This window comes from Paraburkholderia sp. UCT70 (assembly GCF_050434085.1).
Lineage (GTDB): Bacteria > Pseudomonadota > Gammaproteobacteria > Burkholderiales > Burkholderiaceae > Paraburkholderia > Paraburkholderia tuberum.
This window is the reverse complement of record NZ_JBNPVZ010000004.1, coordinates 1,781,473-1,839,143: the sequence shown is the minus strand read 5'-3', so window position 1 is coordinate 1,839,143 and position 57,671 is coordinate 1,781,473. Positions and strand designations below refer to the sequence as shown.

Genomic DNA, 57,671 nt, shown 5'->3' with positions numbered 1-57,671 from the left:
GCCTACGAGCATCCACGGGCATCTGAGTTGATTCGGCCTTCGGGAACCGGTTTCCCGGTGCTAAGCTTGCGAAAGCCGGGAGGGTATCGGCTAGCCTCCAACAGCTGGCTGGTGCAGCCGTAATCAGAAGCCGCGCGAGTTTCCTGCCGCCGGCTACGAGGAGAAGTCCATGGCAGCGCGCTCAATCGCATCGTTGACCCTTTCCTTCGGCTGGTTTCCATTCCGGTCAAACTGTATTCGGCCACCGAGAGTGCCTCAGGGGTAGGCTTCAATTTCCCGTCGCCGGAAGGCGGCCGGGTGAAACAGCAGTACGTTTGTGAAGCCACCGGCAAGGTCGTGACACGTGCTGACATGAAGAAAGGGTACGAGTTCGAGAAGGGACAGTTCGTCGTTTTCACGCCTGATGAGCTGAAAGCGCTCGAGGAAGGCGCGACGCATGTCGTGCAAATTGTCTCCTTCATGCCAGAGGAATCGGTCGACCCGCTGTACTACGACAAGGCGTATTTCATTGCGCCGGACAAACGGGGAGCCAAACTCTACAGTCTGCTGCGGCAAAGGCAGGGCTTAGTGCGCCACTTGAGCGCCTATCGTCGTCTCAACACCTGAAGCGCGTCTAGCGCGAAACACCGCCGCTGCGCTCTCGCGCGCGGTGTTTGACGTAGGTCGCCGTCGCGACGGCTGTCAAACGCGAACGTCAAGTGAATCGAAGCCTCATGGCGAGCTAGGCTGCCGTCGAATCTCATCGGCGATGCCTCGTGACCGCGTGCGCTAAGGGGATACGTGTGGCACTGAATATGCATATCAGCATTCGAGGATGCAGGCCTCTGGCATACGCTTCATTGACAGATTCTATTTGCGATTTCCACGGTCGCGATCTTCACTACACTGCTATTAGTAGTAGATGGAGGACATATGAAGACAGCCGCCGACCCGCAGAAAATTGTCCATGACATCGCCGAGTCCACGCACAACGACGAAGAATTGGTGTCGAAGATGTACGCTGACGCCGTTGCAGATTATCAGCGTGAAGCGCGCATTCTGGATTACGTTCCTCTTTTTGCAGCAAAGCGCGTACGGGAAGGCCTGAAATCCCGAACAGCAACGTAGTGCAGAATCTTCCGTACACTGCCGAGTCAGCTTGCCCGAGTTCGGGGCGAGCTAAGCCTTGGATGTCGCGCACTCCGGGCCTCGAGGACTCAGCAGTGGCTCTCCACCCAAGCACGTGCCCAGTCTAGCGTGACCTTCCGCTACAACACGACTGTCGACGGTTGTAGTGGTCAATTTATTTCGGACAGGCCGATAGGTTCTTTCACTGTCGGTTTCGCCTCGTAGGCAGCGTGCGTCATGGCGCCAAGCTGATTCAGGCCGACGCGTTTGTCGTCGCATTCGGGGCGTACTCGACGAACTTCTTGTCGGGCCTCGTCAAAATTCCGGTCTACCCGCTTAAGGGATATTCCATCACAGCGTCCATCCTGGACGAGGCGTGCGCACCGGTATCAACCGTGCTCGACGAGACCTATAAAATCGCCATCACGCGCTTCGACAAGCGCATTCGCGTGGGCGGTATGGCTGAGATTGTTGGATTCGACAAGCGTCTTCGCGAGGCTCGTCGCGACACGCTCGGGATGTGCGTAAATGACCTCTTCCCTGGTGGCGGGGACACAGCGAACGCCACGTTCTGGACCGGACTGCGTCCAATGACTCCAGACGGCACACCCATCGTTGGTGGGACCCCGGTACCAAACCTATTCCTAAACACGGGCCATGGGACGCTTGGATGGACGATGTCATGCGGCTCTGCCCAACTTCTTGCCGACCTTGTTTTGGGCCGGCAACCCGCTATCCGGCACGACGACCTAAATGTGTTCCGCTATGCGAAGGAGAAAGATGTCCCTGCGGATTTCACGCTCAACTGAGCAATGTCACTCGTTGCAAACAGGCCTGCCCGCCACTTTTAATTTGTAGCAGCCCAAGGCCGTCACAACACTTCTTGAATCTGAATGCATATTCCACGCAAATCGAGCGGCCATTCTGCGGCAAAGCGAGCAAGCATTCCACGCGAAACCGAGCAGGCATTCCACAACAAAGCGAGCGCTGCGGACATGGCGACGCGGGGTGAGTTTTTTTACTCCTTCCCGCCTTCGGCGGTCAAACTATTTCGGCGCTTGCGCATCGATTCGCCTGAGAGCGTGAAGCGATGCGCGTTGTGAACCAGCCGGTCGAGAATTGCATCAGCGAGCGTCGGATCTCCGATGGCAGCATGCCAGCTGTCGACTGGAATCTGGCTGGTGACGATCACCGAGCGCCGGCCGTGCCGGTCGTCGAGCACCTCCAGCAGATCGCGCCGCGCCGCATCTGACAGCGGTGCCATGGCCAGGTCATCCATGACGAGGATGTCGGTCTTGGCCAACTGTGCCAGCAGCTTTGCGTAGCCCCCACTGCCGTGCGCGATGGCCATCTCCTCGTTGAACTTCGGCATGCGCAGATAGCAGGCCGAGAAGCCCTGGCGACACGCCTGGTTGACCAGCGCGCATGCAAGCCAGCTTTTACCGAGCCCGGTTGGTGCGACCAGAATGATGTTCTGGTGCGCCCGTACCCATTCGCCAGTGAGCACCCGGGCGAGCAGCGCACGATGGCCCAGTTGATCAGCCGCTGCGGATTCCACTCGGTGGTCGCTGCCCGATGATTCGCCGGCATGTGGGCGGCGATCGTGGTGTGATGGCCGCGGCGCTCGCTCTTCGCGTGCGCGGCAATGCGCTGACCGCGCAGGAAGATCTCGACGGTCGTCTTCGTGTGGCGCACCTCCACCTGCTCGCGGGCGTGGCTGTATGAGACGGAGTAAAAGTGTTCGTCGAGCTCGACATGGTAATCAATGCCGACGCGAGCAACCTTCCACTGCGCATACTGGTAGGGTCTGTCTGGCAGCGGACGAAGTGCCGGACGATCAAGTTCCTCGAAGGCGCTGCGGCGGCAACCGGGCAGTTTCTTGAACGGCCTGTTGTTCAGTTCAACGAGGAGTGCCGCGATCGCGCGGTTGGCTTCGTCGAGGCTGAACAGCCGCTGGTTGCGCAGCCGTGCCAGAATCCAGCGCTGCGCCAGGAGCACCGACTGCTCGACCTTCGCTTTATCACGGGGCCGACGTTTGCGGGCTGGGATGATCGCCACGGAATAATGCGCGGCCATCTCTCCATAGGTCCGGTTCAGAACCGGATCGTAGAAGTCGGCTTTGTGCACGCCGGACCTCAGGTTGTCGGGGACCAGGATCTCGGGACAACCGCCAATGAAGTTCAAGGCGCGCACATGCGAGCCAATCCAGTCCTCAAGCTGCTGGGTCCAGGTGACTTCGGCGTAGGTGTAGTTTGATGCGCCGAGCGTCGCGACGAATACCTCTGCTTCACGGATCTCGCCGGTGTGCGGATCGACGATGCCCAACCTGTTACCCGAATAGTCGATGAACAGCTTCTCCCCGGGCGTGTGCGTCTGGCGAAGCGTGACCGGCAACGCTGCCGCCCATCGCTCGTAATACTTGCAGAACCAGCTGTAGCCGTAGCCTTCGGGCTCCTGCGCTTTGTACTCGTTCCATAGCAGGTCAAGCGTCACGCCTTTCCTGCCGAGCTCACGATGTACCATCGGCCAATTGGGCATCGGCCGTGTCCGGCTTGACGACGGCGGCGGCGGGAATAGCAGCGCATCCAACGCTGTCTCCTCCATCGTCATCGCCTTCTCGAAGTCCAGTTGTGCGCGCCGTACGCGATCCAGATAGTCCCAGACCGTCGCGCTCGATGCGCCTATCGTCGTCGCGATCTCACGCTGGCTACGCTGGCACACAAAGCGCAGGCGTAGCACTTCCTTGATTTGACGCATGGATAACCTTTTATTCGACATTCGCTCGCTCGACAAAATCGTCAAGCGTGCCATGGTTATCCCGCGTTGCCGTCCCTCCAGCTTACCGCTCGGTTACGCGTGGAAATCGCGCTCGGGCAGTCGCGGAATCCCTGCTCGATTTGCCGTGGAATCGACGCTCGGCTTGCTGTGGAATCCGTGCTCGGTTCGCCGTGGAATTGGTGTTCGGTTTGGCGTGGAATACGCAATCTGAAACCACATGCCGCGCCCATTAGAGCTTCCATCCACCCCCACGCCGTGGGACACACAGTGCACTCCAGGCACAGGGCGACGAATCATGCGATGGGAACATGAGTCGGTGCTGGAAGCAGTTCAACGTCGGCTCGACCGGACACCGGATGCGATGACGGTGCGCAGGCGAACCGTCGAACATGTCTTCGGCACGTTCAAGCACTGGATGGGCTACACGCATTTCCTGACACGCAGGCTGCCCAACGTGGGGACCGAGATGAGCCTGAACGTACTTGCCTACAATCTCATGCGAGTGCTGAGAATCCTGGGGTTCAGGAAAACGATGAAAGCGATGCGGCTGGTGGGTGCGTGAGCACCCCGTAGGTCCAAAAACTAACCCCTTGAACCTGTTTGGAGCGCGTTAGAGACGTTCAGCGTCCCGTCATCGCCGCGACACCCCCAAAGACAGCCAAACGCGCCGACGGGCCAGGTTTATCCGTCGCATTGCAACTCCGTCGAGTTTCCACACGGCCTGGGTCGATTTGCGACAGATCGTTATGTCGCTACCGTGCCTGTTTTCCGTTTTCTGCAGCGTCCCCAGGCAGATGTCGTCCAACCACGGTATTGCCTTGAGGGGCGGCATCGGCGTCCATCGCCAGCAGCGCAAAGCATCGGCGTTGAAAGCCATACTGGCACGGAGCAGGCCTGCGCAGTCACCGACGCGAGTTGAACCACTGTAAAAGGTAAGCGCTAGTTATCGGCTGGCGTCTCCACCAATGTCCCGATCAGGCGTAGCAGTTCGGTATGCTCCGGCCCTTTGCCATCTCGAACAAGGAAGTCGCCAATTGAGATGTCGGACGGCCGGCCACCTGACGAGAAGTTGGGCTCATGTCGGACGAAAACCCGGCCAGAGTCGTATTCGTGGACGAGCGACCAACGGTCTCCGTTCGCGCTCCTGTAAAGCTCTCGCGCCTTTTGAGTCATGGCCCCTCCTATTCGGGCTAAGCATACAACGGCCGGGACGTCGCTGACAGGGTGTCAACGTGGTTTTAGCGATCGAATCGATCACGGCGATGATGCCGCGACATACGCGATCTTCGGTCCACCCTTTCGGTCAACCGGCCGGAACTCGACCTTATGGAACGTATCGACCAGGCGCGCGTTGCCTTGCTTGAAAGTCAGTCGGCGCAAATAAAAGAACGCGTCGCAGTGATCCAGTTCCCGGTGGCGTTGTTTCGCGCAAGGGGAGGCGCGGCAAATGCCGGATGGTGTTCATCAAGTGACGCACCCTCAATGAGATTCGACAGACAGCACGCACCGGCTGTGCCTGAGGACTCGACAATCTTGATTGTCGCCCTGGAAAGGGACATCGAGCTTGGTCAGTCAGGCGGTGTGAGCCAGCAGGCATCGCGCGCCATCCCGCAAATCACCGCTGCGCGCCGCTCCTGCGAATTTCGCTGGTTTCACCAATCCACTCGCGTCAAAATGTGGAATGCGCCGCTCTCGCGATGCGTCTGCCAGCTTTCGCGCAATCGGCTACTGCATCGATCGGGACAAGCCATCCGGAGCGAGGAAAAGGATCATGCAGAGCGCGATTCGGCGGCATTGCCTGAACGTTGTCGCGCTGGCGACCTATCTCGCGTTGGCAGCCATCAGTACGGGTCTGACTGGCTGCAGTTCACTTTACAGTGAAGGCGCCACTGCGGGTGCCGGTATCGCCGGGGCGGCCATCGCCGGCACGGTGACCAACAACGCGGCCGTTGCCACCGGCATCGGCCTCGGCGCAGTGGCCGCTGCCCGAGCCGGCGTGCAGTACTCGGAACGCGTGATGCACGCGTATACGCAGGCGCAGATTGCGGCCGCGGCGGGACCGCTCGCGGTCGGCGCCGTGGCACCCTGGTTCACCAGGCACAGCGTACCGTTCGAGCCAGACGAAAAAGGCCGCGTGACTGTGAGCCGGGAGATTAGTACCGGTATGCTCGACTGCAAGGAGATTGTCTTTTCCGTCGATACCGATGCGAAGAAGGATCAGCCCGCGACCAGTTCGTTCTACATCGCTGCGGTGTGCCGTGATGGCGATGACTGGAAATGGGCCTCGGCGGAACCGGCCACGGCACGCTGGGGTGCGCTGCAATGAAGCGCCGCCTTGATGCGATGCTTGCGGCCGGCGTTGTGGCGAACTTGACGGTAATGATGAGTGGCTGCGCGTCGATCGGCGCGGTGGCCGGTGCGGTCGCCGTGGATCGAGCAGCCGTTCAAGGCGCCAGCCGTCTGGCTTGGCGCGCAGATCATGAGCGTGCAGGAAAACATGGTCGTTCTCGCCGGCAATACCAGCTCAGGTAACGCGCAGGTCGAGATCCTGCCGTTCACGACCATCGCCTCGAGTACGACCGGCGCGATCATCACGTCCGTATGCGAGCAGGCCGGCCTGCAAGCTTCGCAGATCGACGTGAGCCAGATGACCGACACGGTGATCGGCTTTGCGAGCACCAGCAACAGCAGCCCACGCGACATTCTCAAGCCGCTCCTGTCGGCCTACTTCATCGACGTGAGCGACAGTGACGGCATGCTGAAATTCGTGCGCCGAGGCGCGACGCCGACCGTTACGATCCCATGGGATGATCTCGGGGCAGACGCGAACCCGGGCAGCACGCAGCAGCAGAACCCGATTTCCGAGACGGTCACACAGGAATTTGAGCTGCCGCGCAGCGAGACGGTCAGCTATCTCTCGTCGTCGACGGACTATCAGACCCTCACGCAGCGGGCGTTCAACAGCAACACGATCTCGAACCTCGACGAAACGGTGTCGGTGCCGATCGTGCTGGCCGACAACGACGCGCGCGCGCGCGCCGAGGCGATGCTGTGGGAGCGGTGGAGCAAGCGGCGCAGCTTCACGTTTGCCACGACTTACAAGTGGCTGCAGCTCGAGCCGGGCGATACCGTGCTGCTGCAGCAGCAGTCGGGCGCGAGCGTGCCGGTGCGCATCACGAAGGTTCAGGCCGACGGCAAGGGCGTCTGCACCTTCAACGCCGATTTCACGGTGCCGCAGATCTATCCGAATCCGGGCACTCAGTCCACCGTGCAGGCGGCGGTCGCGCAGGGCGTGCCCGTCCAGAAGGTACCCTACAGCGGGCCCACCGTCCTCGAGATCATGGACATTCCGCCGCTGCGCGCGCAGGACGCCACGACGCCGGGCCTGTATCTGGCTGCCTGTGGCTTCTCGAACAACTGGCCCGGCGCGATCGTGGACGTGAGCCGCGACGACGTGAACTTCACGCAGACGGCACAGGCGCTGCAGGCCGCGGTGATCGGTCAGGCGTCGACCGTGCTCGGCACGTTCAGCGGCAACATTCCAGACGAGCTCAATCAGGTCACGATCCAGCTATTCAATCAGGATGCGGAACTTTCGTCGGTCAGCTATGCGAGCTTCCTGAACGGTGCGAACGTCGCATACCTCGGCGGCGAAATCATTTTCTTCCGCAATGCGACGCAGATCAGCGCCAACCAGTGGACGCTGAGCGGGCTGCTGCGCGGCCAGATCGGCACCGAGGCAGCGAAGTCGACGCACGCATTGGGCGAGTATTTTGTGCTGCTCAACAGCGCGAACCTCTATCCGATCAGCGTCAACCTGTCGGACATCGGCCAGACGCTGTGGTTTGAGCCGTACCTGAACAACCTGATGGGCAGCACGCCGGGCGCGGCCGTCAGCGTGCAGCCAGCCAATGCGCGCCTAGCGCCGCTCTCTCCGCACCAGCTAACGGTGCAGCCGGTGCTCAGTCCGGCAAGCTCGTTCATGCTGCGCTGGTTCCGCAAGGCGCGCATCAACTTCCAGTGGCTGGACGGAGCCGACGTGCCGCTCGACTGGTCGCAGGAATCCTACCGCATCAACATTTTCAACTCGTCAGGCGTGCAGAAGAATTCCTACGTCCTGACCAGTGCGGGTGTGATGTGGAACGGCGGCACGCCGCAGGCCTACGCGGCCAACCCGGCAAGCCAGACGCTGCCACCGTTCAACTATGGCTCGGGCCAGAACCAGCCGTATTTCATCTACACGTCCGCGATGGCTGCCAACGATGGTTTCTCGAGCGGGCAGAGCATCACCGCAACTGTGAGCCAGATCGGCGACTACGGGGTGCCCGGCGGCACCGCCTCTGTGACGTTCACCCGGTAACCCTCATGTCCAACAGCACGACACTTATCGACCAGATCAGCTCGACGCAGGCGACGAAGGAAGTCGTCGCCAATGCGAACTTCGACGCGGCATCGCCTGCGATGCTTTGGGGGCGCCGTGCCTCCACGACCAGCGGCCTCACGTGGGGCTACTACGGCGGCTCCTACACGGTCGGGATCACCGTCAATTCGATCATCAACGGGACGCTCACGCTCACGGCCAGCGCGACCAACTACGTGCAGGCGAACGTCAACACCGGTGCAGTCAGCGTGAATACGACGGGGTTCACGGCCGGCGCCGTCCCGCTGTACCAGATCGTCACCGGCGCCTCCGCTGTCACCAGCTACAGCGACTGCCGCAGCTTCGCCACCTCGGCCGCCACGGGCACGGTCACCTCGGTGGGCGGCACTGGTGGCGTGGAGACTGACCAAGGCACCCCGGAGTCCGAGAGCAGCGACAACACGGCCATCACCTCCAGCGGGAAAATTCGGACTGTCGTGAAACTAGCAGGAGCGGCCGTCCAGACCGCGGCCTATACCTTCGCCTCATCCGACCGCAGCGCATGCCTCGTGATGAACAGCTCGAGCGCCGTCTCCCAGTCGCTCCCCGCCGCCTCCGGCACGTCTGGTAGTTTTCCGGCAGGCTGGTGGGGCTCGGTACAGAACATTGGCACGGGCGCGATGTCGCTCGGGGTTCCCAGCGGCGCCCGCCTCGACGGAACGACCAACGGCTCGGTGACGCTGGCGACCGGCACTGGTCTGATGTACTTCACGGATGGGACCAACTGGTACACCATGCGCGGCGCGGCCTCTGGTGGCGGTGGCAGCGGCGGGATGACCAACCCGATGACCACTGCCGGGGACCTTATCTCTGCCGCGGCCGGCGGGGCGCCTCAGCGCGTTGCCGCCGGCTCCAGTGGCCAGGTGCTAACGATGTTAGGCGGGCAGCCTGCATGGGCCGCAGCATCGGGTAGCACTGGTGATCCTATTAACTTCTCCGCAGCTAACCACTATAGCGGTAGCGGCTTTACGCTGACGCAGTACAACACGACTGGCGCAGCACTCTCGGCGCTGGCAAGTGGGCGCGGCTTTCAAATCAACGTGCCGAACACGACTGCTAGTAGCGATAACGTGCTGCATGCACTGCAGAACGTGCCGACCAGTTCTTCATGGTCTGTTACGACGCTTTTGAATTTCAACAATGGCGGGGGCTACCTGTCCAGTGGGAGCTACTCGTCCGCGCAACTCATCATTACGGACACGACGGGTAAGCTGGTGGCGTTCGGGTGGGACCCGGCCGGTAGCGGGGCGTCGCCCAACAATCTATATTTGGACATGACGTACTCGGTGTGGACGTCTATCTCATCGTTCAGTTCTCGCATGGCGCTGGACGCCATGCACCCGCAGGGCGTGCCAGTTTGGTTGAAGGTTACGTACACCGGGTCCGGTGGCAACTTCGTGTTCTACACCTCAGTTGATGGGGAAACATGGGTGCAGCGGTACAGCGTGGCAGCCTCAACGCTGGGCACACTGGCGCAGTGCGGTTTCCGCGTGGATGCAAACAACCGGGGTAGCGTGGGCACAGCGAACCAGGTCGTTGCGCTTACCTGCTTCCACTACGCGCAAGGCTAAAGCGCAGTGTATATTGCCGCATCGGCCATGCCGGGCCGGCTTTCCAATCTTTTTCGGGGGATTGATGAACGAACACGACGCAGTTGCCGCGGTGCTGCGCCTAGTCATGAAAGCCGTTGGCGTCGTGTTCGCGTATTTATGGCGACTAGCGGAAGGGGAGCGCGTGCAATGTACAGAAAGCGCACCAGCGGGTGGCTAAGGGGCTGACGCCGTAGTCTCCTCTGCTGGCGCGGGGGCAGCGCTAAGTTCTTCAACTTCCCGGTAATACGCGGCGACGTACAGAACGGCGATGGCTGCGGCCAAAGTTGTGGCGGTATGGGGGCGTATGTTGTGCGCGGGCCAAAGCTTTGCAGTAAGAAATGCGACGGGGATAACCAGGACATATACGGGGTATGCAATGCTACCAGTGGCGAGAAGGCATCGCCTGAATACGCCGGTCGGTTCGGGCATGGTGGTTACATACCGAGCCAGTATGACGCCGAGACCAAACGAAAAGGCCGTGCGAAGGAAGCCGATGGGCCACGCTTGCCACCCCCAGCCAGCGTTCAGTGTGCCGTGTATGCAGGCCCATCGGGCGAGGATAGCAAAAGCGACTGCCACTAGCAGAGCGAGCCCGGTGGTGCGCACGCGATAGCCACCGCATGCGAAAGCGAAACAGGCGATCAGTTCGGCCGCGAGTGACCAGACCGGCGTGTCAAACGGGAAAAGATAGTGCCCAGGGATGGGGATAAACAGGAGTTGTGCCGCGATGACCAAAGCGAAATCGCGAGTGTTGGTCAGTATGGCGGGACCAACCAATGCAATGGCCCCGCTGACTATGCCAAGCGCATAGCTTGGATAAATTCGCATGAACCGACGCAGGGTGACGTCGCGGCAATCAAGAGTCCCAGTGAGCAGCGCTTCGCCGTAGGCACGCGCAACCAAGAAGCCACTAATGCAAAACATCAGGTCCAATGCAAGATAGGCGTATTGCAACGGTGGCCGCTCTAATGTGATCCGGCTAACCGCGATAGTCACTGCCGCGAGCCCGCGGGTCGCTTCGAGCACAGCGTATCTGCGGTCTGGATCTGTTTGTGTCATATGGGAGCAGGTAATGACGTTTCGTATTGCAGGTCGGAGCAAGGAAGCGACCGTTACCGCCGGTACCGACGCACTGACTCTCGGCGACGCGACCACGGGCTTTCGCACATTCTCGTCCGTGTTGGCGAATGGCAATGCATGCTACTACATGCTTTACGCCGTTGACAGCAACGGCAACCCAACCGGCATGGAACCGGGTAGGTGTGAGTGCAGCCGTTGATTGCGTCGCGCGGCGACCAAGGTCTGCGTCGTTTGGGTAAGTGACGATGCACCGACCTGAAGATTCGCAACACCGCAGATAGCCGCCTTAGGGCGGCTTTTTCACATCAGCAGCAAACGCCGACCGCCCTTGAGGCGGTTTTTCTTTTTCGAGGCATAAATGATCAAGGACCTAATCGCCAGCGCGACGAATGCCGTATCAAGCACGACGGCGCCGATCGCTATTCCGGGCGGAGCTGCCGTCAGCATCTGGACGTGCCTCAATGGACACGATATTTCGTGGTGGGTTGGCGTGTTCACCATCGTCTTGCTCGTGCTGCAGATTCGCGACCGACTGTTTCCGAAGAGCAGGAGGCGGCAATGACGCCTGTCGACTTCATTGATGCGATGTCGGCGCCCGCGCGTGAGTTGGCATCGACAACAGGCATCCCCGCGAGCTTCACGGTTGCGCAGGCTGCGCTCGAATCCGGGTGGGCGAAATCGCAGCTCGCGACGCAGTACTTCAACCTCTTTGGCGTGAAAGCTGATGCGAGCTGGGCCGGTCCCACCGTGATGTTGCCGACTACCGAATATGTTGCCGGCAAACCGACGACAGTCATCGCAGCGTGGCGCGTGTATTCCAGTTGGCTCGCCAGCTTGCAGGACCGAGCTTCATTCCTGCAGGAGAACCCACGCTACTCGGCAGCGTTCTCGTGCCAGAGCGGCGACGCATTCGCGTGCGCGGTCGCGGCGGCGGGGTATGCAACCGACCCGAACTACGCCGCGAAAATTACTTCGATCATCAACACGCACGACCTGAGCGCGCTCGACAGTTGACGTCGGCGCGGTTGTTTTCCCAACTGGCCGCCGCGTGCGGCCACTTTCATTTGGAGGTAGCAATGAACGTCTTTTTCTTCCTCGGCGCGGTTCTGCTCTATACCGCGTGGGGCGCGCTTGTTCTGCTCGGCAAGACCGATCCCAACGGCTATGTGGTAGCGATCGCTGCTGGTCTGACGTTCCTCGGCAAGCATGTGTCGTCGGGCCGCGGCGCAACTGACAAGTCCGTTCAACCGGCGCCAATTGGCGGCTATACGCCCACCGCTGCTGACGGTGCCACGTTGCCACCACCGCCCGCACCGACGGCAGGCGCGCCGGCGCTGCAGTGATTCGCTCCGCTCTCGCGGCGTGCGCCTTGGCGGGTTGCACGGTACTTGAGCACGTTCAGGTTCTGCCGATCGTCAATCCCAACACCTACGAGATCTCCTGCTGTGTCGCGTACGCGGAGATCCCGCCATCGACGCGCGCGAGCGTAACGGTCAAGAAGAGCAACACCAGCTTTTCCATCAAAGCCAGCGCTCGCTGGCGCTTCTGAAGTCCTCGCCGCACCTGCGGCATAACCTCAAAGGAAACACACCATGAAGATGCTGCGTCTCGCGGCAGGGCTAGCCCTGTGCGCTCTCTCGTTCTCGTTCGCTGGTTGCGCGGGCGTGCAACTCAAGCCGGTCTCGATCCCGATCATGCAGCCAAAGCAACTTGCGGAGCAGGTTTGCCCGGTCGTTCAAGCTGACCTCGACATTCTCACGGGCGCGGCTGGTGCGGCACTGCTGACGCCGGCCCAGCAAGCCGATGTGGCTGAGAAGATCAAGCCGAAGGCGACCGCAGTGTGCGAGGCGGCCGAGACGATCAACCTGACCGACTTGCAGGCGTTCAACGACACGGCGTTCCCGGCGCTGATTGCACTCGTGTCGTTGGTGCCGATCCCGAATCAATCCGCGGTGCTCTTCGGCCTGCAGCTCGCGCAGCCTATCCTCAAGCAGATCGTGCAGAACGCGATTGCTCTCTCGACCTCGACGGCTTCGACTGCCGCGTCGAGCGCGGTGCCCGCATCGGCCCCGGTCGCTGCGAGCCAATAATGGATTTCGCGGCGATTCTTGCTGCGGCGCGCCGGGCGAATGCCGCCTACGTCATTGACCCGGCGCAGTCCGGAGTGGCCTTCGAGGCACTTGGCTATTCGTGGATCGGACAGTTTCAGGATGGCGACAGCCAAGCGGTGCTCTCGCGCGACGCGGCCGGCGTCTATCTGTCTATCAGCGGCACGCGATTTAGCGATCGCAAGCTCGGCGATCTATTCGACGACATCGACGTATGGCCGGTCGATCTCGGCGACGGCGTGCACGTGACGCGCGGCGCGTACGAAGGCTGCGCAGACATCTGGGCATGGGCGAAAGCGCAGGTGCCGCGTGCCACGGTCTTCAACGTCGAGGGGCATTCGCTCGGCGGTTGGCGGACGTCGTACACTCCCTTGTTCTTGCCGGCGGCGCAGATCGGGGCGCTCCACGCCTTCGAGCCGCCGAAGGGCGCTAATCTGGCGTACTACACGCGCTACGCCGCCGAACTGGCCGCGCTCGTGATCGTGGGGAATGGGAAGGATGTCTGGTTCGGCTATCCACGCCTCGACGGCCGCTGGATTCACCGGCCCGGCGAAGTGCTGCATCTGCTCGAGCGTGGCTGTCAGGTGATCGATTCGGCGGCATGGCCGGGAGGCCTCGACTATGCCGACCACAGGATGGATCTGGTCGTTGAGCGGCTTGCGGCGCTCGCTTCCCCGCGGGTCGAGACGGTGTGACTAGAAACGAAAAAGCCCGCATCTAGGTGCGGGCTCGGTACCGAATTTTTCTTTCCGGCGATGACGCGTGATCGACGCTCTTATTGAAGAGTGCAGTCGCCGACCTTTGATTGGTCCAGCGTGCAGGGTTTCTTGTGCGTGGTCTTCTTGTGCTTACTTGCTTTGGGTGCTGCGGTCGCTGCCACGGCGGGCGCGGCCGGGGCCGATGCCTGCGCAAATGCCAATGTAGCGAAAAGGGATGCGGCCACGATAACGCCAAGCTTCTTCTTCAAGTTTTTCTCCAGGTTGGTGTTGCGGGCGAGATTATACCTGAGGAATATTCCGCCTTCGCTCGCCTCGGCGGCACTGCTAGGGCAATTCGTGCGCACAGCCTCGCCGGCGCGAAGCAGTGCGGATGGAAGCCGTCTTCTACTAAATAGCGGCTTGCAGTTGCCGCGCTACTCTGCGAAGTCGTCGCGCGGCGGTGCCTCACCGTCAGGTGACAGCGGCGGCGCAATCATGCTGAGGACGCTTCCGCATTTGTCGCACTGCGCCTTCGTGGGGCGCTGCGGCCTGTCACCCGGTCGCCCGCCGATCAGGAGCGGGACGAGGCAGGCGCTAGCGGCGCCGCTGATTTGAGAAAACTCACGTCCATTGCAATATTTGTATCAGCCATGAAATCATGTTGAGCGAATCGGTTATCATCTGCGGACGCAATCCTTGCTATGCCGAATCTCCAGTATGACTAGCGCTATTGATGTCTCGACTTCTCTCATGGTTCGCTGGTGCTCGTTGGCGCCTTTCTCTGTCTCATTGTCTTGAGGGCCTGCTGATCCAGATCCCAGTCGGATTGATGGTTGGCTTCAGGATGGGCGCGATCGCCGTGATAGTCTGGTACTGGTCGCGCAAGAAGGTCGAAGTGGAACTTGAATCGCTGGCGCCGGATGCATGGAGCGATCCGTCGACGCACGCCTACAGTTGGGCAGTTGGCTGGTTCCCATGGCAATGGGACGCCTACAAGGTGCTTGATCTGGTTCTTCCTGCCATTTCGTCTGGGTTGATCGCGGTGGCTATGCGGTGGTACTGCGCTCCGCTATAGTGTCACCCCTTCCTCCCGCGCCCATGAGCGCACATCAATCAGCCCGCGTTATGCGGCGCATCCTCCACTTTCCCCTCAGCCGCATCTTGCCGCAAATACTCGGCATAAGCCGCCTTTGCTTCCGGGTCCTTTATCTGATCTAGGGTAAAGCCCACCGCCTTCCACATCGGATATATATCGCGCTTCACCCGCGCGTCACGTTCCGGATTGCTCGTCAGGAACGGGTCGTTTTCCCAGTGATCGTCGGTGTATGGAGAGCCCTCATCCTTTTTCTCGGTATTCATATCGCTCCTCTTGCCCGCACTAGCGGCGCGTCAATCCAACTCAATCTCAGTCCCAGTCTAACGCATCCCAGAATGCGGGCAAAATCCTGTCTAATATCCAAGCACATAAGTCGGCGTGACGCAGGTTTGAGTCGCACAAGAAAGTAGCAGGCATTAGACAGTTTCCCATATTAGCCAACCCCCATGCGACTCTCCGCCGGGCGAAACCCCGCATGGGGTGCAGGTACGCACTCGCCTAAAGAGGCCTCCGAACAGACCGGGAAAAGCGTACCCTTGGCGCGCGCCCTCCCGCGCCCAGAAAGGCTTCGGAGGGCGCAGCGCGCCTCGGTAGGGGTACAGAAAGCAATACGCAGGGCTTTGATTTATTTGCGCTTAGTAAGCGGTGTCTGGATAGGTTAAGAGCCTAGTTGCCCTCGTTTTCGCCACCGCTACGGGGTCATTTCGGTAAGTCGACTTCTTTGCAAAAGTGCGACAAACCGTCGGCTTGCAAAATAAGTGGCTCTATCGGGTCATCGTCCAAGGGAGCCCAGATCGCGCGGATCTCGCGCTGTCCTCCATACGCTCCGCGGTCTTTCGAGAAAGCGGCCGAAAGCCCGAGGTCAACGCCATTCCATGGCTGATCGATGGGCAGATACTGTATCTCTTGCATACCGAGGAACTTGACGGGCCGTAATTTGCCAATCGCCATTGTTATCTCGCGAAAAAAGCCGCCGAGATCTGAAATCTCAACGCAGGCTTCCGCTCCATCTAATTCCGTCATGATCTCTGAGTCAAGCACGCCGGCGCAGCACCAGACAAACACATCAGGATGGTCGACTTCACGAATCAACTGAATGCCAGAAAACTTGACGGAGCCACCGCTTAGGACTTCGAAACCCATGTGCCTGAAGGCATCACCGTCGGCTGTCTCGCCCGTTATCGTGAAATCTGTCTTTTGGTGGTGGAGGCGTTTCCGCCCTTCATTGGGATCGGCGATACCATGACCCAATTCCTCTCGCCGATAATCGTGCAGTGTGCCGAGCCGGGTTGAGCCGCTCAAAAGTCCAGCAACATACTTGCGTGCAAGATACTTGTACCCTTTGATCCCATGTTGGTAGCCGCCTTCTGGCGTGGCTGCTACTAGAGCGGAGCGCAGATTGTTCTTTGGCGCGTAAACGAACGTTGCTCCCGCGGTTGATGGAGAGATGCGCCCAATCGCACTACGAGGTGCCATTGGCGGTGGTACGCGCGAATTTGCTGAGGCCGTTGCACTTTTGCTGACTGGCTTCGTCGGCCGACTTCCGTTGGCGAGGGCACACGCCAACTCGAGAATCTCGCGGTGACTCAACTTGGTTTTTAGCATCGTAGTCGCCTTTGGGCGCCCCTATTCAGACGTGAATGCACCGCGCATCTCGCAGAATCTTCCAGAGAGCGATGCCGTGTCACGGTGCGATCATCTTGGTCGATCTGAGGTGTGGATTTTTCTGCCTTAAAGCAGAAAATCACTGTTTGCATATACAGCATAGCACCGCCCCGCAAACCTTATACCACCGTGCAAGCCAAGCCCAAAGCCTGTGCTTATATACAGTGACTAAGGACTTAAAATCCGCCGCCTTCGGGCTTGCCGGTTCAAGTCCGGTCCCCGGCACCAAATACTGAACTGAGACAGGCTGAATGGGCGCAGATCGCGAAGTCATTCCGATCAAAGGCGGGACGGTCGCCTGACTACCTCAGCGGGGCAATCTTTTGGAACAGCGCCGCCCAATGATGGAAGCGTGGGCCGTGCATGTTTGCGGCATAGAGGATTAATTCAGAAGTGCGCCCCATAACACTCGCGCTGTGCCTTACAAGCTCGCACAAAAAAGCCGACTCGCGAGGATCGGCTTGTGCATTCGAGCGAGGCTCTATCGATATTCATCAATCTCAACCGTGCCGCCCATGGCTTCCATCATGGTGCGAATATCGTCGGGCACATCGGGGATGCGGTCGCCGCTCTCGTTGTCCCAATAACAGAAGAAACGCATCTGTGCGCCCTTGTCTGCGAGTAGCTGGCGCAAGTCATCTCGCGGCAAATTCAGGCGATCAATAAGATAGCGGAGATGCGGTTCCAGCGAGTCGCTATGAACGGCGGCTTTGCTTCTCACCCCCCATACGCCGGTACGCCCCGGCACGCTGCTCAATCGCCCCGACGGAGTCATAAACCGCTTCCCTTTGACTATCGTCGTGTCTGGCGGAACGCCGAAATATCTGGTCCAAACCTCGGGATCTAAATCATCCCCGGCTATCGAAAATGATGCATGTGCGCGTTGATGTGCGTTCATCGTATGAAGATCAGTTTGCATAGTCGTGCATATTGCCGATGATGTTTTTTCTAAATTCAACGTCCCCACTATCGTGCCAAATGACATTGTCATCGCCTCGCAGCTTGAGATCATATTTCATCGCATGAATCATGTCGCCAAACGTGTCGCGGCCATACCCCAGCATTTTCGCCGCGTAGTTTGGATTGTTCGTGCTCGCGGCGAGTTCAACGACATCGCCGCTCAACGCATCAGGCACATACTCGAACCGCTGCGCGTCGCCGAGCAGCGTTGATGCGCCTTTATCGCCAGCCCTGGCTGCGCGCGCAGCGTTCAGCCGGGTTTGCCAGGTGGCCGGATCATACTGGACAGACAGCACAGGTTCGCCGTCCGGGCGATTACCGGCCGTCGCTGCGATATTCGTCAACGGCGTGCTGCTGTAGCGTGACGGAAACAGGCTATCGCGAGGGCCTTTAATGGCAAGCAGGGCACCCCGGCGCACCTCTTCGAGAAGCGCAAGGATGACCCACCAGCCATCGGTGTCAGGGTTCCGGTCCCGTACATGATGAAAAAACAGCCAGTGACCGCCAATGAGATTCCTGACCAGTTTCCGGTCCTCCTCCCATTTCCTGTGATTCAGTTGGGCAATGTCAAGAAATTCCCGGGTCTCCGCCCTGACCCTCTGAAGGTCTGCGGCCTTGCCGAGGCACGCTTTATAGTGCCATTCGTCGCAGATGACATAACAGGCCCCCGGTGGCCGCTGGCAGAACAGCTCCACGGAGTGCATTTCAAACACGGACAGGGACATAGGTTTGTCGATGATTTATCTGAAGTCGCTGCCGGGGTTGACAGCAGTCAGATAATTACCGTGCGACAGGCAGTCCGTACATGGGTGACAGCCCAAAATCTCCGCGGCTTTCGTGTTCGCGCCACGCGCGGGCGGGTGACGCGCCGTCGACCGCGATAAGGTTTCGGCGTTGGCTGACAAGCAGCCCGATCTCGTGTGCTGGGCTGCGACAATGACGAAACGTTGCGGAAGATGTCTTCGGTACTTCGAACGGAGCGGCATCCGGAAAATGCCCAACCTTGTCCATCAGCGCGACTATGCGTAAGATCAGCCCCGCAAAACCCAATCCGCCTTCATGTCCACCCTCAAATACCTCACCGGCTACCCTGCACCGTTGCAAGACAAGGTGAGAACGCTGATCGCCGCCGATCGGCTCGGCCCCTACCTCGCGCAAAGGTACCCGAACACGCACGACGTGCAAACCGACCGCGCGCTCTACGCGTATTGCGCTGAGCTCAAACGCGAACACCTGCGCAACGCGGATCAGATCGACAAGGTCACTTACGACAGCAAACTCGACGTGATGCGTCACGCGCTCGGCCTGCACACGAGCGTTTCGCGCGTGCAGGGCAGCAAGCTGAAAGCGAAGAAGGAAATCCGGATCGCGTCGTTATTCAAGGCCGCGGCGCCGGAGTTTCTGAAGATGATCGTCGTGCACGAACTCGCTCATCTGAAGGAGAGCGATCACAACAAAGCGTTCTATCGTCTGTGCGAGTTCATGCAGCCGGGTTATCACCAGATCGAATTCGATCTACGTCTGTATCTGACGCATCGCGATCTGGCGAAGAAGACCGTTTGAGGTACGCCGCGCGACAGGCGCGGCAGGCGCGACAAACGGAGCTGACTTCAAGCCGCCAGTTCCGAGGCATCCTCCACCACCGACGCCGTCAACAACACCGGAATCGACTTCGACGTCGGCGTACCCGCGCCATCTGCGACCGAGGAGAGCGGCACCAGCGGATTCGTCTCCGGATAATAAGCGCCGAGGCAGCCGCGCGGAATGTCGTACTCGACGAGCAGAAAACCGTCCACGCGTCGCTCGATGCCATCGGCCCACACGCTCGTGATATCGACGCGCTGACCAGCCGCGAACCCGAGCATCGCGAGATCGTCCTTGTTGGCGAACAGCACGCGCCGCTGTCCGTACACGCCGCGATAGCGATCGTCGAGACCGTAAATCGTCGTGTTGTACTGATCATGTGAGCGGGTGGTCATCAGCGTCATCAGGCGTTCGCCATGTTGCTTCTTCGCCTGATGAATCGGCGTGTCGAGCGCGATCGCGTGGACGATGAACTGTGCCTTGCCGCTCGGCGTTTTCCAGATGCGATCGCGCGATGCGACGCCGAGATGGAAGCCGCCCGGCTTCTTCAGACGCTCGTTGTAGTCGTCGAAACCGTCGATCACCTTCTCGATGCCGTCGCGAATCAGCGCGTAGTCGGCCGCATGGGCGAGCCAGTCCACCTTGCCGCTGCCCAAAGTCGCATGCGCCATGCGCGCGACGATCGCCACTTCGGAAAGCAGATTGTCCGACGCCGGCTTGTTCATCCCATACGAGATGTGCACCATGCTCATCGAATCCTCGACGCTGACGCCTTGTGCCACGCCGTTCTGAACATCGATCTCGGTGCGTCCGAGCGTCGGCAGGATCAGCGCGTCGCGGCCATGCACGAGGTGGCTGCGATTGAGCTTCGTCGTCACGTGCACGGTCAGATCGCCTGCGCGCATCGCGTCCCACGTGCGCGGCGTGTCCGGCGTCGCGATCGAGAAATTGCCGCCCAGCCCGATGAACACCTTCACCTTGCCGTCGAGCATCGCCTGAATCGTGTTGACGACGTCGAGTCCGTGCTCGCGCGGCGGCGCGAAGTCGTAGGCTGCGCCGAGCTTGTCGAGAAACGCTTCGGTAGGCTTTTCCTCGATACCGACCGTGCGGTCGCCCTGCACGTTCGAGTGGCCGCGCACCGGGCACAGCCCCGCGCCGCGCCGCCCGATATTGCCGCGCATCATCATCAGATTCGACAGCAGTTGTACCGTCGCGACCGAGTTCTTGTGCTGCGTGAGACCCATGCCCCAGGTCGAAATCACCGCGCGGCCCTTCACGTAGATATCGGCGAGCTTCAGCACCTCGTCGAGCGGCACGCCTGCCTCGGCGACGATCGTGTCCCAGCGCTCGGCGCGCAGATCGTCGGCGAAGGCAGCGAAGCCGACTGTGTGCTGGGCGATGAAGCCGACGTCGAGCACGCGCTCGAGGCCCGACACGAGCGCTTCGTCATCCAGTTCGAGCACGCGTTTGGCGACGCCCTTGATCAGCGCGAAATCGCCGCCGACCTTCGGACGGATGAACACCGAGCTGATTTTCGTGCTGCCCATCGTCAGCATTTCGACCGGATGCTGCGGGCTCGCGAAGCGTTCGAGGCCGCGCTCCTTCAGCGGATTGATCGACACGATCGTGGCGCCGCGCTTCGCGCATTCGCGCAGTTCGCCGAGCATGCGCGGATGGTTGGTGGCCGGATTCTGGCCGAAGATCAGCAGCGTATCCGCGTGTTCGAAGTCATCGAGCGTGACCGTGCCCTTGCCGATGCCGACCGTGTGCGGCAGGCCACGGCTCGTCGCCTCGTGGCACATGTTCGAGCAATCGGGAAAATTGTTGGTGCCGTACATGCGCACGAACAGCTGGTACAGGAACGCGGCTTCGTTGCTCGCGCGGCCCGAGGTATAGAACGCGGCGCGATCAGGATCGTCGAGACGCTTCAGATGGCTCGCGATCAGCGCGAATGCGTCGTCCCAGCCGATCGGCACATAGCGGTCGCGCGCGGCGTCGTAGACGAGCGGATCGGTCAGGCGGCCGTGCTGCTCGAGTTCGAAGTCGGATTGCGTCATCAGCTCCGTGACGCTGTGCCGCTCGAAGAACGCGGGCGTCACGCGCTTGCCGGTCGCCTCGGCGGCCACGGCCTTCACGCCGTTTTCGCAGAACTCGAATGTCGACGCATGCTCGCGATCCGGCCACGCGCAGCCGGGGCAGTCGAAGCCGTCAGGCTGGTTCTGCTTGAGCAGCGTGCGGTAGTTGCCGCCCGCGACCTTTTCCTTGAGCAGGTTGATGGCGACATACTTCAGCGCACCCCAGCCAGCGGCGGGGTGCTTGTACGGCTCGATGCGGGCTTCGGCTTGTGTTTCGTTCTTCTTCATGATGTGGGGGTGGACAGATTCGACAGGGTTTGCAGACCAATGCCGGAGAGCGTACTGTGTTCCACAAACTACGTCGGATACAGAAAATCGGAAAGAATAGGAGTACAGTTGCGCGACGATGCCTGAAGCCGCCCGAATCCACCCGCATCCACCCGCATCCACCCGAATCGCATGAAGCTCTACGAAAAGCTCGCCGACGAAATCACCGAAACCGTGCGCCGCGGCGTGTTCGCGGCCGGCGAGCGGATTGCGTCGGTGCGTCAGGCGAGCCAGCAGCACGGCGTCAGCATCAAGACGGTGCTGCACGCGTATGCGCTGCTGGAGAGCCGCGGCATCGTCGAGAGCCGGCCGCAGTCGGGCTATTTCGTGCGCGACGCGGCCGCGCGGGCGCTTGCGCCGGCGCCCGCCGCGGCCCGCGCGGGCCGCAAGTCCGCGCCGCCGCCGGTGCCCGCGACGGTCGACGTGAGCCGGCTCGTGCTGTCGACGCTACGCAGCATCCGCGCGCACGACGCCGTGCCGTTCGGCTCGCCGTATCCCGATCCGTCGCTGTTCCCGTGGCGGCGCATCAACCAGTACGCCAACGCGATCGCGCGGCGGCACGCGAGCTGGAATCTGATCGACGATCTGCCGCCGGGCAACCCCGAGCTGATCCGACAGATCGCGCGGCGCTATGCGGAAAACGGTCTGCCGGTCGATCCGGGCGAAATCGTGATCACGCTCGGCGCGACCGAGGCGATCAACCTGAGCCTGCAGGCGGTCGCCAAGCCGGGCGACACCGTCGCGGTCGAGTCGCCGACCTACTACGCGATGCTGCACGCCATCGAGCGCCTCGGCATGCGCGCGATCGAGGTGGCGACGCATCCGGTCGACGGCATCGACATCGACGCGCTCGCGAAGGCGATCGCGCGGCAGAAGATCGCCGCGTGCATGGTGATGCCGAATTTCCAGAATCCGCTCGGTTTCTGCATGTCCGACGAGCGCAAGCGGCAACTGGTCGAACTGCTGGCCGCGCATGAGATTCCGGCGATAGAGAACGATGTCTACCAGGAGCTGTATTTCGGCGACACGCGGCCGTCGACGCTGAAGACCTTCGACACCCGGGGGCTCGTGCTGCACTGTGCGTCGTTTTCGAAAAGCCTGACGGCGTCGTACCGGATCGGCTGGGCGCTGCCGGGGCGCTATCGCGCGCAGGTCGAGAAGCTCAAGTTCCTGAATACGCTGACGACGCCGTCCGTACCCCAGATCGCGGTCGCCGACTATCTGCGTCAGGATGGCTACGACCGGCATCTGCGGCATGTGCGCCGCGTGTACCGGCAGCAGGCGAGCATCATGAGCGCGCTGGTGCTGCGCTTTTTCCCGGTCGGCACGCGCGTGTCGACGCCGCGGGGCGGCTATGTACTGTGGGTCGAGTTGCCCGTTGCGATCGATTCGATGCGGCTTTATCAGGGGGCGCTCGAACGCGGGATCACGGTCGGGCCGGGGATGATGTTTTCGACGCGCAACGATTTTCGGCACTTCATCCGGCTCAACTACAGCTATCCGTGGACCGCGCAGGCCGAAGCGGCGTTGAAGACGCTCGGTGAGCTGGCTACGGCGATGGCGTGACCGGCGCTACGGCGATGCAAAACGACACATCACGACAGGTAGACCGATATGGATGACGACGACATCGACCCGCAACTCGCCGCGATACTCGCGCAGCTATGGCGCGCGCATCGCGAGACACCCCGGCGCGCGTGGTCGCTCGCGAAGCTGTCGAAGCAGGCCGGCGTGCCGATGAGCAGCTTGCGGCGGCAATTGACGGTGCTCTCGGGAAGCCGTCTCGTCGATACGATGTTCCACGACGATGGCACCGGAGCCGCGTCGCTGAGTGAAATCGGCGCGCAGCTTTGCGCGGAGCTGTTCGGCACGAGCGAGGGCGGCGAGCCGTCGGCCGCCGACTGAGCTTCCCGGCGCAACTGCCGCCGGCGCGCAATTGATCCGGCGCATGGGTTGATTGTTGTCGTAGTCAGCGCGCTCCGCCGTCTCATGGCCCGACGCTCGCCTGCACCTGCGGTTGTGATCGCGATGGCGCCATGTCCGCCGCCTCGAGCGTGGCGACGCCGCAGAACCAGTCGGCATCGCGCGGCTGATACTTCCACCGCTTGCTGGACTGCCCGATCACGCTCGCACACTGCTCGTTCACCACAAGATCGGGCTTCGCGGCCGTGCATTGCAGCGTCGACGGGTCGGAGTGCGCATCCACATCCACGGACGCCGCCTGCCGCGCGCCGCCCGGCAGGCTCGCCAGCAGTCGCTGCAATTCGTCGATACGCGTCGCGTACCACGTCCGCAGACACGCGGCGTCGCGGCAGTTCGCTTCGCGCCAGGCCCACTTGCTGTCGCTGTCGTCGATGAACGCGCGGCGCTGGGCGACTCGCCGACGTGCCTTCCAGTAGAGTTGGCCCAACGTGTCGTCGAGCGTCGACAGGGCGGCGTCGCCGCAAATCATGCGCTCGGCCGGCGAGCGGCCGCGCTGGCAATCGAAGCTCGCAGCGTTGGCGTACGGATGCGCGAGCAGGAGTCCGGCGATCAGGAGGGGGCGGAAGAGGGTCATCAGGGTGTGGGCGGTGCATCGATTGGTCATGCCGCCGATGATCGACCGGTCGCGCGCCTCGCGGACGTCCGAACAACGCGGGAATTCGGGCGGGTCGTTACCAGATGTTGCCGCGCGGGCTGCCGGCTGGGCGTGTGCCGTGTGCGAGCAGACGAGCGCGAGCGCGGTAGGGCGGCAGCACGAAGGCCCCGGTCGGCGCTCGCGCACCTTCGCGTGTCATGAAGTCGGCGCAACGTCTATATATTGGAAGTGGGGGCACTTGGGCCGGCGTGGTCAAAGGCGACCATCGAAAGAGGGGGAACGAATGCAACGACGACTCGTGTTCGGTCGTTGCATGGCAGCGGACCTTCTGACTTTACCCGGCGCGGCCAGCGCGCAGTCACAGGCCTATACGAACAGCGGGTCCAACGTGCGCGGGCCTGCGGCCGACTACCCGATCGTCGCGCAACTGCCGGCCCAGCGTCGAGCCGCTGCGGCGCCTGCGGGCCAGGAACAGACGGCGCCCGCACTGCCGTCGCCCGTCGTACCGGCATCAACCGATGCTGGCACGCCACACCGGAGCCGTCCGCACGCGATGCATGGCAGATTTTCACGCTGGACTTAGCGTAAACCCCGGTGTGCCGCGTACACTAACTTGCCGATGTTGGGTGGGGGGGCGCAACTATGATTTGCGAAGCAGCATCACGTGGCACGACGACAGCCGCGCCGGAGGGCGCCCGCTACCGGCCGGAACGGGCCGAGGAGGTACTCGCGTCCGAGCGCAGCGTGTTGCGGCTGATCACCCGCAACACGCCGCTGCCCGAGCTGCTCGACGAGGTCTGCCGTCGCGCCGAGGCGCTGCTCGGCGACGGCGCGTGCTGCTCGATCCTGCTGCTCGACCCGGACGGCGTGCATGTGCGCGTCGGCGGCGCGCCGTCGCTGCCGCCCGCCTACAGCGCCGCGATCGAGGGCGCGGCGATCGGTCCGCGCGTCGGCTCGTGCGGCACGGCGATGTTCGAGCGGCGTCTGGTGATCGTCGACGACATCGAATCCGATCCGCTGTGGGAAAACTTCCGCGATTTCGCGTTGCCGCACGGCTTGCGCGCATGCTGGTCCGTGCCCTTCGAAAACGACGCGGGCATCGTGCTCGGCGCGTTCGCCGTCTACTACCGCGCCACCCGCTGTCCGACCCCCGAGGAAGAGGCGATGCTGCGCGACATCGGCAGCAGCGTCGGCCTCGCAGTCCATCAGGACGCGATGGCGCAGCGCCTCGCGCATAGCGAGGAGCGTCACCGGCTGGTCGTCGATCATCTCAGCGAGGGCATCGTCGTGCAGTCGCGCACCGGCATCGTGCTCGCCTGCAATCCGAGTGCGCAGCGCATGCTGCACGTGACACCGGAGGTCGTCGGCAACAGCATGCGGACCGTGATGACACGCGCGTTCGGCGAGGACGGCTCGGTCATCGGCGAAGTCAACCGTCCGGTCTCGCAGGTCTTTGCGACCGGCAAGCCGATGCTCGGCGTGACGGTCGGCCTCGAACTCATCGGCGGCGAAGTCGTGTGGATCACGCAGAACGTCGTGCCGATCCTGCGGCCCGGCGACAGCGAGCCGGACTCAGTGCTGATTTCGTTTTCCGACATCGGGCCGGTGCGCGAGGCGCAGCGCCAGCTGAAGTACCTCGCCACGCGCGATTCGCTGACCGGCCTCTACAACCGCGCCTACCTGACCGAGCGGATGCGCGACCTGTTCGCGCCGCGCGCGGCCGGCGACCATGACGGCGAGCTCACCAGCGTCGCCGTGCTGTTCGTCGATCTCGACGGCTTCAAGAAGGTCAACGACACCGCCGGTCACGAAGCCGGCGACGCCTTGCTGTGCAGCGTCGCCGAACGGCTGTCGGCCTGCGTCGGGCGCGACGACACGCTGGCGCGAGTCGGCGGCGACGAGTTCGTGATCGTCGCCAGTGCGTACGGCAATACCGGCGAGCTGATCGGCCTCGCGCACCGCATTCTGGACATGATCGCGGTGCCGTTCGCGGTGGCGGGCAACGAGTACTACCTGGGCGCGTCGATCGGCATCAGCCTGTTTCCCGAAGACGGCCAGGACGTCGCGACGCTGATGCGCAACGCCGACTCGGCGATGTATCACGCGAAGCAGCGCGGCCGCAACAACTTCCAGTTCTTCACCGCCGAGCTGAATCAGCATCTGCAGCGGCGTTTCACGATCGAACAGTCGCTGCGACGCGCGCTCGCGGCGAATGAGCTGAGCCTCGTGTACCAGCCGATCGTCGATAGCCAGAGCGGCCGCACGATCGGTGCGGAAGCGCTGCTGCGCTGGTACAACAGCGAGCTCGGCAACGTGTCGCCGGGCGAATTCATTCCGGTCGCCGAGGATGCCGGGCTGATCGTCGAGATCGGCGACTGGGTGCTCGAGCACGCCTGCCAGCAGGTCGCGCAGTGGCGGCGCTCGCTCGCGCCGCATCTGATCGTCGCGGTCAATCTGTCGCCGCGGCAGTTCAACGACGGGCTGCTCGAGCGCATCGAACGTTGTCTTGCGCAGTCCGGGCTCGAACCGGCCGCGCTCGAACTCGAGATCACCGAGCGATTGCTGATGAGCGACAGCGATACCGTGCTGCCGATGCTGAGCGCGCTGAACGCAATGGGCGTGCGCGTCTCGGTCGACGATTTCGGCACCGGTTATTCGTCGCTGTCGTATCTGAAGCGCTTTCCGCTGCATAACCTGAAGATCGACCGGTCGTTCGTCGCGGGGCTGCCCGATCATCGCGATTCGGTCGCGATCACGCAGGCGGTTGTCGCGATGGCGCACTCGCTCGGCATGAACGTGACCGCCGAGGGCGTCGAGACCGCCGAGCAGGCGGCGTTTCTGCGCGCGATCGATTGCGACAAGCAGCAGGGCTATCTGTACAGCCGGCCGGTCGGCGCGAACGCGTATGCGCGCACGCTGTACGACGCGCAGCTGATCGACATGGCGAAGGTGTCCTGATGCGATTGTTCAGATTGCCGAACAAGTGACTTCGCGTTGCCGCTATTTATCGGCGGCGACGCACTCCCTAAAATTCCCCCATCGAAACATTATTGGTGCGCGGTGCCGAAGCGGCGCCCCGCGTTTGGGGGTCGTCATGTCAGAGTTGATCAGAAACCAGTTTTACCGGCCATCGGTCGTACTGCCGATGGTCGCGCTGATGCAGGTGATGGTGTCGCAGGACTTCAATCTCGGCCAGGTCGGCTGGGTCTTCGCGGCGCGCGGCGCGCAGGCCGCACTGCAACGTTCGCGCGAGTTGATTTGCGCGGTTCATTGCCACGCCTGAGATTTCCCGCGCAGCATACGCAGTAATCCCAACTGATTTTCGCCGCCTCGCGCGCGGCGCGTGGGAAGACGGGCCGTCGCCAAAGCGCCCGCACAATCAGACATGACATGGCAGCGCGTGGCACTAAGCGTAAGATGCTACGACCTGCACCCAGCCGGGGAGAGTTGCCATGCCACAGCACTTCGACGCAGTCGTGATCGGTACCGGACAAGGCGGTTCGCCGCTCGCCGTGCGCCTCGCTCAAAGCGGGCGCCGCACCGCGGTGATCGAACGCGCGGACTTTGGCGGCACTTGCGTGAACGTTGGCTGCACGCCGACCAAGTCCTATGTGGCGAGCGCCCGCGCGGCGCACGTGGCGCGCCATGCGGCGGAGCTCGGCGTGCAGGTGGGTTCAGTCGGCGTCGATCTGGCGGCCGTGAAGGCCCGCAAGGACCAGATCATCGGAGAGGTGCGCAGCGGCGTCGAGAAATGGCTGCGCGGCACGGAAAACATCACGGTGTTCAACGGCCACGCGCGCTTCACCGGCGCGCGCACGCTCGCTATCTGCGGGCGCGACGGCCAACTGCTGAACGAGCTCAGCGCGTTCGAAATCTTCATCAACACCGGCACGCGCGCCGTCGTGCCGCCGCTCGAAGGCATCCAGCGGATTCCGTACTACACGAACTCGACGCTGCTCGAACTGAGCGCGTTGCCGGATCATCTGGTGATCGTCGGCGGCAGTTATATCGCGCTCGAATTCGCGCAGGTGTTTCGCCGCTTCGGGAGCCGCGTCAGTGTGCTCGTGCGCGGCGAGCGCGTGTTGAACCGCGAGGATGCCGATTTCGCGGAGTCGGTGCAGAAGGTGCTCGCGCGCGAGGGCGTCGAGTTTCATTTCGGCGTGCAGCCGACGCGCGTCGAGCCGCATGCGCATCGCGCGAACGACGTGTGCATCGGCTTCGAGCAAAACATCCCGGCCATGGAGGCGTCGCATCTGCTGTTGGCCACCGGTCGCAGGCCGAATACCGACGATCTCGGACTCGACACCGCCGGCATCGAGAGCGACCGGCACGGCACGATCAGAGTCGACGGCCAGCTGCGCACCAGCGTGCCGGGCGTGTGGGCGATCGGCGACGTGAACGGCCGCGGCGCGTTCACGCATACGTCCTACGACGACTACCAGATCGTCGCGGCGAACCTGCTCGACGGCGGCGCGCGCAGCGTCGACACGCGGATCATGACGTATGCGGTGTTCGTCGATCCGCCGCTCGCGCGCGTCGGCACGTCGGAGGAGGAGGTGCGCAAGAGTGGCCGCGAAGCGCTGATCGCGACGATGCCGATGTCGCGCGTGGGCCGCGCGCGCGAGCGTGGCGAGACCGACGGCTTCATGAAGGCGCTCGTCGATGCGAACAGCAAACAGATACTCGGCGCGGCAATTCACGGCATCGAGGGCGACGAGGCGATCCATACGTTCGTCGACATCATGACCGCAGGCGCGCCGTATCCGACTTTGCAATACGCGATGCACGTGCATCCGACCATCAGCGAACTGGTGCCGACGCTGCTCGATGGGCTCAAGCCGATGCAATGAACTGCCTTGACGCTGGCGCGACACGCTGATGACAAGCTCGCTCAAACCCGCACGTAACAGCGGCAATCTTTTCGACATCGTCGCGCAGTTGGGGACGACGCCCGAGGAGCAGGTCGACGCGCTCGTCGAGCGGGGCGGCGTGACGATCGAGCGGATCGTTTCGACCGGGCAGGCGAGTCCGCCCGGTTTCTGGTACGACAGCCCGCGCGCCGAATGGGTCGTGCTGCTCACCGGCGCGGCGATGCTCGAATTCGACGACGACCCCGAGCCGCATCGGATGAAGCCCGGCGATCACGTGCTGATCGAGGCGCATTGCCGCCACCGCGTCGCATGGACGAGCGACACCGAGCCGAGCGTGTGGCTCGCCGTCCATTACCCGTGAGCCGCGGCGGATCGAGCCATCCGCGCGGCCGGCTCTCGCGCATCGACAAATCCTCACACCATCACCGATAATCGGCAGCGGCGCGGCCCGCGCGCAAGGCGAAGGCGGGCTGTGCGCCCCACCGCAATGATCTTCGGGACTCGCATGGGCAAGGGACGCGTCGAAGCCTTCAGCGATGGCGTAATCGCCATCATCATCACGATCATGGTGCTCGAGCTGAAGGTGCCCGAAGGCCACGATCTCGCGGCGCTGCGCCCGGTCGTGCCGGTGTTCTGCGCATACGTGCTGAGCTTCGTGTACGTCGGCATTTACTGGAACAATCACCATCACATGTTCCATGCGGCGCAGAAGGTCAACGGCAAGGTGTTGTGGGCGAACCTGCATCTGCTGTTCTGGCTATCCCTCTTGCCGGCCGTGACGCACTGGGTCGGCGAAAACCATCTGACCGCGTGGCCGACCGCGATGTACGGCATCGTGCTGTTCATGGCGGCGATCGCGTATTTCATCCTGACGCGCACGCTGATTTCGCAGCATGGACACGACTCGACGCTGGCCAAGGCGCTCGGCAACGACTTCAAGGGCAAGGTCTCCGTCGTCATTTACCTGACCGGCATCGGGCTCGCGTTCGTCGTGCCGTGGGCGTCGGCGGTGCTGTACGCGCTCGCCGCCGCGTGGTGGTTCGTACCGGACCGTCGCATCGAACACGTGCTGGAGGCCTGAGCATGCCGCTCGCGCTGAAGCTCGTGCTGGTGCCGGCCTTTCTCGCCGCGCTGACGGCGGCCGCGCGCGTCTGGGGGCCGTCGGTCGCGGGATGGCTCGCGGGACTGCCGGTCGTCGCCGGACCGATCATGCTGCTGCTCGCAGTCGAGCGCGGGCCGGCGTTCGCGGCGCAGGCGTCGGCGGCGTCGGTTGCGGCGATCGCCGCATCCGAGGCATTCAATCTTGCTTATGGATGGAGCTCCCGACGCTTCGACTGGCCGCTCGCACTGGTCGCGGGCATGGCCGGCTGGCTCGGCGCGGGACTGCTGATCGTGCGGATGCCCGGCTCGCTTGGGTGGGCGCTAGCGGCGGCGTGCGCGGCCGTCGCGGTGTCGCAGAGCTGCTTGCCGCGCGCGACCGGCCATGTGCCGGCGGCGCGCGTCGGGCGTGCGGATCTGGCCGTGCGGATGCTCGCGGGCGCATTGCTGACGCTCGCGGTGACGGCCGCCTCGGCATCGATGGGCGCGGCGTGGAGTGGCGTACTGTCGGTGTTTCCGCTGCTCGGCATCGTGCTCGCGGTGTCGGCGCAGCGTGCGCATGGCGCGGACTTCGTGGCGCTGCTGATGCGCGGCATGGTGGTCGGGCGCGGCTCGTTCGCGGCGTTCTTCGCGGTGACGGCGATGCTGCCGCCGCAGTACGGTGTGGCGACGGGGTTTGCGTGCGCGGCGGTGGTGTCGGTCGTCGTGCAGGGGTTGACGCGGCGCATGCTGGCTGGCCAGCGCCGTGCTCAGGCGGCGGCGCGAGAGTTTGCGCAGCCGCAGACCGAGTGAGACTGCGCATGACTTCACATCGCTCACCTTCGACCGCTACCCGCATCGGGCTCATCTCGGATACGCACAACCTCGTGCGTCCGGAAGCGTTGCGCTATCTCGACGGCTGCGACGCGATCATTCACGCGGGCGATATCTGCAACCCGGACGTGCTCGACGCGCTCGCGCGGATCGCGCCGCTCACCGCGGTGCGCGGCAACAACGATACCGGTGACTGGGCCGCGTCTCTACCGACGCATGCGCGGCTGACGATCCAGCAGGTGACGATTCTGGTCGTGCACGACATCGCCGAGCTGGGCTGCGTGCCGCAGCACGATGGCATTCGCGTCGTGGTGAGCGGCCACTCGCACAAGCCGTCGATCGCCGAGCGCGACGGCGTGCTGTACGTCAATCCTGGCAGCGCGGGGCCGCGGCGCTTCAGGCTGCCGGTGTGCGCGGGCACGCTGACCGTTGAAGGCGCGCAGGTTGGCGCGACGTTCGATTCGCTGCTGACGTAAAAAAGCGGGCCGGCGAATGTCGCCGGCCCGCTTTCAGAAACTACGCCTGGCGTGATGACTGCGCAGATCAGGCACGCGCGGTCGCCGCCGCCGCGAACCGTTCATCCATCTCCTCGGCCTCGCGCTCACCGCGCAGCACCGCGTGCGCTTCAGCGCGCGTCGCGACGCACGGACCCGAGCCGAGCAGCGGCTTGCGCGCGGTTTCGCGCAGCGCGAGCACCGACACAATGCCGATTAGCGATGCGCCCATCAGGTAGTACGCGGGCATCATCAGATTGCCGGTCCGGTCGACGAGCCATGCGGTCACGAGCGGCGTCGTGCCGCCGAACAGCGACACCGAGATATTGAAGCCGATCGCGAGCGCGCCGTAGCGGATCCGGGTCGGGAACAGCGCCGGCAGCGCCGACGGCATCACCCCGGTGAAGCACGACAGCAGCACGCCGAGAATCATCAGACCCCCGAACACGGGCAGCACCGTGCCCATCCGAATCAGCAGCAGCGCGGGAATCGACAGCGCGAACAGACCGACGCAGCCGAGCAGCATCACGGGCTTGCGGCCGATCGCGTCGGACAGACGGCCGGCGGCGAGCGTCATCGGCATCATCAGGATCATCACGAGCAGCACGAGGAACAGACCGTGCGTTTCGTTGAAGTGCAGCGTGGCGGACAGATAGCTCGGCAGATACGACAGCGCCATATAGTCGGTCACGTTGAAAATCAGCACGAGGCCGACACACAGCAGCAGCGGCTTCCACTGCTGCACGAGCAGCTGGCGCAACGACTGGCTGGGCAGCGCGCGGTCCTCGGCTTCGCGCTCTTCGGCCTGTTTCTTGAACGCGGGCGTTTCCTCGAGCTTCATGCGGATGTAGAGACCCACCAGGCCGAGCGGTCCGGCGATCAGGAACGGTACGCGCCAGCCCCAGGACAGCAGCGCGTCGTTCGACAGCGTCGCCGTCAGCAGCGCGACCGTGCCCGCGCCGAGCACGTAGCCGATCAGCGTGCCGAACTCGAGAAAGCTGCCCATGAAGCCGCGGCGCTTGTCGGTCGAGAATTCGGCGATGAAGGTCGCGGCGCCGCCGTATTCGCCGCCGGTCGAGAAGCCCTGCACGAGGCGCGCAAGCAGCAACAGCGCCGGCGCGAGAATGCCGATCGTCGCGTAGTTGGGGATCAGGCCGATCGCGAAGGTACCCGCGGCCATCATGATCATCGTCATTGCCAGCACGCGCTGACGCCCGATGCGGTCACCGAGCGGCCCGAATACCATGCCGCCGATCGGCCGCACGAGAAACGCCGCGGCAAACGTGCCGAAGGTCGCAATGAGTTGCGCCGATGGGCTCGACGAGGGGAAGAACACCTTGCCGAGCGTGACCGCGATGTAGCTGTACACGCCGAAATCGAACCATTCCATCGCGTTGCCGAGCGCCATGGCGCCGACGGCCCGTTTCAGGAGGGAGTGATCGACGACGGTGATGTCGTCGAGGGAAAGACGCTGTTCCGGTTTGTGATGTCGCCAGAAGCCGTTGCTGGAAGCGGTCAAGGTTGAAACTCCAATGACTGCGACGAAACTCGTGATGCGTTCCGCCACGGTTGCTGGGAAGTGTAATTTCGTGAGCAAGGCGAGGCTATTCGCGGCACCGGTTATCCGGCGGCGGAACGGATGGCGAAAAGAAGCAAACGCCCGTGCCTCGCGGTAAGTTCGCGAAAAAACACTCAACTAGATTGTGCTGACTGTTGCACCTGCGTGGCCGTGGAAGGGGGGCAGATGCATGAGGGACGCGGGGCTGGCGGGAAACTGACCCTGCGCCGCTGAAGGCTTGAAACGAAAAAGGCCGGTCTTGAATTTTCCGCCTTAGGCGGGGAAACGACCGACGAGCCTTCTTGTTTAAAAACAGTTCAATCCAGGATGGCGCGTGCGCGGAAAAACACACGATGAACCAACTTGAAAGAACACGAATGAAGGTGAATTGCGGCTGAAACGAGGGCACATGTTAGCACGATGCCAGAGGATCATGCAAATCGGCGGTGCGAGGCAGGGCCGCCAATGGGACTCGATCCATTGCGGGACGGGAGATCTGGCGGGGTCGGAACGGCCCTGAAAAAACGGACCGCGTAGAACATTGGCGAGCGCTTTTTGAGGCGAAGACGATGCGAGCGGCGGGCGCGATGCGCGGCCGATGTTGGTGCGAAAAAAATCCGCGCTCGCGGCGCGGACTTTCAGGCGTGTGTTTGCTCGGTTTGGGCGACGCGTTGTGTCGTGTCGTCCTCGACGAGGCTAGCTCAGGCCGACGGCGGCACGTAGCCCGACGCGGTATCCGCGCCTTCGCCGAAGAAGAACTTTTCGGTCTGCTTCATCAGATACTGCCGCGCGCGCGGATCTGCCATGTTCAGGCGGTTTTCGTTGATCAACATGGTCTGCTGCTTCAACCAGCTCTGCCAGGCTTCCTTCGAGATACTTTCGTAGATCCGCTTGCCGAGTTCGCCCGGCAGCGGCGGGAAATCGAGGCCTTCGGCTTCCTTGCCGAGCTTCGCGCATTGAACCATACGAGTCATGCTGTGCTTCTCCTGTAATCGATGTGGGGCGGGCAGACGCCGGTTCGGATCAGATGGGGGCGATCACGAAGTACTCAAAGCTGTTTCATCAGCACGAGCGATTTGCGCTGCCAGTTATAGAGTCGGCGGCGGTCTTCGGGCAAGTCGTCGACCGTAACCTTGACGAAGCCGCGCTTCAGGAACCAGTGTTCGGTGCGCGTGGTGAGCACGAAAATGCGCGTGAGGCCACGTGCCCGCGCGCGCTGTTCGATGCGCTTGAGCAGGCGCTCGCCGTCGCCGGTGCCTTGAGCTTCGGGCGCGACGGTCAGGCACGCCATTTCGCCGATGCGCTCCTGCGGATACGGATACAGCGCCGCGCAGCCGAACAGCACGCCGTCGTGCTCGATCACCGAGAAATGGTCGATATCGCGTTCGATCTGGTGACGGCCGCGTCGTACCAGCGTGCCGTCTGTTTCGAGCGGCTCGATCAGGGCGAGAATGCCGCCGACGTCGTCCGGCGTTGCTTCGCGCAGGCTTTCGAGGTTCTCGTACGAAATCATCGTGCCGACGCCATCGTGCAGGAACAGTTCGAGCAGCAGGCTGCCGTCGAGCGCGTACGGGATGATGTGCGCACGCGGCACGCCGCCGCGGCAGGCGCGGATCGAATGCTTCAGGTAGAACGCGGCGTCGCCGGTCACTTCGCCGCTTTCGTGCAGCTTGTAGGCGTCGTCGAGCGATAGTTCGCGGATCAGCTCTGTGCCGCTCTCGCCGGTTTCCATCAGGCCCGGCGTTTCGGTCAGGAACACGATCTTGTCGGCGCGCAGCGCGATCGCCGCGGCCGAGGCCACGTCTTCCATCGACAGATTGAATGCCTCACCGGTGGGCGAGAAGCCGAGCGGCGACAGCAGCACGAGCTTGCGGCTCGCAAGCGAGTGTCGGATCGAATCCGCGTCGATCTTGCGCACGAGGCCCGTGTGCTGGAAGTCGACGCCGTCCAGAATGCCGACGGGGCGCGCCGTCACGAAGTTGCCCGATACGACGCTGATGTGCGCGTGCGCCATTGGCGTGTTCGGCAGCCCCTGGCTGATCGCGGCTTCGATGTCGAGACGCACTTCGCCGGCCGCCTCCTTCGCGGACTCGAGCGCGCGCGCGTCGGTGATGCGCATGCCGTGTGAAAACTCCGATTCGACGCCGTGCAGGCTCATCTGTTCCTCGACCTGCGGGCGCGAGCCATGCACCAGCACGATCTGGATGCCCATTGCCTGCAGAAGCGCGATGTCCGACACGAGCGCATTCAGCAGCCCCTGATGCACCACTTCGCCGCCGAAACCCACGACGAATGTCTTGTTTCGGAACGCGTGGATATACGGGGCGACGGAACGCATCCAGTCGACAAATTGCGCGTGCTGGGCGAGGGTTTCCGGCGAGTCGGCGGGGGCCGGGACGCTCGCGGGCGCGGGGACGAGGTCGGTTTGGGAATTCATGCCGGGGATTATAATGCGCCCCCATGTCGAATGTACCCAAAAGTCCCGCTGGGGCGAACGAGAAACCGGCGTCGGCCGGCGAGCCGGCCAACCCCGGCGATACGATGCGCCGCCCAGCGCAGGATGCGAGACCCGATCAGGCGCGTGACGCGCGTCGGGGGGCGGGCGCGTCTGCGCGAAAGGTGCCGCCTGAAGGGGGCGGTGCAGGTCGAAAAGGTCGCGAAGAGCACGCTGGCCCGCGTGACGAACGGCGCGGTGAATCCCGCGATGAATCGGATGAAGCGTCTGGTGCGAAGCGGGGCGGTGGGGCTCGTGGCGAGCAACGTGGCGCTTCGTTGAGCGAGCAGCTTGGCCAATTCCGTACTGCACTTCATAACGCGGCCCGTGAGCAGCAGAGCGATGGGCCGCAAAGCGGGCAGCGGGGTGGGCCGCAAGGCGAGCGCCGCAATACGCCTTCGGCCGCGCTTCGCGGTGAGCATGGCCAGCAGGCTCGCGACGAGGGAGGTGATGCGCGGCAAAGCGAGCAGCGGAATGAAATCCGCGACGCGCGCTCGGACACGCCTCGCGTTGAACAGCGTCATGCGTCTCGCAACGAACAGGGAGATCGCGGGCCACGTAGCGAGCAACGCGGATCGACCCGCGGCGAGCAACGTCACGGATCGCGCGACAAACAATCGGGCGAGCCGCGCAAGGAACCTCGCGCGCCGCGCGAAGCGCGGCCGTCGCGGGTCGTCGAGCCGAATCCGATTCCACCGGTCACGTTCCCCGAAGCGCTTCCTGTCTCCGGTCGTCGCGACGAGATCGCGCGGGCGATCGCGGAGAATCAGGTCGTGATCGTGTCGGGCGAAACCGGCTCGGGCAAGACCACGCAGTTGCCGAAAATCTGCCTCGCGCTTGGCCGCGGTCTCGGTGCCGGCGGCAATGGTCTGATCGGCCATACGCAGCCGCGCCGGATCGCCGCGTCGGCGACCGGGCGCCGTATCGCCGAGGAACTCGGCACGCCGTTCGGCGAAGTGGTCGGCTATAAGGTGCGCTTCAACGACAACCTCGCGCCGGGCGCATCGGTCAAGCTGATGACCGACGGCATTCTGCTTGCGGAAACGCAGACCGATCCGCTGCTGAATGCCTACGACACGCTGATCATCGACGAAGCACACGAGCGCAGCCTCAACATCGATTTTCTGCTCGGCTACCTGAAGGAGATTCTTCCCAAGCGTCCCGACCTGAAGCTGATCGTCACCTCGGCGACGATCGACGCCGACCGTTTTGCGCGTCATTTCGGCAGTGACGACAAGCCCGCGCCGGTGATCGAAGTGAGCGGCCGGATGTATCCGGTCGAGGTACGTTACCGTCCGGTCGTCGAGGACAGCCCGGCGGTCAAGGCGGCGCAAGGGACCTCGGGTGCAACCTCGTCTGGCCGCGAGCGCCCGAAGACGCAGCGCGAGACTGATCGTGATCTGATGGAGGCGATCGTCGACGCTGTCGACGAACTGTGCCGCGAAGGCCCCGGCGACGTACTGGTATTCCTGCCCGGCGAGCGCGAGATTCGCGACGCCGCCGAGGCGCTGCGCAAACATCATCCGCCCCACACGGAGATCCTGCCGCTGTTCGCGCGGCTCTCGGCCGCCGAGCAGGAGCGCGTGTTCCGCGCGTCGAACGCGCGCCGCATCGTGCTCGCGACCAACGTCGCCGAAACTTCGCTGACGGTACCCGGCATCCGCTACGTGGTCGACACCGGCCTTGCGCGCGTGAAGCGCTACTCGTATCGCAACAAGGTCGAGCAGTTGCAGGTCGAGTCGATTTCGCAGGCCGCCGCGAACCAGCGCGCGGGGCGTTGCGGTCGGGTCGCCGATGGCATCTGCATTCGTCTGTATGAGGACAGCGACTTCCAGGGCCGCGCGCGCTTCACCGATCCGGAAATTCTGCGCTCGTCGCTTGCTTCGGTGATTCTGCGCATGAAGTCGCTGCATCTGACGGCGATCGAAACCTTCCCGTTTATCGAACCGCCGCCGGGCCGTGCGATTTCCGATGGCTACCAGTTGCTCAACGAGCTCGGCGCCGTCGACGACGACACCCACCTGACGCCGCTCGGCCGCGAACTCGCGCGACTGCCGCTCGATCCGCGCGTCGGCCGCATGATCCTCGCCGCGCGCGACCAGCAGGCGCTGAAGGAAGTGCTGATCATCGCGAGTGCGCTGTCCGTGCAGGACCCGCGCGATCGCCCGATCGAAGCGCAGGAGCAGGCGGACCAGGCGCATCGCCGGTTCGCCGACGAGCGCTCCGAATTCCTGCAGTGGCTGAAGATCTGGAACTGGTTCGACGAAGCGATCGCGCACAAGAAATCGAACCGGCAACTGCAGGACGAGTGCCGCAAGAACTTCCTGTCGCAACTGCGGCTGCGCGAATGGCGCGACGTCCACTCGCAACTGCTGACGGTGGTGCGCGAGCACGGCTGGCGGCTGAACGAAGCGGAGGCGACATTCGAGCAGATCCATCTGGCGCTGCTGACCGGTCTGCTCGGCAACATCGGCCTGAAAGCCGACGACGAGCCGTACTACCTCGGCGCGCGCGGCATCAAGTTCTATTTGTGGCCCGGCTCGGCGCTCGTGAAAAAAGCAGGCAAGTGGGTGATGGCCGCCGAGCTCGTCGAAACGAGCCGTCTGTACGCGCGCTGTATCGCGAAAATCGAGCCGGAGTGGGTCGAGAAGGTCGGCGCGCATCTGCTCAAGAAGTCGTTGTCCGAGCCGCATTGGGAAAAGCGCGCGGCGCAGGTGTCCGCGTTCGAGCGCGCGATGCTGTACGGCCTGCCGATCTATCACCGGCGGCGCGTCGCATTCGGCAAGCAGGACCCGGCGCGGGCGCGCGAGTTGTTCATTCGCGGTGCGCTCGTCGAAGGCGAGTTCGACACGAAGCTTGCGTTCTTCGCGCACAGCCGCAAGTTGCTCGCGGACATCGAGCAGCTCGAGCACAAGTCGCGCCGCCAGGACGTGCTCGTCGACGACGAATTGATCTACGCGTTCTACGATCAGGCGCTGCCGGACGGCATCCATACCGGCGCCGCGTTCGAGCGCTGGTATCGCGACGAGGTCGAAAAGAGCGGCCAGGCGGAGGACAAGCTGCGGCTGTTGTATTTGTCCCGAGACGATCTGATGCGGCACGAGGCGGCGGGTGTCACGACGGATCTGTTCCCTAAGCGGCTGATGATGGCGGGCATCGAGATGGCGCTGACCTACCACTTCGAGCCGGGCACGCCGCGCGACGGCGTGACGCTCGCAGTGCCGCTGTACGCGCTGAACCAGGTCGACGCGCGCCGCTGTGAGTGGCTCGTGCCCGGGATGCTGAAAGAAAAGGCGCAGATGCTGCTGAAGTCGCTGCCGCAAAAGCTGCGTCGGCATTGCGTGCCGCTCCCCGAGTACGCGGCGGGCTTCGCCGAACGGCACGGCGCACAGCGCTTCGGAGGAGGGGGCTTGCTCGAGGCGCTGATCGCCGACCTGCGCGAGCAGACCCAGGTCACGATGAAGCAGTCCGACTTCAAGCTCGAGACGCTGCCCGCGCATCTGTTCATGAACTTCAAGGTCATCGACGAACATGGCCGGCAGCTCGCGATGGGGCGAAATTTGTCGCAACTGCGCGCCGAGCTCGGCGCTCAGGCGCAGCAGCATTTCCAGAAGCTCGTTTCGGGCGCGGCGGGCGCCGCCTTGGCCGACGCGGGCGGCGGTGTTGCGGCACCTGCACGCTCTCCAGATTTGGCTCAGAGTGGCGCGTCGCGCGGCAAGGGCGCGGCCGCGCCGCAATCCGCGACACCCGAAGGCGCACCAGCCACCGCGCTCTATGAAAACCTGACCACGTGGAATTTCGGCAAGTTGCCCGAGTTGCTCGAAATTCGCCGTGGTGGTCAGACGCTGTTTGGCTACCCGGCGCTCGTGGACCGTGGCACCCATTGCGACGTCGAGGTGTTCGATTCGCCGGAAGAAGCCGCGCGGATTCATCGGGCGGGCTTGCGTCGGCTTTTCGCGCTGCAGTTGAAGGAGCCGATCAAGTATCTGGAGAAGAATCTGCCGGGCCTGCGCGAAATGGCCATGCAGTTCATGCCGCGAGGCACGCAGGAGGAACTGCGCGATCAGCTGATCGACACCGCACTCGACCGCGCGTGTCTGCAGGATCCGCTGCCCGACGACGATGCGAGCTTCCATGTCCGCCGCGACGAAGGGCGTAGCCGCCTCACGTTGCTCGCGCAGGAAATTTCGCGGTTGGTCGGTCAGATTCTTGGCGAATACGCGAGCCTGACGAAGAAGCTCCTGCAGGCGAAGCCATTCGCGGCCGCGTACACCGATCTGCAGAATCAGCTCGATGCGCTGATCGGCAAGCGTTTTGTCGTCGATACGCCGTATGCCCAACTCGCACATTTCCCGCGTTATCTGAAGGGGATGGCGCTGCGTATCGACAAGCTGCGCGCGGACGCCATACGCGACGCGCGCCAGTTCGCCGAATTCCAGCCGCTGCTGCAGCACTATCAGCGCGCGATGTCGCAGCGCGGCGGCGTCGTGGATCCGCGGCTTGCGGAATTCCGCTGGCTGCTCGAAGAATTGCGCATCTCGCTGTTTGCGCAGGAGTTGCGCACCCCGATGCCGGTTTCGGTGAAGCGCCTGCACAAGGTGTGGGAGTCGATGCAGCGCTAAAGCCAGGGCGCTCGCTCGCGGACGCTGGACACTGGGTGTGCACCGCGGCCGATGAGCGGGCCCGCGCACCGGTGCGCGCGGGGTACACCGAGCGTCCTTTGAACGCCGTCGCGGCCGGACTCGGTCCGATACGTTCGCACGAGCTGATTTCACCAATGCATCCCCGCGCCGATCGATGCGCCGAACTGTCGGCGAGAGTCGGTGCTGCCTTGGACCTTGTAGATCCATTTGCCGGTGTCCGACAACTGCGACACGCTGATTGCGAGCGCAGATTGACCGCCGTACGTGCCACCCGCCATGGCGACCATGCCGTGTCCCGGCAGGACCGCTTGCGGCAAAGCTGCCATCGCGAGCGCCGATGCCGTGCCCCCGTAGCTGTCCCGACGGGCGGAGCGGATCTGGTCGTCGGTATAGCGATTCGACGCGCTGATCGCGCCGCTCACGCTTTGCTGCAACTGATTGACGTTGACCGCGTCGGTGCCTCGTACGCCGGCCGCGACGTTGGCGATCTGGCGTTCCTGGCCCGCCGCGCCAACCGATACCGTGTTCGCTCGGTCGGCGACGGAGCCCTGGCCTAACGCCACCGAGTTGTCGGCGCTCGCGCTGGCTGCGGCACCGACCGCCGTCGCGTTGTTGCCGCTGACGATGGCGTTCGCTCCGATGCTTGCCGCGTTGGTGCCGCTTGCTTGTGCATTCGCTCCGACGGCAATCGCGTTCGTACCGGCCGCCTCTGCGTTCGCACCCTCGGCGACCGTGTTGACGCCGCTCGCCCGCGCGTTCGCCCCGGCCGCAATCGCGTGCGCGCCGGACGCCTGCGCGCTCTCAGTCGCGCTATCGCCTGCCGCGCTGAACAACGGGTCGGCCGAGCCGATCGTCGCGTTATTGATCGCGCCTTCGAGCGCCGCGTTCAGCTGACCGAGGTTGACCGCGTCGGACGCCTGTACGCCGTCTGCGACGTTGTGGATGACGGTGCCCTCCGTGGTATCGCCGCCGAGCGTAACGCTGTTCCGGTTGATGCTGCCGTCGGCGTTCGTGTCGTACATGACCGCGCCGTCGAGCTTCGCTGCGGTCGCGCTGCTCTGGTCGCTCACCGCTTTCAGCTGGGCGACGTTGACCGCATCGGTGTCGGCGGTGCCAGCCGCGACGTTGGTGATCTGGCGCTCGTTGCCCGTTGAACCGACCGACACGGTACCCGCGCGATCGGCGATCGAGCCCTGGCCGAGCGCGACGGAGTTTGCAACTAGCGCGCTCGAGTTAGATCCGAGCGAAAGTGCGTTGTCGGCGGTTGCGCTGGCACCGGAGCCGAGCGCGAGGGCGCCGGCGCCGTTCGCCGTGGCGTTGGAGCCGAGCGCCGTCGCACCGGAGCCGTAGGCCGACGCTGACGCGCCCAGCGAGGTCGCGTCGGCCGTGCCGGCGACGGCGCCCGCGCCGATCGCGGTCGAGTCGGTTGCGCTGGCGCTGGCGCTGGTGCCGAATGCGGTTGCGTTGCTGCCCATAGCGCTGGCATTGCTGCCCGCGGCAAGCGCGTGCGTGCCGTCCGCGAGCGCCTCGTTGGAGCCGTCGGCCGGGTCAGCAGCGCTGAAGTAATGCAGCGCGCTGCTTTGAGCGAGTGCATCGACCTTGTTGTCGACCGCGCTCAACTGGCTCACGTTGACCGCGTCGGTGGGCGCGGCGCCCGCGGCGACGTTGGTCAGGCGACGCTCGTTGTTCGCCGAGCCGAGCGAGACTTCGCCCGTCGCGCTGGAGGCCGCGATCGGGGTGGCGCCCGTTCCCACGGGCACAAACGCGCTTTGCGACAGGTCCGTCGTGGTGCTGGCGTTGGCGCCTAGCGCGACGCTATTGTCGGCGCTCGCGTTTGCGTTGCTGCCGAGCGCGATCGCGCCGGCTCCCGCGGCCGTTGCGCCGAAGCCGATCGCGCTGGCGTAGGCGCCGCGTGCCTGCGCGGCAACGCCGAGGGCGATGGCGCCGACGCCGCTGACGACGGCATTGCTGCCAAGCGCGACGCTCGAGTCCGCGAGCGCCGAGGCCCATGCTCCGGCGGCGAGCGAGTTGGCGCCTGCGGCCTGCGCGACGTAGCCGAGCGCGGTCGATCCGACGCCGGTTGCCGTGGATAGGGAGCCGAACGCGGAGGCGGCCGAGTCCGCCGCTATTGAACCGGAGCCCGCTGCGACCGAGTCGACGCCAAGCGCCGACGCGTTCAGACCGACCGCGGTCGCGCGTTCCGCTTGCGCATTCGCATAGGGCCCGAAGGCGCTCGCGCCTTCGCCTTGTGCGGAAGAGGAGAGGCCCATGGCGACGGCGCTATCGCCCTGCGCCGTGGCGTTCGCCCCTACCGCGATCGCGCCGTCGTTTTGCGCGTTCGCCTGCGAGCCGACCGCCAGCGATGAGTTGCCGCTTGCGGTGGCCTGTGCGCCTATCGCGACCGCGATGTCGCCGGGCGCGCTGGCCGTGCCCACCTCGACGGAATCGACGCCGGCGCCTGTCGCTTCCGTGACGTAAAGGGCCGCCGCCGCTATTGCAACACCCGCGGTACTTCGAACCGCCCGGGCGATGCTTTTCTGACGCGCGGAAGCACGGTGTTTTTGCAGGCAGGCAGTTCGCGGCGCTGCGACTTTTATTTGAGACGTGGTATGGCGAATTGTCGAAATATTCTTGTTCATCAATTAAAAATCCTCCGCATTATTGTAGTTAGTGGCACGCAGCGCGTATTCCGACTTTGACGTGAAGTTATTGCCTGGTGGGGTTGAAAATATTGAAAATACAAAAACGACGGTCATTGGTAAGGCTTGCGTTATTTGGCCGAGCGCGCGTCAGCCCGGCGATGTGCGCTCGGGATTCATGGGGGAGGCGCTACCGGGGCGGCGCGTATGGAGAATTCTCCGATGTCCGCGTGCAATTCAGATATCAGCAAACTCCGAAATTCAATCGGGCTAAAAAATATATTAATACGGCTAGGTTTTTATTGATAAGGAAAGAGGAGTATTCTTATTGTTCCCGCTAATCATTTGCGCGATTTTAACCTGTGGCTGATGCATGATTGACACTGACAGGGAGAGCACATTGATTCCTCACTCGAAAACCCGCGGCGCGAGCATCAAACCGGTCGTGGCAGACGAAACCTCCCGCACCCGGCCGCGCTTCATCGCACCCGTCATTTTTCGGTCGTCGCCAGTGATTTGCGTCAACCGCCCGGACCGGCAAACGTTCTACAATGACCGTTGTTCTCCGAAGCGAGTTTTCATGCGTAAATTTTTTCTTCCCGGCTTGAGTGCCACGTTCGCCGCGACCGCGGTGCTGGTCGCCGCCGCAGGCTTTTTTTCTCCGGCGGCGCACGCCAATAACGTGATCGTGCTCAATTCCGGCGAGGCCACGCTGAGCCTGATCGACGAGAACAGCCGCCAGGTCATCGGCACCGTGCCCACGGGCAAGGAACCGCATCACCTGATGGCCACGCCGGACAATTCCTCGCTGATCGTCGCCAATTCGGTGTCGAACAGCCTGATGTTCGTCGATCCGAAAACGGGGCAGTTACAGCGCTGGGTCGAGAACATCGAAGATCCATATCAAATCGGTTTTTCGGCTGATCGCAAGTGGCTCGTCACTACGGGACTGCGGCTCGATCGACTCGACATCTATCACTACGACAACCAGAAAAACCAGATGACGCTGGCTTCACGGCTGCCGCTCGCGGTGATGCCGAGCCACATGGCGTTCTCGAATGACAGCAAGACGGTGTTCGTCTCGCTGCAGATCTCGGGCGAGCTCGCCGCCATCGACCTGCCCACGCAAACCGTCAAATGGAAGATGAAGGTCGGCAAGGTGCCCGCGGGACTGTGGATGACGCCGGGGGAAAAGTACCTGCTCGTCGGCATGACAGGCGAGGACTGCGTCGCCGTGGTGGACTGGCGCAACCAGAAGGTCGTCAAGACGATTCACACGGGCAAGGGCGCTCACAATTTCCGCTCGCTCGCCGACGGCAAGCATGTCGCGGTGTCGAACCGCGTCGCTAGCACGATCAGCATCATCGACGAAGACACGCTCACCAACGTCGGCGACATCACCGGCCTGATGCCGGGACCCGACGATATGGAACTTTCCGCCGACAAACGCTATCTGTGGGTGACCTTCCGCTTCGCGAAGCACGTGGGCATCATCGATCTCAACACGCGCAAGCTGATCCAGACCATTGCGGTGGGCCGCTCGCCGCACGGAATCTATTTCTTCGACCGCGCGCCGGTGACGGCGCCGAACGGCGCTTGAGGGACCTGAGGGTGCCCGACAGTGCCCGAGGGCAACCGAGCAGAGCAAGGACGCCACGAGCCACCAAGGATGAAGTAACAGGCCAGCATCATGTTCCATCTGATTTTCTCCTCACTCGACAGCTTCGTTTCAGCCGCGCAGACGTGGCTGTACGTCGACGTGGTGCAGCCGCTGCTGTTCCGGTTCAATCTGATGGACTACGACGAGGACACCTACGACAGCCTGTACTGGGTCATCGTCGGTGTGCTCGAGGTGCTCGCGATGTACGCGATCCTGCGTCCCCTCGAGGCGCTGCGCCCGGTCGAGCAATGGGAGAACCGCAAGGCCGTGCGCGTCGACGTGCTGTACACGTGGATCGCCAAGCTCGGCATTCTGAACCTGTTCTTTTTCTTCGCGCTGCAGCCGTTCTTCGACAACGTGCAAGGCTGGCTGCGGCTGCACGGCATCGCGAACCTGAACTTCGACAACCTGTGGCCCGGCGTGACCACGCAGCCGCTCGTCACGTTCGTCATGTATCTGCTCGTACTCGATTTCGCCGGCTACTGGTATCACCGCTGGCAGCACCGCTTCGGCGTGTGGTGGGAGCTGCATGCGGTACACCATAGTCAGCGGCAGATGTCGCTGTGGTCCGACGATCGCAACCATCTGCTCGACGAACTGCTGCAGGCGTCTTTCTTCGCGATGATTGCGCTCGCAATCGGTGTGCCGCCGTCGCAGTTCGTCGTGCTGGTTGCGATCACGAATCTCGCGCAAAGCGTGCAGCACGCGAACATCCGCCTGTATTACGGCTGGCTCGGCGAGCGGCTGCTCGTCAGCCCGGCGTTCCACCGCCGTCACCACGCGATCGGGTACGGTCATGAAGGGCTCAATTACGGCTGCAATTTCGGCGTGCTGTTCCCGTGGTGGGACATGTTGTTCCGCAGCGTGTCGTGGAGCCGCGATATGGAGCCGACCGGTATCAGCGATCAGCTCGAAGGCCGCCGCTATGGCGATGGATTCTGGGCGCAGCACTGGTTCGCCTTCGTGCGCATCGCGCATCGCCTCGTATCGAAGCGTCGCGCAGCCGGCAACGACACCGCTGCCGTTTGAGTCGGTTCAGAGACCGTTCCGAGTCCACTGCGGATCCATTCGAGCGCGCACTCCGCCGTGCTGCTCACCTCCACCGGCGGCGCGTCCCTTGGTTTATGCTGTGCACGTTCGAGCGCACCCTCCAGTGCCCCAGCATGCCTGGCCCGGGCGCGGCGCGATTCTCCCGTCCATCGTTTCGTTCGCAGGCACTGGCTCGCATGAATGATCTGTTGCGCTCGTTTGGGCGCGCACTCGCAAGCGCGTTGCATCCGCGCATGCTCTGGCTGACCTTCAAACCGTTTATCGTCGCGACGGTCGGCTGGGGCGTACTCCTGTGGTTCTTCTGGCAGACGCTGACCGGCGCGACGCGCACCTGGCTCGACGATTGGTCCTTCACCGCCACGCTTTATCATCTGTTCGACGTGCTCGGTTTTTCGACGCTGCACGCGGTCATCGCGCCGTTCATCGTGATTGCGATGGCGATCCCGCTGATCGTCGTCACGGTGCTGCTGCTGATCGCCATGCTGTCGATGTCGGCCGTGATCCGCTTTCTCGCGGCCCGCCAGTTCGCCGGGCTGGAGATGCGCCACGGCGGAACGTGGTACGGTAGCCTCGGTCAGGCGCTCTGGACCACGCTGCTGTGTCTCGCGCTGCTGATCGTCACGTTGCCGCTGTGGCTCGTGCCGCCATTCTTCGCGTTGATTCCGCCGCTGCTGTGGGGATGGCTCACGTATCGCGTGATGACCTACGACGCGCTCTCGTTGCATGCGACGCGCGACGAGCGGCGCGAACTGGTGCGGCGCCACCGGCTGCCGTTGCTGCTGATCGGTATCGTGAGCGGCCTGCTAGGTTCGTTGCCGACGCTGTTGTGGGCGTCGTCGGTATGGCTGATTGTGCTGTTCCCGGTGATCACGACGGTGACGATCTGGATTTACGCGTTCATCCTCGTGTTCTCGGCGCTATGGTTCGGCGACTACTGCCTGCGCGCGCTGCAGCGCATGCGGGCGGAAGCGCCTGGCGGCGCGCGCGAGGTCGCGCCGGTTCCCTATTGATCAAAATAAAGAGGCGGCAATGGCATTTGGCGTCATCATCATCGGCGATGAAATCCTGTCGGGCAGACGCGTCGACAAGCATCTGCCGAAGGTCATCGAGTTGCTCCGCGGGCGCGGGCTGTCGCTCGGCTGGGCGGAGTACATCGGCGACGATCCGGAGCGCATCACGGCGACGCTGCGGCGCACGTTCGCGTCGGGCGACATCGTGTTCTCGACAGGCGGTATCGGTGCGACACCGGACGACCACACGCGCCAGTGCGCGGCGGCCGCGCTCGGCGTGCCGCTCGAGCTGCATCCGGAAGCCGCGAAGCTGATTCAGGAGCGTATCCGCGACATGTATCCGGCGAACTCGCCGGCGCCGCTCGATCTGAACTCGCCCGAGAACCGGCATCGCCTGAATATGGGCACGTACCCGCAGGGCGCCGACATCATTCCGAACGGCTACAACAAGATTCCGGGCTTTTCGATCCGCCAACACCATTTCGTGCCGGGTTTTCCGGTGATGGCCTGGCCGATGATCGAGTGGGTGCTCGACACGCAGTACGCGCATCTGCATCACACGACGCCGCACGCTGAAAAATCGCTGCTGGTGTTCGAGTTGCCGGAGTCGCGCGTGACGCCGCTGATGGAGAAAATCGAGCGCGATTTTCCGGGCGTGCGGGTGTTCAGCCTGCCGAGCGTCGGGGATGCGGAGCGCGGCGGCGTGTATGCGCGGCATCACATCGATCTGGGTGTGAAGGGTGAACCGGAAGCCGTCGCCGCGGCGTTTGTGAAGCTGCGAGAGGGGGTGCATCTGCTCGGTGGCGATATCGTCGAGCCTGAAGCGGCGGCTACGGCGGCAGCGGCCACGGGTAAGCCGCGAAGCTGAGCGGGTGACAGCGGTCCGCCGGGCAGCTGTACTGTACGACCCGCGCAGTTCAGGATGTCGGGCGCCGCGCGCACATGCCGCTTCAACGCACATCGACATGCGCGCAGCGCGGGGCCGGCAACTCCGCGCAACTAATCGCCGCTTCTTCTGCGTGCCTCTCGATGCGACTCATCGTCGGCATTCAAGTATCTCTACGGGCATTGCTAAATAAAATTCGTTATGCATAACCGGGCATTCCTCCAGACCCGGTCCATTCCATTGCCTCGATTAATCCAATAATTGGATATTCCATCGCGAATTTTAGTTTGTTTAGTAAATTAAAATAAACTTAAATCGGAATGGATAATCGATTGACGCAATTCGAATCGCTCCTATAGCATGGCCTCCAGTCATTGACCCGATCGTCAAACGATAATCGCGACGACTAAACGGATGACTAAACAATACTCAGGAGGCAGCCGTGATAGATATACGCCGTCTTTCGGTCGCTTTGCTTATTACCGGTGCTATGACGGGTTGTGGAGGAGATAGTCCGGGCAGTCAGGCCGGCTCTGCCGCGGTGGCGTCGAACCAGCTTCGTGGCGTGGCTCAGAGTAGTGCAAACGCCGCATCCAACGGGTCCGTCGCCAATGCAGCAAACGATAACGCGCAAGCTTTCGCGGCCAACAACGCGAGTCAGCGCCTGACTCAATACGTCAATCCCTTGATCGGCACCCTGGCGAGCGACTCGCCGAATCCGGTGCCCGCGGGTCAAGCCGCCAGCGTGGTGCCCGCGGCGGGTCTGCCGAACGGCATGGTGCAATGGGCGCCCGATACGAATACCACGCCGGCTCCGTCGAACAGCGCGGAGCCTGGTTCGCCGGCCGGTTACTACTACGACATCGGCTCGATCCAGAGCTTCAGTCTCACGCATATGAGCGGCGCGGGCTGTTCCGGCAATGACGGCGAATTCCCCATGATGCCGACGCTCGATGCAACAAAGCCGCTCGCGCAAACGTTCAACCACGCGAATGAGAAGGCGGTAGCCGGCGCTTATTCGGTGTTGCTGGACAATCAGATCAAGGTCGAACTGACGGCGACGTTGCGCACCGGCTTCGGCCGCTTCACGTATCCGGATCAAGGGTCGTCTACTCTGGTGCTCGACACGACCTATACGAACACGCAAACGGGTGTGGCCGGCTCTGTCACGCAGGTGGACGCGCGGACGATTTCAGGCAGTACGACCGGCGGACATTTCTGCGGCAATTCGACGAATGTGCCGGTGTACTTTTATGCGCAATTCAGTCAGCCATTTGCAAACAAATCTTCTTTTACCCAAGGACGCGCCGTGATGAATTTCGGTAAAGCGAACACGGTCATGATGAAAATCGGTATTTCATACGTCAGCGTCGCCAATGCCAAGGGTAATCTCGACAAGGAAAATCCGTCCTGGGATTTCGACGGTGTAAAGGCCGTGGCCGATGCGATATGGAATCAGCGCCTCAATACGATTCAGGTGAGTAGTCAGGACACGACTGCGCTGACGAAGTTTTATACGGCGTTCTATCACGCGCTGTGGGCGCCGAGCGTATTCAGCGATTCCAACGGCCAATATATCGGCTTCGACCAGCAGGTCCATACGGTTAGCGCGGGCCACGCGGCGCAGTACACCAGCTTTTCGGGCTGGGACATCTATCGCTCGCTGATTCCGCTCAAAGCCACGCTGTTTCCTCAGGAAACCAGCGATATGGCGCAGTCGCTAGTCAACGATGCGGATCAGTGCGGCGCGATTCCGCATTGGGTCAACGACAACGTCGAGGATGGCGTGATGCCCGGCGACGCCGGCTCGCTGATCGTGGCGGGCGCCTATGCATTCGGCGCGCGAGCGTTCGATACCTCGGGCGCGCTGAAGCACATGATCAAGATGGCCAACGTTCCCGGAACGGCGTGCAATGGCGTGACCACGAACGGCGGCCGCGCCAGTTATCTGCAGTTCGGCTACATCACGAATGGCGAATGGGGGCAGGCATCGTCGACGCTCGAATACGCCAGCAGCGATTTCGCCATTTCGCAGTTTGCCGGCCAACTGGGCAATTCAACGATCCAGAAGATGCTGCTGAGCCGCTCGGCCTATTGGCAGAATCTGCTCAACACGTCGCTGTCGCCGCCTCTGATCGCCGCGCGCAACCCGGACGGAAGCTGGATTGCGCAGACGCAGAGCAGCACCGACAACTACGTCGAAGGCAATGCCGAGCAGTACACGTGGATGGTGCCGTTCAACCCGGTCGGACTGTTTGCGCAACTGGGCGGCAACACGGCGGCGGTGTCGCGCCTGAACGCGTTCTTTACGGTGTTGAACGCGGGGATGAGCCTGCCCAATTTCTATATGGGCAACGAACCGACCTTCGAGGTGCCGTGGCTATATAACTGGGCGGGTTCGCCGTCGGGCACGCAGAACGTGGTCCAGCAGATCATGGCGAGCGCCTTCGGCACAGGGCCGAACGGTTTGCCCGGCAATGACGATCTCGGCGCGGTGTCCGGATGGTACGTGTGGGGGGCGTTGGGTCTTTATCCGGAGATACCGGGTGTCGGCGGTCTCGCGATCGGCAGTCCGCAGTTTGCGTCGATCACCGTTCATCTGGGCAACGGCAAGACGCTGCGTATCCATGCACCCGGTGCGCCCAGCGCGAAGTATGTGCAGAGCCTGAGCGTCAACGGCACGGCCCACCATGGTTCGTGGCTCGACATCGATACGCTCGCCGACGGCGCCACGCTGAACTTCGTGATGGGTTCGTCTCCCTCCCAGTGGGGGACGAGCGCGGCGGACGCACCCCCTTCGTATGGCGTGCCGCTCGCGCGGAATGTGGCCGACGCATTCAACAACCACGGCATCGGCAGCGACGGCAGCACCGATACCGATGGTCTGGGTGCGGACTTCGACGGCTCGCTGTTCAGCTACTCGTCGCAGGCCTTGACGGCGGCGGGCGCAGCGCCGGGCAAACCGTTCTCCTTCGGTGGCGCGAGCTTCGTCTTGTCTGGCGGTCCGCTCGATAACGCCGTGGCGGTGGGGCAGACCATCGCGATGCCGCCCGGCACGACGGGCCGCTCATTGGTGCTGCTCGGTTCCGCGAACAATGGCCCGAGCTCGGGTGCCGCGCTCGTTACCTATACGGACGGCACGACCACACCTTTCACGCTCACGTTCGACGACTGGACGCTCAATGGTGGCGGTGCGGCGCCGGTGGACCCGATCGCGTTGACGACGACCTATCGCAATGCCGGCGACGGCAGCAACGACGGCGTCAAGACCTATCTGTTCGCGCAGAGCGTGCCACTGACGCCGGGCAAGCTCGTGGCGAGCGTCACGCTGCCGAAACAGGTCAGCGCGGGCAAGTTGCATGTGTTCGGGATTTCGGCCGCGCCCTGAACACAATGGAGCGCCGCGCGGGCGGCGCTCGACGAAACAAGCGGTCCGCGCCTGAGGGTCAGGTTGGCGCGAACCGCGACATCGCAGTGTCACAACTCGCGCCGACGATGCAATCAATGCGTGGTCGGCGCGAACCGTTTCAATCGGCCTGCTTCAGCGCCGCGCCACGGGTTTCCGCGGATGCGGGCAGTGCGCCACGCGTCATCAGGCTCCGATCCACGGCAAGCCGCGAAAACACCATCCCGACACCGTCTTCCGATGCCCCTGGCCGTCCTTGTCGCCTTCGAAGCCTTCCAGCAGGTCATACGCCTTCGTGAAGCCGGCTTGGGTCGCGGCGATCGCGGCGAGCTTCGAGCGCGCGGCGCTGCGGCACAGGAACAGCACCGGCGTGTCGGGCGAGGCGACCTGCGCCAGTTGCTGCACGAACTCCTGATTGGGCACCGCGCCCGGGTAGCGCGTCCATTCGACATGCGCGTATTGGCCATCACCGATCACCGGCCGGCCGACCCAGTCGAGCTCGGCGCGGGTACGCACGTCGACGAGACGCGTGCGCGGATCGAGTTCCAGCAGTTCGAACGCCTCGGCCGGCGATACCGCGCCCGCGTAGGGCAGTTGGTTCTCGGTGCGGCGGGCGTCCGCCTTCGCGTAAAGCTGTTCGAGCGTGCTCATGAGCGTCAATCTCCTTCGGACCAGATGATCATTCTAGCGCGCTGCAGGCAGCGCACAGACCTGTGTAGACTGGACGGCGCCGGGCAGTCGCGGGCGCCGTCCCAACCTCGATGCGCAAATATGGTGCAATTCCTGCTGAATGCACCACAATGGTAGGGATCGTCATTTCCAAAGCGGTGAATGCGCGAAATTGGTGCGTTGCGATGCCCGCACGTTTGTTTGCGAGGCTGCTCTCGCCTCGTGCGTGGCCGGCAAACGTAAGCGGCGCAATGGTGTGCGCCGGATTGGCCCATACGAGGCCCAGAGGTGGCACACTATCTGCTTTATTGGTGCCGATCGATTTATCCCGGCAGAATTTTCCGCCCGCGACGCCATATAAGTGGACGTTCCGGGATGGGTCAGCTAGATTGGGCGGCGGCTGAATCCGCCGAAATTGTTAATCAGGAGATAGGTTATGAGTAAATCCGTGGCCGACGTCATTCAACTCGTCAAGGACGAAGACGTCAAGTTTGTCGACTTCCGTTTCACCGACACGCGCGGCAAAGAACAACACGTTTCGGTGCCGGTGTCGGCATTCGATGAAGACAAGTTCGAAAGCGGCCATGCGTTTGACGGTTCGTCGATTGCCGGCTGGAAGGGCATCGAAGCATCGGACATGTTGCTGGTCCCGGACGCGAACACGGCCTTCATCGACCCGTTCTACGAAGAATCGACCCTCGTGCTGACCTGTGACGTCGTCGAACCGGCTGACGGCAAGGGCTACGAGCGCGACCCGCGCTCGCTCGCGAAGCGCGCCGAAGCGTACCTGAAGAGCTCGGGCCTCGGCGACACCGCGTACTTCGGTCCGGAACCGGAATTCTTCATTTTCGACTCGGTCCAGTGGAACACGGATCAGTCGGGCTGCTTCGTGAAGATCGGTTCGGAAGAAGCACCGTGGTCGTCGGCGAAGGAATTCGAAGGCGGCAACACCGGCCACCGTCCGGGCACCAAGGGCGGCTACTTCCCGGTCGCGCCGGTCGATTCGTTCCAGGACATCCGTTCGGAAATATGTCTGCTGCTCGAACAGATCGGCATTCCGGTCGAAGTGCATCACCACGAAGTGGGGGGCATGGGCCAGAATGAAATCGGCACGAAGTTCTCGACGCTGGTGCAGCGCGCCGACTGGACGCAGCAACTGAAGTACATCATCCAAAACGTCGCGCACACGTACGGCAAGACGGCAACGTTCATGCCGAAGCCGGTCGTCGGCGATAACGGTTCGGGCATGCACGTTCACCAGTCGATCTGGAAGGACGGCCAGAACCTGTTCGCGGGCAATGGTTACGCAGGTCTGTCGGAATTCGCGCTGTTCTACATCGGCGGCATCATCAAGCACGCTCGCGCGCTGAACGCGATCACGAACCCGGGTACGAACTCGTACAAGCGTCTCGTGCCGCACTTCGAAGCGCCGGTCAAGCTCGCTTACTCGGCTCGCAACCGTTCGGCATCGATCCGAATTCCGCACGTGTCGAACCCGAAGGGCCGCCGTATCGAAACGCGCTTCCCGGATCCGCTGGCGAATCCGTACCTGTGCTTCTCCGCGCTGATGATGGCGGGTCTGGACGGCGTGCAGAACAAGATTCACCCGGGCGAAGCCGCCGACAAGAACCTGTACGACCTGCCGCCGGAAGAGGATGCAAAGATCCCGACCGTGTGCGCGGGCCTCGACCAGGCTCTCGACTCGCTCGACGCGGACCGCGAGTTCCTGACGCGCGGCGGCGTGTTCACGGATGCGATGCTCGACGCGTACATCGAACTGAAGACGACGGAACTGCAGCGTTATCGTCAGTCGGTGCACCCGATCGAATTCGAAATGTATTACTCGCTGTAAGCGGCCATGGCGCTTCGCCCTTCACCCGGCGAAGCGCTTTGCCCGACGCTCGCGATCGGTCACGAAGGGACGGCGGCGCCGTCCCTTTTTCGTTAGATCGTACGCACGGCCGGCCGCGCGCGGGCAACACGGCATTCGGTGAAGCACAATAAAGCAGCACTCCTGATTTATCACCATCTCCTACCGGCCAGACTGCAAGATGGTTCTCAAGAATCTGATCAAGGCAAGGAAAGGACACGAACAGACGCTGTCGGACGACATACAGCTCGTGAGTTCTGGCCTGCTGCCAGGCTTCGAGGCGCTGCCGACCGTCTTGCTGGTGCTCGAGAAGCGCACGCTGCGCGTCGCGTTCGCGAATCCGTCGGCGGAGTCGATGCTGGAGATGTCTCGCAAGCAACTCACGCAGATGGCGTGGCCAGACATCTTCTCGAACGCGGACGAACTGGTCGCGACGATCACCGCGATCGCCGCGCACCGTTTTCACGCGACGCATCTGGACGCCGTGCTCGAGCGTCCCGGCCACGAGCCGCTGCACGTGCATGCGATCGTCGGTTTTCTTGAAAGCGCGCAGGACTACGTGTTGCTCGAACTATTCGAGAACGAGCGGCATCTGCGCACCGACCGCGAAGAGCGCATCAACGACCTGACGGCCGTCAACAAGCATCTGATCCGCAATCTCGCGCACGAAATCAAGAATCCGCTGGGCGGGATTCGCGGCGCCGCGCAACTGCTCGAGTTCGAACTCGGCGAACGTCAGCGCGACGAGTTGCGCGAGTACACCCAGGTCATCATCAAGGAGTCGGACCGTCTGCAAACGCTGGTCGACCGCTTGCTCGAACCGCACCGGCATCCGCATATCGTCGGCGACGTGAATGTTCACGAGGTGTGCGAGCGCGTGCGTCAGGTGATTCTCGCGGAGTTTCCGCGCGGCCTGACGATCGAGCGCGACTACGACGTCAGCGTGCCGGATCTGCGCGGCGACAAGGAGCAACTGATCCAGGCGCTGCTGAACATCGTGCGCAATGCGGCCGAGGCGTTGCGCGAGCGGATCTCGCAGGGCGATGCGCGCATCGAATTGCGCACGCGCATCGCGCGCAAGGTCACGATTTCAAAACGCCTGTGCAAGCTGGCATTGGACTTGCATATCATCGACAACGGCCCAGGCATTCCCGAAGAGATTCGCGACCGCATTTTCTATCCGCTCGTGTCGGGGCGCGAGGACGGCAGCGGTCTCGGTCTCACGCTAGCGCAGACCTTCGTGCAGCAGCACGAAGGTCTGATCGAGGTGGAAAGCCGGCCGGGCCATACCGAGTTTCAGATTCTGCTGCCGCTCGACCTCTAGATAACACAAGCACCTCAAGACTTCTGACCGACCTATATGAAGCCGATCTGGATAGTAGACGACGATCAATCAATTCGCTGGGTGCTCGAGAAAGCGCTGGCGCGCGAAAACTTCGCGACGCGCAGCTTCGCGAACGTGCGCGAAGCGTCGGCCGCACTCGATCACGACAGCCCGCAGGTGCTGGTCTCCGATATCCGCATGCCTGGCGGCTCCGGGCTGGAGCTGCTGCAAACCGTACGCGACAAGGTGCCGGGCTTGCCGGTCATCATCATGACCGCGTTCTCGGATCTCGATAGCGCGGTCGCCGCATTCCAGGGCGGCGCGTTCGAGTATCTGGCGAAGCCGTTCGACGTCGACAAGGCCGTCGAGCTGATTCGCCGCGCGGTCGACGAAAGCATGCGCGGCGAGCAGACGTGGGACGACCGCGTCGCCGAAGCGCCCGAGATGCTCGGCCAGGCGCCCGCGATGCAGGACATGTTTCGCGCGATCGGCCGCCTGTCGCATTCGGCGGCCACCGTGCTCATTACCGGCGAATCAGGCACCGGGAAGGAACTGGTCGCGCGTGCGTTGCACCGACATAGCCCACGCGCGAACGGCCCCTTCATCGCGTTGAACACGGCCGCGATTCCGAAGGATTTGCTGGAGTCCGAACTGTTCGGTCATGAACGCGGGGCGTTCACCGGCGCGCAGGCGATGCGCCAGGGACGCTTCGAGCAGGCCGAGAACGGCACGCTGTTTCTCGACGAAATCGGCGACATGCCGTTCGATCTGCAGACGCGTCTGTTGCGCGTGCTGTCGGACGGGCAGTTCTATCGTGTGGGCGGCCACAATCCGTTGCGCGCGAATGTGCGGGTGATCGCGGCGACGCACCAGAATCTCGAATCGCGCGTGCGGCAGGGACTGTTTCGCGAGGACCTGTATCACCGTCTCAACGTGATCCGTCTGCGGCTGCCCGCGTTGCGCGAGCACAACGAGGATATCCCGCTGCTGACGCGGCATTTCCTGCAAAAGAGTGCGCGCGATCTCGGCGTCGAACCGAAGCGCGTGTCCGAGGAGGCGCTCGCGTATCTCGCGTCGCTGCCGTTTCCGGGCAATGTGCGGCAACTCGAGAACCTCGCGAACTGGCTCACGGTGATGGCGCCCGCGCAGACGATCGAAATCAAGGATCTGCCGCCCGATCTCGGTCCCGCGCACGGCGCCGGGAGCGAGCTCGGTGCGGGCGCCGCTGCCGGCGCGACGACGGATGGCACCGTGGCGACCAATGCGGGAATCGCGGGCGGCGTGCCGCTCGCTGGCACGAACGGCGGCGCGCTCGTGCATCCGGGTGGGGCGGCCGGTGCGTCGGTCGCCACCGCGCTGAGCGCATGGGAAGGCGGCTTGCGCACCGAAGTCGCGCGCATGCTGCGCGAAAACGCGGCCGACGTGATGGACGAACTCGCGCGCCGCTTCGAAGCGGCCGTGATCCGCGAGGCGCTCGACTTCACGCGCGGCCGCAAGGTCGAGGCGGCCGAGCGGCTCGGCATCGGGCGCAATACGATTACGCGCAAGATTCAGGAGCTCAATCTGGAGCCTTGACGCGCTCGTTCTGAGCGATGCTGCATGGCAGGCGGGGGCGGCTCAGGCCGCCTTCGTCGTTGTTGCATCGCGCCCCGCGGCAAACCGTCAGCCACCGCGCACGAGGCATAATCAACGCTGTTCCGATCCAACAGCCGACGATGCCAGCTTCTTCAGCTTCTCCCGCCACGTTCGAGTGGCCGCTTTCCCCCGATCCTTTCCTGTCGCTCGAAGAGCTGTACGACGCTGACGCACTCGCATGGGTCGACGCGCAGAATGCGCGCACCCGCGTGGCGTGGTGCAGCGGCGAGTCGTTCGACACGCTCAGACGGCGGCTCGCCGATGCCTATCTGCCGCGCGAGCGTCCGGTGATTCCGGATCGCTGGAAGGACTGGGCCTACGATTTGTGGCAGGACGAGCGCAATCCGCGCGGTATCTGGCGACGCACTGCGTGGGCCGCATGGCGCAACGGCGCGCCGGTGTGGCAGAACCTGCTCGACTTCGACGCGCTCGGCGCGGCCGACGGCACGCCGTGGGTGTGCGTCGATCTCGATATCCTTTATCCGGACGGCGACCGCGCGCTGATCACGATGTCGCCGGGCGGTTCGGATGCGCTCGTCGTGCGCGAGTTCGATCTCGACGCGCGGCGTTTCGTCGACGATGGCTTCGCGATTGCGAAGGCGGGCAAGCACACGGTGTCGTGGATCGATCGCGATACGCTGTACGTCGGCTGGGACAATGGGCGCAAGACGCTGACGCGCTCCGGTTATCCGCGCGACGTGCGGCGCTGGACCCGCGGTACGGCGCTCGCCGATGCGCCCGTCGTGTTTCGCGGCGAGTTTGGCGACATTGGCGTGGAGGCGCATTACGATCCGGTCGATCGCCGGCATACGGTGACGAGCAGCGTCGACTTTTTCGATTCGCACACGTATTACCTCGACGACGCTAGCGACGCCTGGCATCGTTACGAAGTGCCGTCGCACGTCGCGGTGGGGGCGTGGCAGGGCTGGCTGTTGCTCGAGCCGCGGCTCGATTGGGAGTGCGAGTGGGACGGCAATCTCGCGCGCTATCCGGGCGGCGCGCTGCTCGCGATTCGCGAGGACGCGTTTCTGCGCGGCGAGCGCGACGTGACGCCGCTCTTCACGCCGACGCCGCTGACCTCGGCCTGCGAGTGGTCGCATACGCGCCATCATCTGATCGTGTCGTATCTCGACGACGTGCGCGGCAAGACGCTGATCTGGACGCCGTCGCAGCGCGAGGACGGCACCTGGCAGTGGCGTGAGCGCGTGTTCGCGTCGCGCGGCGATGCGCAGGTCGACGTGTCGCCGGTCGAGTCGACACTGAACGACGAAGTGTTCGTCGACACCGACGATTATCTGCAACCGCCCGCCTACTGGCTCTCCGATCTCGCGCTCGAGGAGCCCGGCGAATGGGAGTTGCTCGACCGTTGGCCGACGCAGTTCGACGCGACGCGCGTCGCGGTGACGCGCGGACATGCGGTATCGGCCGATGGCACGCGCGTACCCTACACGGTGATTGGGCCGAAGGAAGCGCAGTCATCGCC

At 63.2% G+C, this 57,671-nt stretch carries 45 protein-coding genes and 5 pseudogenes (1 of these 50 running past the window's edge); 34 read left to right on the top strand and 16 right to left on the bottom strand.

The window, feature by feature from the left end; all coding sequences use genetic code 11:
• Positions 1–169: 169 nt before the first annotated feature.
• From OKW41_RS33970 to OKW41_RS33960, 3 genes and pseudogenes are all read left to right on the top strand, one after another.
• Positions 170–555, top strand: a pseudogene (locus OKW41_RS33970) (Ku protein); the annotation flags it as partial.
• A 357-nt stretch (positions 556–912) separates the two neighbouring features.
• Positions 913–1,107, top strand: a complete 195-nt coding sequence (locus OKW41_RS33965; RefSeq protein ID WP_429448862.1) for a DUF3562 domain-containing protein — start codon at positions 913–915, stop codon at positions 1,105–1,107.
• A gap of 248 nt (positions 1,108–1,355) precedes the next feature.
• A pseudogene (locus OKW41_RS33960) lies at positions 1,356–1,916 on the top strand (FAD-dependent oxidoreductase); the annotation flags it as partial.
• 209 nt (positions 1,917–2,125) lie between these two features.
• Here OKW41_RS33960 and OKW41_RS33955 read toward each other — a convergent pair.
• Positions 2,126–2,632, bottom strand: a pseudogene (locus tag OKW41_RS33955) (ATP-binding protein); the annotation flags it as partial.
• A 2-nt stretch (positions 2,633–2,634) separates the two neighbouring features.
• A pseudogene (istA, locus tag OKW41_RS33950) lies at positions 2,635–3,885 on the bottom strand (IS21 family transposase); the annotation flags it as partial.
• Between the two features lie 265 nt (positions 3,886–4,150).
• On the opposite strand from istA, the pseudogene OKW41_RS33945 reads away from it, so the two are divergent.
• The 4 genes and pseudogenes from OKW41_RS33945 to OKW41_RS33930 all read left to right on the top strand — a co-directional run.
• Positions 4,151–4,447 (top strand): annotated as a pseudogene (locus OKW41_RS33945) (transposase); the annotation flags it as partial.
• A 1,209-nt stretch (positions 4,448–5,656) separates the two neighbouring features.
• The gene (locus tag OKW41_RS33940) at positions 5,657–6,211 is read left to right on the top strand and encodes a hypothetical protein (RefSeq protein ID WP_429575328.1); all 555 of its coding nucleotides are present in this window, start codon (positions 5,657–5,659) and stop codon (positions 6,209–6,211) included.
• 60 nt (positions 6,212–6,271) lie between these two features.
• Entirely contained in the window at positions 6,272–8,245 is a 1,974-nt protein-coding gene (locus tag OKW41_RS33935; RefSeq protein ID WP_429575327.1) for a phage tail protein, read from the top strand.
• Positions 8,246–8,250: 5 nt separating this feature from the next.
• Positions 8,251–9,876: a hypothetical protein gene (locus tag OKW41_RS33930; RefSeq protein ID WP_429575326.1), complete on the top strand. Its 1,626-nt coding sequence runs from the start codon at positions 8,251–8,253 to the stop codon at positions 9,874–9,876.
• 195 nt (positions 9,877–10,071) lie between these two features.
• Here OKW41_RS33930 and OKW41_RS33925 read toward each other — a convergent pair whose 3' ends face one another.
• Together OKW41_RS33925 and OKW41_RS33920 are read right to left on the bottom strand one after the other, a co-directional pair.
• Positions 10,072–10,923: an acyltransferase family protein gene (locus tag OKW41_RS33925; protein ID WP_429575325.1), complete on the bottom strand. Its 852-nt coding sequence runs from the start codon at positions 10,921–10,923 to the stop codon at positions 10,072–10,074.
• 354 nt (positions 10,924–11,277) lie between these two features.
• Positions 11,278–11,424, bottom strand: a complete 147-nt coding sequence (locus OKW41_RS33920; RefSeq protein WP_429575324.1) for a hypothetical protein — start codon at positions 11,422–11,424, stop codon at positions 11,278–11,280.
• A 111-nt stretch (positions 11,425–11,535) separates the two neighbouring features.
• Between OKW41_RS33920 and OKW41_RS33915 the strand changes: the two genes are divergently transcribed.
• The 5 genes from OKW41_RS33915 to OKW41_RS33895 all read left to right on the top strand — a co-directional run bounded on the left by OKW41_RS33915 (position 11,536) and on the right by OKW41_RS33895 (position 13,780).
• Positions 11,536–11,991 carry a glycoside hydrolase family 73 protein gene (locus OKW41_RS33915; protein ID WP_429575323.1) on the top strand — a complete coding sequence of 152 codons (456 nt, stop codon included), beginning with the start codon at positions 11,536–11,538 and terminating at the stop codon, positions 11,989–11,991.
• Between the two features lie 62 nt (positions 11,992–12,053).
• Positions 12,054–12,320 carry a hypothetical protein gene (locus tag OKW41_RS33910; RefSeq protein ID WP_429575322.1) on the top strand — a complete coding sequence of 89 codons (267 nt, stop codon included), beginning with the start codon at positions 12,054–12,056 and terminating at the stop codon, positions 12,318–12,320.
• Positions 12,317–12,526 carry a hypothetical protein gene (locus tag OKW41_RS33905; protein WP_429575321.1) on the top strand — a complete coding sequence of 70 codons (210 nt, stop codon included), beginning with the start codon at positions 12,317–12,319 and terminating at the stop codon, positions 12,524–12,526. Before OKW41_RS33910 ends, OKW41_RS33905 begins: the two co-directional genes overlap by 4 nt.
• 43 nt (positions 12,527–12,569) lie before the next feature.
• Entirely contained in the window at positions 12,570–13,067 is a 498-nt protein-coding gene (locus tag OKW41_RS33900) for a hypothetical protein (protein ID WP_429575320.1), read from the top strand.
• Entirely contained in the window at positions 13,067–13,780 is a 714-nt protein-coding gene (locus OKW41_RS33895; protein ID WP_429575319.1) for a hypothetical protein, read from the top strand. The genes OKW41_RS33900 and OKW41_RS33895 overlap by 1 nt, the downstream gene beginning before the upstream one ends.
• A gap of 80 nt (positions 13,781–13,860) precedes the next feature.
• Here the strand turns inward: OKW41_RS33895 and OKW41_RS33890 are convergent, their stop codons facing one another.
• Positions 13,861–14,052, bottom strand: coding sequence for a hypothetical protein (locus OKW41_RS33890; protein WP_429575318.1), 192 nt, complete (start codon positions 14,050–14,052; stop codon positions 13,861–13,863).
• Between the two features lie 575 nt (positions 14,053–14,627).
• Here OKW41_RS33890 and OKW41_RS33885 point away from each other — a divergent pair.
• On the top strand, positions 14,628–14,858 hold the full coding sequence (locus tag OKW41_RS33885) for a hypothetical protein (protein ID WP_429575317.1): 231 nt from the start codon (positions 14,628–14,630) through the stop codon (positions 14,856–14,858).
• A 38-nt stretch (positions 14,859–14,896) separates the two neighbouring features.
• Here the strand turns inward: OKW41_RS33885 and OKW41_RS33880 are convergent, their stop codons facing one another.
• The 4 genes from OKW41_RS33880 to OKW41_RS33865 form a co-directional block, all read right to left on the bottom strand.
• Entirely contained in the window at positions 14,897–15,142 is a 246-nt protein-coding gene (locus OKW41_RS33880; protein WP_429575316.1) for a hypothetical protein, read from the bottom strand.
• A gap of 436 nt (positions 15,143–15,578) precedes the next feature.
• Entirely contained in the window at positions 15,579–16,484 is a 906-nt protein-coding gene (locus tag OKW41_RS33875; RefSeq protein ID WP_429575315.1) for a hypothetical protein, read from the bottom strand.
• Positions 16,485–17,025: 541 nt separating this feature from the next.
• On the bottom strand, positions 17,026–17,442 hold the full coding sequence (locus tag OKW41_RS33870; RefSeq protein ID WP_429575314.1) for a DUF4279 domain-containing protein: 417 nt from the start codon (positions 17,440–17,442) through the stop codon (positions 17,026–17,028).
• A 10-nt stretch (positions 17,443–17,452) separates the two neighbouring features.
• A complete protein-coding gene (locus tag OKW41_RS33865; protein ID WP_429575313.1) occupies positions 17,453–18,229 on the bottom strand; it encodes a hypothetical protein in 777 nt (258 codons plus the stop codon).
• 334 nt (positions 18,230–18,563) lie between these two features.
• Between OKW41_RS33865 and OKW41_RS33860 the strand changes: the two genes are divergently transcribed.
• The gene (locus tag OKW41_RS33860) at positions 18,564–19,067 is read left to right on the top strand and encodes a M48 metallopeptidase family protein (RefSeq protein ID WP_429575312.1); all 504 of its coding nucleotides are present in this window, start codon (positions 18,564–18,566) and stop codon (positions 19,065–19,067) included.
• 47 nt (positions 19,068–19,114) lie between these two features.
• On the opposite strand, the gene OKW41_RS33855 is transcribed toward OKW41_RS33860, so the two are convergent.
• Complete coding sequence (locus OKW41_RS33855) at positions 19,115–21,451, bottom strand: FdhF/YdeP family oxidoreductase (RefSeq protein WP_429575311.1); 2,337 nt, start codon at positions 21,449–21,451, stop codon at positions 19,115–19,117.
• A gap of 171 nt (positions 21,452–21,622) precedes the next feature.
• On the opposite strand from OKW41_RS33855, the gene OKW41_RS33850 reads away from it, so the two are divergent.
• Both OKW41_RS33850 and OKW41_RS33845 read left to right on the top strand, forming a co-directional pair.
• Positions 21,623–23,056: a PLP-dependent aminotransferase family protein gene (locus OKW41_RS33850; protein WP_429575310.1), complete on the top strand. Its 1,434-nt coding sequence runs from the start codon at positions 21,623–21,625 to the stop codon at positions 23,054–23,056.
• 48 nt (positions 23,057–23,104) lie between these two features.
• The gene (locus OKW41_RS33845) at positions 23,105–23,395 is read left to right on the top strand and encodes an ArsR family transcriptional regulator (RefSeq protein ID WP_429450505.1); all 291 of its coding nucleotides are present in this window, start codon (positions 23,105–23,107) and stop codon (positions 23,393–23,395) included.
• A gap of 82 nt (positions 23,396–23,477) precedes the next feature.
• Here the strand turns inward: OKW41_RS33845 and OKW41_RS33840 are convergent, their stop codons facing one another.
• Positions 23,478–24,047, bottom strand: coding sequence for a lysozyme inhibitor LprI family protein (locus tag OKW41_RS33840; RefSeq protein ID WP_429576527.1), 570 nt, complete (start codon positions 24,045–24,047; stop codon positions 23,478–23,480).
• Positions 24,048–24,710: 663 nt separating this feature from the next.
• Here OKW41_RS33840 and OKW41_RS33835 point away from each other — a divergent pair.
• From OKW41_RS33835 to OKW41_RS33805, 7 genes are all read left to right on the top strand, one after another.
• Positions 24,711–27,026, top strand: a complete 2,316-nt coding sequence (locus OKW41_RS33835; protein ID WP_429575309.1) for a putative bifunctional diguanylate cyclase/phosphodiesterase — start codon at positions 24,711–24,713, stop codon at positions 27,024–27,026.
• A 136-nt stretch (positions 27,027–27,162) separates the two neighbouring features.
• Positions 27,163–27,351, top strand: coding sequence for a hypothetical protein (locus tag OKW41_RS33830; RefSeq protein ID WP_429450499.1), 189 nt, complete (start codon positions 27,163–27,165; stop codon positions 27,349–27,351).
• Between the two features lie 169 nt (positions 27,352–27,520).
• On the top strand, positions 27,521–28,918 hold the full coding sequence (locus OKW41_RS33825) for an FAD-containing oxidoreductase (RefSeq protein ID WP_429575308.1): 1,398 nt from the start codon (positions 27,521–27,523) through the stop codon (positions 28,916–28,918).
• A gap of 28 nt (positions 28,919–28,946) precedes the next feature.
• Positions 28,947–29,300 (top strand): cupin domain-containing protein, encoded by a 354-nt coding sequence (locus OKW41_RS33820; RefSeq protein WP_429575307.1) that lies wholly within the window; start codon positions 28,947–28,949, stop codon positions 29,298–29,300.
• A gap of 144 nt (positions 29,301–29,444) precedes the next feature.
• Positions 29,445–30,020, top strand: a complete 576-nt coding sequence (locus OKW41_RS33815) for a TMEM175 family protein (RefSeq protein ID WP_429576526.1) — start codon at positions 29,445–29,447, stop codon at positions 30,018–30,020.
• A 2-nt stretch (positions 30,021–30,022) separates the two neighbouring features.
• Positions 30,023–30,829 (top strand): hypothetical protein, encoded by an 807-nt coding sequence (locus OKW41_RS33810; RefSeq protein WP_429575306.1) that lies wholly within the window; start codon positions 30,023–30,025, stop codon positions 30,827–30,829.
• A gap of 8 nt (positions 30,830–30,837) precedes the next feature.
• Positions 30,838–31,326 carry a metallophosphoesterase family protein gene (locus OKW41_RS33805; RefSeq protein WP_429575305.1) on the top strand — a complete coding sequence of 163 codons (489 nt, stop codon included), beginning with the start codon at positions 30,838–30,840 and terminating at the stop codon, positions 31,324–31,326.
• A 67-nt stretch (positions 31,327–31,393) separates the two neighbouring features.
• Here the strand turns inward: OKW41_RS33805 and proP are convergent, their stop codons facing one another.
• From proP to argA, 3 genes are all read right to left on the bottom strand, one after another.
• Positions 31,394–32,863, bottom strand: coding sequence for a glycine betaine/L-proline transporter ProP (proP, locus tag OKW41_RS33800; RefSeq protein WP_090800879.1), 1,470 nt, complete (start codon positions 32,861–32,863; stop codon positions 31,394–31,396).
• Between the two features lie 740 nt (positions 32,864–33,603).
• Positions 33,604–33,876, bottom strand: coding sequence for an oxidative damage protection protein (locus OKW41_RS33795; protein WP_026225286.1), 273 nt, complete (start codon positions 33,874–33,876; stop codon positions 33,604–33,606).
• Between the two features lie 74 nt (positions 33,877–33,950).
• The gene (argA, locus tag OKW41_RS33790) at positions 33,951–35,339 is read right to left on the bottom strand and encodes an amino-acid N-acetyltransferase (protein ID WP_184070952.1); all 1,389 of its coding nucleotides are present in this window, start codon (positions 35,337–35,339) and stop codon (positions 33,951–33,953) included.
• A 123-nt stretch (positions 35,340–35,462) separates the two neighbouring features.
• Here argA and OKW41_RS33785 point away from each other — a divergent pair, with 123 nt between their 5' ends.
• Together OKW41_RS33785 and hrpA are read left to right on the top strand one after the other, a co-directional pair.
• Complete coding sequence (locus OKW41_RS33785) at positions 35,463–35,678, top strand: hypothetical protein (RefSeq protein WP_429575304.1); 216 nt, start codon at positions 35,463–35,465, stop codon at positions 35,676–35,678.
• Positions 35,675–40,018, top strand: a complete 4,344-nt coding sequence (gene hrpA / locus OKW41_RS33780; RefSeq protein ID WP_429575303.1) for an ATP-dependent RNA helicase HrpA — start codon at positions 35,675–35,677, stop codon at positions 40,016–40,018. Before OKW41_RS33785 ends, hrpA begins: the two co-directional genes overlap by 4 nt.
• 149 nt (positions 40,019–40,167) lie before the next feature.
• On the opposite strand, the gene OKW41_RS33775 is transcribed toward hrpA, so the two are convergent.
• Complete coding sequence (locus OKW41_RS33775; RefSeq protein ID WP_429575302.1) at positions 40,168–42,678, bottom strand: YadA family autotransporter adhesin; 2,511 nt, start codon at positions 42,676–42,678, stop codon at positions 40,168–40,170.
• Positions 42,679–43,258: 580 nt separating this feature from the next.
• Here OKW41_RS33775 and OKW41_RS33770 point away from each other — a divergent pair.
• The 5 genes from OKW41_RS33770 to OKW41_RS33750 all read left to right on the top strand — a co-directional run bounded on the left by OKW41_RS33770 (position 43,259) and on the right by OKW41_RS33750 (position 50,672).
• Complete coding sequence (locus OKW41_RS33770) at positions 43,259–44,278, top strand: beta-propeller fold lactonase family protein (RefSeq protein WP_429575301.1); 1,020 nt, start codon at positions 43,259–43,261, stop codon at positions 44,276–44,278.
• A 90-nt stretch (positions 44,279–44,368) separates the two neighbouring features.
• Positions 44,369–45,367, top strand: coding sequence for a sterol desaturase family protein (locus OKW41_RS33765; RefSeq protein WP_429450479.1), 999 nt, complete (start codon positions 44,369–44,371; stop codon positions 45,365–45,367).
• 197 nt (positions 45,368–45,564) lie between these two features.
• Entirely contained in the window at positions 45,565–46,398 is an 834-nt protein-coding gene (locus tag OKW41_RS33760; protein ID WP_429450477.1) for an EI24 domain-containing protein, read from the top strand.
• Between the two features lie 19 nt (positions 46,399–46,417).
• Positions 46,418–47,266 carry a competence/damage-inducible protein A gene (locus OKW41_RS33755; RefSeq protein WP_429575300.1) on the top strand — a complete coding sequence of 283 codons (849 nt, stop codon included), beginning with the start codon at positions 46,418–46,420 and terminating at the stop codon, positions 47,264–47,266.
• A 508-nt stretch (positions 47,267–47,774) separates the two neighbouring features.
• Positions 47,775–50,672: a GH92 family glycosyl hydrolase gene (locus OKW41_RS33750; RefSeq protein ID WP_429576525.1), complete on the top strand. Its 2,898-nt coding sequence runs from the start codon at positions 47,775–47,777 to the stop codon at positions 50,670–50,672.
• A gap of 204 nt (positions 50,673–50,876) precedes the next feature.
• Here OKW41_RS33750 and OKW41_RS33745 read toward each other — a convergent pair whose 3' ends face one another.
• Positions 50,877–51,341, bottom strand: a complete 465-nt coding sequence (locus tag OKW41_RS33745; protein ID WP_184022229.1) for a rhodanese-like domain-containing protein — start codon at positions 51,339–51,341, stop codon at positions 50,877–50,879.
• 454 nt (positions 51,342–51,795) lie between these two features.
• Here OKW41_RS33745 and glnA point away from each other — a divergent pair, with 454 nt between their 5' ends.
• From glnA to OKW41_RS33725, 4 genes are all read left to right on the top strand, one after another.
• On the top strand, positions 51,796–53,211 hold the full coding sequence (gene glnA, locus OKW41_RS33740) for a type I glutamate--ammonia ligase (protein WP_429293433.1): 1,416 nt from the start codon (positions 51,796–51,798) through the stop codon (positions 53,209–53,211).
• A 199-nt stretch (positions 53,212–53,410) separates the two neighbouring features.
• Complete coding sequence (gene glnL / locus OKW41_RS33735) at positions 53,411–54,553, top strand: nitrogen regulation protein NR(II) (protein WP_429575299.1); 1,143 nt, start codon at positions 53,411–53,413, stop codon at positions 54,551–54,553.
• A 36-nt stretch (positions 54,554–54,589) separates the two neighbouring features.
• Positions 54,590–56,128: a nitrogen regulation protein NR(I) gene (gene ntrC / locus OKW41_RS33730; protein ID WP_429575298.1), complete on the top strand. Its 1,539-nt coding sequence runs from the start codon at positions 54,590–54,592 to the stop codon at positions 56,126–56,128.
• Positions 56,129–56,268: 140 nt separating this feature from the next.
• Positions 56,269–57,671, top strand: the 5' portion of a protein-coding gene (locus OKW41_RS33725; RefSeq protein WP_429575297.1) for a prolyl oligopeptidase family serine peptidase. The gene runs 715 nt beyond the window's last position; the window shows 1,403 of its 2,118 coding nt (coding positions 1–1,403); its start codon is at positions 56,269–56,271; its stop codon lies beyond the right edge, outside the window.

Excerpts from the sequence above, each read along its gene's own strand:
- OKW41_RS33965 (WP_429448862.1), top strand. The coding sequence starts at position 913 with ATGAAGACAGCCGCCGACCCGCAGAAAATTGTCCATGACATCGCCGAG.
- OKW41_RS33940 (WP_429575328.1), top strand. The coding sequence starts at position 5,657 with ATGCAGAGCGCGATTCGGCGGCATTGCCTGAACGTTGTCGCGCTGGCG.
- OKW41_RS33930 (WP_429575326.1), top strand. The coding sequence starts at position 8,251 with ATGTCCAACAGCACGACACTTATCGACCAGATCAGCTCGACGCAGGCG.
- OKW41_RS33920 (WP_429575324.1), bottom strand. The coding sequence starts at position 11,424 with ATGCTGACGGCAGCTCCGCCCGGAATAGCGATCGGCGCCGTCGTGCTT.
- OKW41_RS33915 (WP_429575323.1), top strand. The coding sequence starts at position 11,536 with ATGACGCCTGTCGACTTCATTGATGCGATGTCGGCGCCCGCGCGTGAG.
- OKW41_RS33910 (WP_429575322.1), top strand. The coding sequence starts at position 12,054 with ATGAACGTCTTTTTCTTCCTCGGCGCGGTTCTGCTCTATACCGCGTGG.
- OKW41_RS33900 (WP_429575320.1), top strand. The coding sequence starts at position 12,570 with ATGAAGATGCTGCGTCTCGCGGCAGGGCTAGCCCTGTGCGCTCTCTCG.
- OKW41_RS33895 (WP_429575319.1), top strand. The coding sequence starts at position 13,067 with ATGGATTTCGCGGCGATTCTTGCTGCGGCGCGCCGGGCGAATGCCGCC.
- OKW41_RS33885 (WP_429575317.1), top strand. The coding sequence starts at position 14,628 with ATGGGCGCGATCGCCGTGATAGTCTGGTACTGGTCGCGCAAGAAGGTC.
- OKW41_RS33880 (WP_429575316.1), bottom strand. The coding sequence starts at position 15,142 with ATGAATACCGAGAAAAAGGATGAGGGCTCTCCATACACCGACGATCAC.
- OKW41_RS33875 (WP_429575315.1), bottom strand. The coding sequence starts at position 16,484 with ATGCTAAAAACCAAGTTGAGTCACCGCGAGATTCTCGAGTTGGCGTGT.
- OKW41_RS33870 (WP_429575314.1), bottom strand. The coding sequence starts at position 17,442 with ATGAACGCACATCAACGCGCACATGCATCATTTTCGATAGCCGGGGAT.
- OKW41_RS33865 (WP_429575313.1), bottom strand. The coding sequence starts at position 18,229 with ATGTCCCTGTCCGTGTTTGAAATGCACTCCGTGGAGCTGTTCTGCCAG.
- OKW41_RS33860 (WP_429575312.1), top strand. The coding sequence starts at position 18,564 with ATGTCCACCCTCAAATACCTCACCGGCTACCCTGCACCGTTGCAAGAC.
- OKW41_RS33855 (WP_429575311.1), bottom strand. The coding sequence starts at position 21,451 with ATGAAGAAGAACGAAACACAAGCCGAAGCCCGCATCGAGCCGTACAAG.
- OKW41_RS33850 (WP_429575310.1), top strand. The coding sequence starts at position 21,623 with ATGAAGCTCTACGAAAAGCTCGCCGACGAAATCACCGAAACCGTGCGC.
- OKW41_RS33845 (WP_429450505.1), top strand. The coding sequence starts at position 23,105 with ATGGATGACGACGACATCGACCCGCAACTCGCCGCGATACTCGCGCAG.
- OKW41_RS33840 (WP_429576527.1), bottom strand. The coding sequence starts at position 24,047 with ATGACCCTCTTCCGCCCCCTCCTGATCGCCGGACTCCTGCTCGCGCAT.
- OKW41_RS33835 (WP_429575309.1), top strand. The coding sequence starts at position 24,711 with ATGATTTGCGAAGCAGCATCACGTGGCACGACGACAGCCGCGCCGGAG.
- OKW41_RS33830 (WP_429450499.1), top strand. The coding sequence starts at position 27,163 with ATGTCAGAGTTGATCAGAAACCAGTTTTACCGGCCATCGGTCGTACTG.
- OKW41_RS33825 (WP_429575308.1), top strand. The coding sequence starts at position 27,521 with ATGCCACAGCACTTCGACGCAGTCGTGATCGGTACCGGACAAGGCGGT.
- OKW41_RS33820 (WP_429575307.1), top strand. The coding sequence starts at position 28,947 with ATGACAAGCTCGCTCAAACCCGCACGTAACAGCGGCAATCTTTTCGAC.
- OKW41_RS33815 (WP_429576526.1), top strand. The coding sequence starts at position 29,445 with ATGGGCAAGGGACGCGTCGAAGCCTTCAGCGATGGCGTAATCGCCATC.
- OKW41_RS33810 (WP_429575306.1), top strand. The coding sequence starts at position 30,023 with ATGCCGCTCGCGCTGAAGCTCGTGCTGGTGCCGGCCTTTCTCGCCGCG.
- OKW41_RS33805 (WP_429575305.1), top strand. The coding sequence starts at position 30,838 with ATGACTTCACATCGCTCACCTTCGACCGCTACCCGCATCGGGCTCATC.
- OKW41_RS33795 (WP_026225286.1), bottom strand. The coding sequence starts at position 33,876 with ATGACTCGTATGGTTCAATGCGCGAAGCTCGGCAAGGAAGCCGAAGGC.
- argA (WP_184070952.1), bottom strand. The coding sequence starts at position 35,339 with ATGAATTCCCAAACCGACCTCGTCCCCGCGCCCGCGAGCGTCCCGGCC.
- OKW41_RS33785 (WP_429575304.1), top strand. The coding sequence starts at position 35,463 with ATGCGAGACCCGATCAGGCGCGTGACGCGCGTCGGGGGGCGGGCGCGT.
- OKW41_RS33775 (WP_429575302.1), bottom strand. The coding sequence starts at position 42,678 with ATGAACAAGAATATTTCGACAATTCGCCATACCACGTCTCAAATAAAA.
- OKW41_RS33770 (WP_429575301.1), top strand. The coding sequence starts at position 43,259 with ATGCGTAAATTTTTTCTTCCCGGCTTGAGTGCCACGTTCGCCGCGACC.
- OKW41_RS33765 (WP_429450479.1), top strand. The coding sequence starts at position 44,369 with ATGTTCCATCTGATTTTCTCCTCACTCGACAGCTTCGTTTCAGCCGCG.
- OKW41_RS33760 (WP_429450477.1), top strand. The coding sequence starts at position 45,565 with ATGAATGATCTGTTGCGCTCGTTTGGGCGCGCACTCGCAAGCGCGTTG.
- OKW41_RS33755 (WP_429575300.1), top strand. The coding sequence starts at position 46,418 with ATGGCATTTGGCGTCATCATCATCGGCGATGAAATCCTGTCGGGCAGA.
- OKW41_RS33750 (WP_429576525.1), top strand. The coding sequence starts at position 47,775 with ATGACGGGTTGTGGAGGAGATAGTCCGGGCAGTCAGGCCGGCTCTGCC.
- OKW41_RS33745 (WP_184022229.1), bottom strand. The coding sequence starts at position 51,341 with ATGAGCACGCTCGAACAGCTTTACGCGAAGGCGGACGCCCGCCGCACC.
- glnA (WP_429293433.1), top strand. The coding sequence starts at position 51,796 with ATGAGTAAATCCGTGGCCGACGTCATTCAACTCGTCAAGGACGAAGAC.
- glnL (WP_429575299.1), top strand. The coding sequence starts at position 53,411 with ATGGTTCTCAAGAATCTGATCAAGGCAAGGAAAGGACACGAACAGACG.
- ntrC (WP_429575298.1), top strand. The coding sequence starts at position 54,590 with ATGAAGCCGATCTGGATAGTAGACGACGATCAATCAATTCGCTGGGTG.